Genomic DNA, 53956 nt, shown 5'->3' with positions numbered 1-53956 from the left:
GGTGCTGCGGATCCGGGAGCCAGGCGGGGCGACGATCGCGGTCCTGGCCTCCTATGCCTTGCACCCGGTGGTGCTGGGCGCCGACAACACCCTGTTCACCGCCGATTATCCGGGCGCTGTCCGCCGCCACCTGGAGGCCGCCCATCCCGGCGCCGTCGCGATCTTCCTCACCGGCTGCACCGGCGACATCAACACCGGCCATCCGGCGCATGCTTCGATTTCGACCGCGCCGCGGCCGGACCGGACCTTCGCCGAGGCCGAGCGCATCGGCGGCGTGATCGCGCAATCGGCCCTGCAGGCGCCGGAGCTGCCGCTCGGCAACGACATCCGTGCCGTCTCGACCGAGTTGATGCTGCCTTTGGCGCGGACCGAGACTGAAGCGCCGGTTGTCCTGGCGGATGCCTGGCGCCGGGAGGCCGCAACGGCAGGCCCGGCCCGGGCCGCCCTGCTGCGCTGCTGGATCGATTGGGCTGAACGGGTGGCGCCCCGGCCGCTGGCTCCCTGGCCGGCGCGGGTCACCCTGTTCGACTGGGGCGGCGCACGGCTGATCGGCCTGCCGGGCGAGATCTTCGCCCGGACCGGGCTCGACCTGCGCCGCGCGCTGGACGGCGACCCGCTGGCCGGCCGCACCATGACCTTCGGCTTCGCCGATGGCTGCCCCGGCTACATCCCGCCAGCCGGCGAATACCGGCACGGCGGCTATGAGGTGGAGGAGGCGCACCGCTACTACGGCCTGCCCGCCGCCTTCGCGCCCGGCGCGGCCGAGAGGCTGGTCGAGGCCGCGATCGGCCTGACGCGCCGCTGAGCGACGCGTCCGTCGCAAGGCCTCAGGCGAGGTATTTCTTAAACCAGGCGATCGTCCGGTCCCAGGCCAGCTTGGCGGCCGCCTCGTCGTAGCGCGGCGTCGAGTCGTTGTGGAAGCCGTGGTTGACGCCGGGATAGATGAAGGCCTCGTAGGTCTTGCCGTCCGCCTTCAGCGCCGCCTCATAGGCCGGCCAGCCCTGGTTGATGTTGGTGTCCAGCTCGGCATAGTGCAGCAGCAGCGGCGCCTTGATGCGCGGCACGTCCTCCGCCTTCGCCTGCCGCCCGTAGAACGGCACGGCGGCCCGCAGCTCGGGATAGGCGACGGCCGCGGCGTTGGCGACGCCGCCGCCATAGCAGAAGCCGGTGATGCCGACCTTGCCGGTGGTCAGATCGCTCTGCATCAGGAACTCGACCGCGGCGAAGAAGTCGTTCATCAGCTTCGCCGGGTCGACCTTCTGCTGCAGCTCGCGGCCCTTGTCGTCATTGCCGGGATAGCCGCCGACCGAGGTCAGCCCGTCGGGGGCGAGCGCGACGAAGCCGGCCTTGGCCACGCGCCGCGCCACATCCTCGATATAGGGGTTGAGGCCCCGGTTCTCATGCACCACGACCACGCCGGCGACCTTGCCGGCCGCCTTGGCCGGGCGGACCAGATAGCCACGGACCTCGCCATTGCCCTTGGGCGACTGGTAGGTGATGTACTCCGCGACGATGTCCGGGTCGGTGAACTCGACCTGCTGCGCCATCGCGTAGTTCGGGCTCAGCGAGGCGAGGATCCCCGCCGCGGTCAGTCCGGCGACGGCGAAGGTGCCGGCGCGGTCGAGGAACTCGCGCTTCGTGATCTTGCCATGGACGTAGAAATCGTACAGCTCGAGCAGCTCGGGCTGGAAGTCCTGTGCGGTAAGACGGGTCATGAAGCTCTCCCCCTTTCGATCGAGGCTCCCCGCGAACGCGAGGCGCCACCACGCACCTCACGTTCGTCGCGACCAGACCCGTCGGTTACAGGTTTATTTCGCCAGCTCGGCCCGGATCTTGTCGACCTCGGCGGCGCTCATCTCGCCGGTGGTGGTGACCTTGCCGTCCTGGATCCGCCACAGCCGGAACGGGCCGGTGATGTCGCCATACTTGTCGAAGCTCACCGGGCCGATCACGCCTTCGTATTTGATCGGCTTGCCGTCCTTGATCAGCTGCAGCGCCTTGGCGAACTCGGCCTTGCCGGCATGGATCGGCGTGCCGCCCTCGGCCACCACCTGCGGGATGGCGGCCTTGATCGCCGCGGCGTCGGCCTTGCCGGCCTTGGCGATGGCCAGCCCGACGATGGCGCCGGCGTCGTAGGAGCGGTCGGCCGCCGGCGCGTCCGGCTTGATGCCGCCGGAGAAGGCCTCATAGGCGCCGTAGAAATAGTCGGTCGAGGCCGTCTTGCTGGTGCCCGAGGAGGTGCCGTAGGCGTCGTTCAGGTACTGCGCGCCGACGGCTTCGATGAAGTCGCTGGAGTTCATGCCGTCATTGAGCAGCAGCTTCTGCGGGCCGCCGCCCGAGATCCAGGCGCGGGCAATGGTGGCGCCGTCGACCGGGGTGCTGACCAGGTACAGCGCCTCCGGCTCCCCGGCCATGGCCGCGCTGGCCTCGGCGGAGTAGCTCGCCTGCTGCTCGTTATAGGGCGTGGTCGAGGTGATGGTGCCGCCCAGCTTGGTGTAGGCGGCCGAGAATTCGCGGACGATGTTGACGCCGAAATCGTTGTTGACGTGGATGACGGCGATCTTCTTCAGGCCCTGGTCCAGCGCGTATTTCGCCGCCGCCGTGCCCTGCAGCGCGTCCGAGGTGATGGTGCGGAAGAACACGCCGTTGGTCTTGCCGTCGCGGCCGAGCGCGGTCAGCGTCGGCGAGGAGGAGGCGGGCGACACCTGGACCACCCCGGCCGGCGCCGTCACCGAGGTCAGGATCGGGATCGACACCGAGGAGATGATGCCGCCGATCACCACCGGCACCTTCTTGATGTTGACCAGCTGGGTCGCCTGGTCGACCGCGACGGTGCCCTGGCTCTGGCTGTCGCGGGTGTCGGTCACCAGGTTGCAGCCGGCGGCGCCGCCGGCGTCGTTGATGTCGCGGAACGCCATCTCGACCGATTTGGCGCCGGCCTGGCCATAGGCGCCGGCCGGGCCGGTCAGCTCCATCACCAGGCCGACGGTGATGTCGCAGGCGGCGGACGGCAGCGCCGGCGCGGCGAGGACCGACACCAGGGCGGTGGTCAGTAGGATCCGTTTCATCGCTGTACTCCCTGTTTGGTTGGGCCGGCGACCTGCCGCCGGCCATTGTTTGACGAAGCTCAGGCGGCGCCCTTGTTCAGATTGTATTTCATGATCGCGCCGTGGCGGCCGTGGCGGTCGCGCTCCAGCGTGAAGACGTCGCCTTCGATCTCCCGCGCCCCCGCCAGCGCCTCGGCGATCAGGGCATGGTCCTCCTCGGTCAAAGCGAGGCTGGAGACGGCGAGGTTGGCCGCGAGGTGGTCGCGGTTGCGGGCGCCGACGATCACCGCCGCCACGCCCGGCCGCCCGAGCATCGCGGCGCTGGCCACCGTGGCGATATCGCTGCCGTGCCGGTCGGCGACCCGGCGCAGCGCCTGCAGCAGGGCCTGGAACAGGTCCCAGCCGCCGAAATCGTCGATGATCAACTTGTATTTGACCAGCGACCGATTCTCCAGCGCCTCCGCCGGCTCCGCCACGCCGAGCCAGCGGTCGCCGAGGAAGCCGCCGGCGACGGTGCCGTAGCACAGGAAGGCGACGCCGTTCTCGGCCGCGGCCCGGGCCATCCGCCCCTCCGGCCGGCGGTCGAGCAGCGAATACTGCACCTGCATGGTGGCCAGCTTCACGCCGGCCTGCACGATCTCCAGCATGTGGTCGGTGTCGAAATTGGTGCCGCCGATCTTGTGGATCTTGCCGGCGCGGCGCAGTTCCTCCAGCCACAGCGCCGCCTCCCGCCAGCGCGGCGCTGCATAGTCCCACCAGTGGAACTGCACCAGATCCAGCCGCTCCACCCCCAGGCGTCGCAGCGACTGGTCGATCACGCTTTCGACATCGGCCTTGCCGATCCGCGGCAGCACCTCCAGGTCGGGCACGTATTTGGTGTGCACCTTGATCCGGCCCAGCGCCTCCGCCCCGCGCAGCTCGCGATACTGCCGCCGGAAGCGGCCGATCATCTCCTCGACGCCGGTGTAGATGTCGGCGCAGTCGAAGGTAGTGATGCCGGCATCGGCGAAGGCCATCATGTCGGCCACCGGGTCGTCGCTGCGCACCGCGCCATGGCCGCTCGACAGCTGCCAGCCGCCGCGGATCACGCGCGAGATCTCGTAATCCGGGGCCAGCGGGAGTCTCTGCATGGTCGCCTCACTCGTCCTGGAGCGGCAGGGGCACCGCCGTGGTCGCGGCATGGCTGAACCGGCGCCGGCCGGTCCGGGTGATGCGGAAGCGCGACGCACAGTTCGGGTCGGGGCAGGCGACCTCGGCGTCCGTCGTCATCCAGTCATGGGGATGGGTCGGGCGCTGCTTGGCCGGCAGCAGCGGCAGCAGCGCCGCCAGCGAATAGATCGAGAAGCCCTGGCCCGGCGGCAGGTGCAGCATCTCGCCGCGCAGCTCGAAATGGTCGCCGACCTTGGCGCCGCAATAGATCGGCCCGCCTTCGGGCGCCACCACATCGACCCGCAGGTCGTACAGCTCGAAGCTGTCGTCCGGCTCGCAGCTGTCGTTGGGTGTGTCAGCCATAGGCTCTCTCCTCGGCATCCTCGGCGTCGAGCCGACCGCGGATCAGGCGGAAGGACCGGGTGATGTCGTCGGTCAGCGCCCGGGTCGACCCGCCGGCATCGCCGCGCTCCAGCGCGTCGATCAGCTCCCAGTGGAAATGGGTGGCCGGGATGTCGCGCTGCTCGTCATGGATCTGCGCCGCGGCGCGGACATAGGGGCCGGATTGCAGCCACAGGCTTTCGACGATCGGGATCAGCACGGCCGACCCGGCGGCGCGGTAGATGGCGAAATGGAAGTCGTGGTTCAGCTCCGACGTCCGGTGCGCCTTGTCCGCCTCGTCGCTGCGGAAGGCCGCCTCGCAAGCGACGGTCAGCTGCCGCAGCCGGTCGAAATCCGCCGCCGATAGGTGGGGCAGCGCCAGCGCCGTGACCTGGCCCTCGATCAGGCAGCGGGCGCGGGCCAGGTCGTCCAGCCGCTCGCGGGTGATCAGCGGCACCCGCACCGAACGGTTGGGCAGCGCCTCCAGCGCCTGCTCAGACACAAGCCGGCCCAGCGCCTCGCGCACCGGCATGGTGCTGGTCTGCAGCGTCTCGGCCAGCTCGACGATGCGCAGCACCTCGCCGGCGTCGAACATGCCGTGGATCAGCGACCGGCGCAGCTCGGCATAGACCCGGTCGTGCAGCGTCTCGCGCCCGACCGGCGATAGCGTGCGGCGCCGGCTCATGCGGCCGCATCCATCCGAGGCACCGTGTGTCGCTTGTCCCGATCGGGCATGGGCCCTCCAGGCTGTGGAGCAGTTGCTGACTGCCCCCAATTTTCTACTTGCCAACCCGCGGCGTGTAAACTTTGATCAAACATCACCGATCAAAATTGGTCCGAGGCGGATGCAGCCAGCCGCACATGCCCCGAACGCTTCTAACGGCGCGCCCGTGATCGAGGGGTGCGACCTGGTCAAGCAGTTCGGCGGCCTGCGCGCGGTGGATGGCATGTCGATCGCGCTCGGCCGCGGCGAGATGCTGGGGCTGATCGGCCCCAACGGCGCCGGCAAGACCACGCTGTTCAACCTGCTGGCCGGCAGCCTGGCGCCGAGCGCCGGGACGATCCGGATCACCGGCCGCGCGCTGTCGCACCGGGGGCCGGAGCAGCGCATCGCCCATGGCGTCGCCCGCACTTTCCAGATCCCGCGGCCCTTCGCCGAGATGACGGTGCTGGAGAATGTGCTGACCGGCGGCCAGAAGCAGGCGGGTGAGCGGATCTGGCTGAACCTGGTCCGGCCCGGCCGCGTCGCCGCCGAGGAACGTGCGGCGGTGGCGAAGGCGCGGGCGCTGCTCGACTTCGTCACCCTGTCGCATCTGGAGCACGAGCCGGCGCGCGTTCTATCGGGCGGCCAGCGCAAGCTCTTGGAGCTGGCGCGGGTGCTGATGGCCGACCCGCAGGCGATCCTGCTCGACGAGCCGGCAGCCGGGGTCAACCCGACGCTGCTCGAGCTGATCATCGACCGGATCATCGAGCTCAACCGGCAGGGCCGGTCGATCCTGCTGATCGAGCACAATATGGAGATGGTGGCGCGGCTGTGCGGCCGGGTGGTGGTCATGGCCTCAGGCCGCTACCTGACCGAAGGCGCACCGGCCGAGATCGCGCGCAACCCGGCCGTGGTCGACGCCTATCTCGGCGGGGTGGCGTGATGGAGCCCGCCCTCTCGACCCGGGACCTCGTCGCCGGCTACGAGCCCGACCTGCCGATCGTGCGCGGCGTCGACCTGCAGGTGAGGGGCGGGGAGCTGGTGGTGCTGCTGGGGCCGAACGGCGCCGGCAAGTCGACCCTGGTCAAGGCGATCGCCGGGCTGGTGCCGGTCCATTCCGGCACGGCGGCGCTGGGGACCACCGACATCACTCTCGTCCCGGCGCATGAGAAGATCCGCCACGGCCTGGCCTTCGTGCCGCAGACCGAGAACATCTTCGCCACGCTGTCGATCCACGACAATCTGCGCGCCGCGGCCGACATCCTGCCGAAGGACCGGCGCGCCCGGCGCATCGCCGACCTCTACGCCATGTTCCCGGACCTCGCCGCACGGCCGTCGCTGCGGGCCGGCCAGCTGTCGGGCGGCCAGCGCCAGATGCTGGCGGTGGCCCGCGCCCTGGTGGTCGAGCCGTCGGTGCTGATCCTGGACGAGCCCTCGGCCGGCCTGTCGCCGAAGATCGTGGCCGAGGTCTTCGCCCGGCTGCAGGCGATCAACCGGGCCGGCGTCACCATCGTGCTGGTCGAGCAGAATGTGAAGGCGGCCCTGGCCATCGCCGACCGCGCCGTGATCCTGGTCGAGGGGCAGGTGCGGCACGAGGGGCCGGCCGCCGGGCTTGCCGAGGACCCGATCGTGGCCGAGCTCTATCTCGGCGCCCGCCGACACGGGGCCGCGCCATGACCCCGCAGGTGATCATGGACGGGCTGATCACCGGCGCGATGATCGGGCTCGGCGCCATCGGCGTGACGCTGACCTATTCGATCCTGCGCTTCGCCAATTTCGCCCATGGCGAGCTGCTGTCCTGGGGCGCCTATGCGGCCCTGGCCGCCGCCGGCGCTCTCGGCAGCGTCTCCGGTGGGCTCTTGACCCCGATCGGCCCGTTCTCCTTCGGCTGGGCGCTGCCGATCGCGGCGCTGATCTCGGTGGCGCTGACCGGCGGGCTGGCGCTGCTGGTCGACTGGCTGCTGTTCGGCCGCCTGCGCGACCGGCGCAGCAGCATCATCATCCTGGTGATGGCCAGCTTCGGCGCGGCGCTGACGCTGCGCAGCCTGCTGGAATTCATCTTCACCTCGAAGCCCGCCTACTACACCAAGGCGCTGCAGATCGCCGTGAAGCTGGGCGGCGGCCTCCGGGCCACGCCGGACCAGCTGCTGTCGCTCGGCGTCGCCTCGATTCTCGTCCTCGCCGTGCACCTGATGCTGACCCGGACCGCGACCGGCCGGGCGATGCGCGCGGTCAGCGAGAATCCGCAGCTGGCCGGTGTCGTCGGCATCGATGTCCGCCGTGTGGTCCGCACCGTCTGGCTGATGGGGGCGGGGCTGGCCGCCATCGCCGGTATCTTCGCCGGGCTCCTGGTCCAGATCCGGCCGCAGATGGGGCTCGACCTGCTGCTGCCGCTCTTCGCCGCGGCGATCCTGGGCGGCATCGGCAGTGTGCCTGGCGCCATGCTGGCCGGGCTGGTCGTCGGCCTGGCCGAGGCCGTCGCCGTGCCGCTGGTCGGCGGCGAATGGCGCGCCGCCATCGCTTTCGTCGTGCTGGTGCTGGTGCTGCTGGTCCGCCCGCAGGGCCTGTTCGGGAGGGCGGAATGAGCGTCGAGCTGGTCGCCTATGGCTGTTTCTTCCTGACCATGGCGCTGACCTATGCCGTGATGTGCCTCGGCCTCAACCTGCAATGGGGTCAGACCGGGCTGTTCAATGTCGGCGTCGCAGGCTTCGTTGCGATCGGCGCCTATGTCTCGGCGCTGCTGACCACGCCGGACGCGCCCGACCGCCTGGGCGGGTTCGGACTGCCGATCGTCGTCGGCTGGCTGGGCGGGGCACTGGCCGCGGCCCTGATCTCCTTCCTGATCGGGGCGCTGACCATCCGGTTGCGCGCCGACTACCTGGCGATCGCCACCTTCGGCGTCGCCGTCACCGTGCAGCTCTGCGCCCTCAACCTGGTCTCGGTGACCGGCGGTCCGTTCGGCATCGGCTTCATCCCGCGGCCCTTCGCTGACATGGCCGGCGACCCGCTGCTGTTCGGCCTGGCCAATCTCGGCGTGCTGGCCGTGGTGGTCCTCGGGCTCTATCTCGCGCTGGAGCGGCTGGTGCGCAGCCCTTGGGGCCGGGTGCTGCGAGCGATCCGCGAGGACGAGACTGCGGCCCGCGCCCTCGGCAAGAACGCGCGGGCGTTCCGGCTGCAGGCCTTCGCCATCGGCGGCGGCATCATGGGGCTGGCGGGAGCGGCCCAGGCCCATTTCATCGGCTTCATCGCGCCGGACAATTACCTGCCACGGCTGACCTTCCAGGTCTGGGCGATGCTGATCGTCGGCGGCTCCGGCAACAACCGCGGCGCCATCCTGGGCGCGGTCTTCGTCTGGGGCCTGTGGGCGGCCTCGGGTGGCGCCATCTCGGCCCTGTTCCCGCCCGACCAGCAGGCGCGCGCCGCCGCGCTGCAGATCGTCATGATCGGCGTCGCGCTCTGCGCCGTCCTGCTGCTGCGCCCGCGCGGCATGCTGGGCGAGGACCGGGTGGTGTCGCGCCATCTCGGCCGGCTGTCGCGCCGGACCATCAAGGAGACGTCCCGTGCCGGAAACCCCTGAGCGTATCGATCTCGGCCCCGGCCTCTCGATCAGCCGGCTGGTCTGCGGTCTGTGGCAGGTGGCCGACCTGGAGAAGGACGGCACGCCGCTCGACCCCGAGCGCGGCGCCGATGCGCTCAACGCCTATGCCCGGGCCGGCTTCGACACATTCGACATGGCCGACCATTACGGCAGCGCCGAGCTGATCACCGGCCGGCTGCTGGCGCGCCACGGCAAGGGCCACGGGCGGCCGGTCGCCTTCACCAAATGGTGCCCGGAGCCGGGGGCGATGACCGCCGAGGTGGTCCGCCGCGGCGTGCAGGACCGGCTCGACCGGCTGGGCGTCGACCGGGTCGACCTGCTGCAGTTCCACTGGTGGACCTTCGAGCATCCGGCCTGGCTCGACGCGCTGCACGAGATGGCGCGGCTGCGGGAGGAGGGGCTGATCGGCGCGATCGGCGTCACCAATTTCGACGCCGCGCATCTGGCCGTGGCCCTGGGCGACGGCGTGCCGGTGCTGACCAACCAGGTCTCGTTCTCGCTGGTCGACCGCCGGGCCGCGGGGCCCCTGTCCGATCTGTGCCGGGCGAAGGGCGTGAAGCTGCTGGCCTATGGCACGCTGTGCGGCGGCTTCCTCTCGGACAAGTGGCTTGGCCGGCCGGAACCCGCGGCGATGCCGGACTGGAGCCGCTCGAAATACAAGCGCTTCATCGACGCGGCCGGCGGCTGGGACGTGTTCCAGGGCATCCTGCAGGCGGCCGCCGACGTCGCGAGGAAGCACGGCGTCTCCCTGTCCAATGTCGCGACCCGCTGGGTTCTGGAGCATGAGGCCGTCGCCGCGGCCATCATCGGCGCAAGGCTGGGCGAGAGCGAGCACCGTGCCGACAACCTGAAGGCCTTCGGCTTCGCCCTCGACGCCGAGGACCGGGGGCGGCTCGAGGGCGCCTTCGCCGTGGCGACGCCGATCCCCGGCGATTGCGGCGACGAATATCGCCGCCCGCCCTACCTGACCGCCTCGGGCGACCTCAGCCACCATCTCGACGCCATCCCGTCGATCTTCACGGCCGAGCCGGTGCCCGGCCGGCCGGACCGGCTGCGGGTCTCCTCCGGCAGCGTGTGGGAGCCGATCGCCGGCTACAGCCGCGCCGTGCGGGTGAAGGACACGATCCGCGTCTCCGGCACCACCGCCACCCATGGCGGGGACCGCTGCGTCGCGCCGGGCGACCCCGGGGCGCAGACCACCTACATCCTCGACAAGATCGCCGCCTCGATCACGGCGCTCGGCGGCTCGATGGAGGATGTCGTGCGCAGCCGCATCTATCTGCGCGATGCATCGAAATGGGAGCCGGTGTCGCGCGCCCATGGCCGGGTGTTCGGCGCGATCAAGCCGGCCAACACCCTGGTCCAGGCCGGCGCCCTGGTCGGCGACTACGAGGTCGAGATCGAGGTGGAGGCCGTCGTCTCGTAACAGCGGACGAGGGCAGGGTGGTCAGATCGCGTCGCGAACCCGGTTCCAGCTCTCCGCCATGTGGCGGCTGAGGATCGCGGCCAGACGCTCCGGGTCCCTGGCCTCGAGGGACGCGATCATCTCCTCGTGGTCGGCCACTGCCGCCGCCCATTTCTCCTCGCTGCCATTGCCGATGAAGCGGATCCGCTTCAGCCGCGACTGCAGGATGCCGTGCACCGTCACCAGCGCCGCGTTGCCGGACAGGCGCAGGATGGCGGAGTGGATGGCCTGGTTCAGCTTGAAATACTCCAGCCGCTCGCGCCGCTTGTAGTGCTGCAGCATCCGGTCGTGCAGGCCACGGACCTCGCGGATGCCGGAATCCGAGGCATCGGCGCAGGCCAGCCGGCCGGCCTCGGCCTCCAGCAGGCCCAGCACCGCCAGCATGTCCTGCACCTCCTTGGCGGAGAAGCGCTTGACCACGGCGCCACGGCCCGGGACCAGGTCCAGCAGCCCTTCGCTGGCGAGGTATTTCAACGCCTCGCGCAGCGGCGTGCGCGACACGCCGAGCTGTGCCCCCAGCTGCCCTTCGTGGATGCGCGCGCCGGATGGCAGCACGCCCTCGATCACCATGTCGCGGATGCGGCCGACGATCTGGTCGTGCAGCGACGGGCGGGCGATCGGGCCGCTATCGGCCAACGCGTCCTGCAACAGTTCCATCCCGTCCTCGCACCCCGTCGGCGGCATCGCCGGCGGAGCCAAGCATGGCGAATAAGTCCTGCCGAGGTCAATCTCAGCATTCTGCATGCAGAGTGCAGCATGCTTGATGTGTGCATGCATGGCTGCTACCGTGCCCTCAGAAGCAAGAAGATTTGGGGAGCACCGTGGCAGCCCAGCCCGACATCCGCCGTCCCGTCATCGCCCTCGCCATGGGCGATCCCGCCGGGATCAGCCCGGAGCTGACCGCCCGGCTGCTGGCGCTGGACGAGATCCGCGCCGCCGTCCGCTTCGTGGTGTTCGGCGACCGCAGGATCCTCGACGCCGGCGCCCGGACGGCCGGCGTGGAACTCGACCTCGAGGTGGCCACCGAGGCGAAGGCCCCTGGTGACCGGCCGGTGCTGATCGACCTCCGCCATCTCGACCCGGCGGATGTGACGCCGCGCGAGGCGACGCTGGCCGGCGGGAAGTTCGCGTCCGAGAACTTCCGCCGTGCGCTCAAGCTGGCCGCCGCCGGCGGGGCCGACGCCGTCTGCTTCACCCCGTTCAACAAGCAGGCGATGCGCTACGCCACGCCCGGCTACGACGACGAGATCCGCTTCGTCGCGGATGCCATCGGCTGGTCCGGTGCGGCCCGAGAATTCAACATCCTGGACACGATCTGGAACGCGCGGGTCACCTCGCACATCCCGCTCTCGGCCGTGGCCGCGGCGATCACGGCGGAGGGCATCCGGGCCGAGCTGGCGCTGACCGCCGGCTGCCTGCGCGCCGCCGGCATCGACCGGCCGCGCATCGCGGTGGCCGGGCTGAACCCGCATGCCGGCGACGGCGGCAATTTCGGGCGTGAGGAGATCGAGGTGATCGGCCCGGCGGTCCGCGCCGCGGCGTCGGAAGGCCTCGACGTCGTCGGCCCCTATCCGGCCGACACCGTCTTCCTGCGGGCGCCGAAGGAAGGCTGCCACGCGGTGCTGACGATGTATCACGACCAGGGGCAGATCGCGATGAAGCTGATGGGCTTCGACCGTGGCGTCACCATGCTCGGCGGCTTCCCCTTCCCGATCTGCACCCCCGCCCACGGTACCGCCTACGACATCGCCGGGGAAGGCATCGCCGATATCGGCGCCAGCCGCGCCGCGGTGCTGCTGGCCGCCCGGATGGCGGCGCGCAGGCACGCCGCGCCGGGCTGATCCGGCCCGTCAATCACAAGCAAAGGGAGGAGAACGAAGATGCTCAAGACATTGACCCTGGCACTGGCCGCGCTGCTGCCGGCCGCCGCCGCCCAGGCCTGGGAACCCCAGAAGCCGATCGAATTCGTCGTCACCTCCGGCCCCGGCGGCGGCACCGACAGCTTCGCCCGTGCGGTGCAGGCGATCATCGTCAAGCACAAGCTGGTGGACAGGCCGATCATCGTCAGCAACAAGGGCGGCGGCAGCGGCGCCGAGGGCTTCGTCTACGGCAAGGGCGCTGCCGGCGACCCGCACAAGCTGGTGTTCGGCACCAACAACGAATACCTGCTGCCCTTTGTCGCCAACCTGCCCTATGCGCCGGAGGACCTGACGCCGGTGGCGGCGATGGCGATGGACGAGTTCGTGCTGTGGGTCAACGGCGAGGCGCCCTACAAATCGGCGGCGGAGCTGCTGGCCGCGGCCAAGGAGACGCCCCTCAAATTCGGCGGCAGCCAGTCCAAGGATGTCGACCAGACCCTGGTCAGCATGGTCGGCGAGGCCACCGGCGCCCGCTTCACCTACATCCCGTTCAAGAGCGGCAACGAGGCCGCGGTGCAGCTGGCCGGCGGCCATATCGACGGCAACACCAACAACCCGAACGAGAATCGCGGCCAGTGGCAGGCTGGCATGGTGCGGCCGCTCTGCGTCTTCGCCATGCAGCGCCTGCCGGCCGGCCCGAAGGTGTCCGGCGATCTCGGCTGGGCCGACATCCCGCTGTGCCGCGACGAGGGCATCCCGATCGACAGCTACCAGATGCCGCGCGCCGTGTGGCTGCCCGGCGGCGTGCCGGCCGAGGCGACCGCCTTCTACACCGACCTGTTGCGCAAGGTCAGCGAGACGCCGGAATGGCAGGACTACCTGGCCAAGAGCTCGCAAAGCGGCCGGTTCCTGACCGGCGACGAGTGGCAGGCCTATATCCGCGCCGAACAGGACCGGGTGCGCGCGGTCTACCAGAAGCAGGGCTGGCTCGCCGGCTGACCACCTGGGAGTGCGGTCATGGACAAGCCTGAGACCGGCGGGATCTCCCGCTTCGGCATGGAATGCGCGGCCGCCGCGGCCACCGGTGCGGTCGGTGCCGCGGTCGCGGTTGGCGGGCTGCAGAGCGGCATCGGCTGGAACGAGGCGGGGCCCGAGCCCGGGACCTTCCCCTTCGCCGTCGGCCTGATCATCGTCGCCGGCAGCCTGGGCACCCTGGTCCAGGCGCTGCGGGCGCGCGACGGCGCGGTGTTCCTCGACGCCGTCCGTCTGCGCCGGGTCGCCGCCTTCTTCGGGCCGATGGCGGCCTTCGTGGCGCTGTCGCTGCCGCTCGGCCTCTACGTCGCCTCTGCCCTTTACCTCATCGGGGTGATGGCGCTGCAGGGCGGCTACCGGCTGCGCAGCGCCGTGCCGGTCGGGCTCGGCGTCGCCGTGCTGCTGTGGCTGGTGTTCGAGACCTGGTTCCAGGTGCCGCTGCTGAAGGGTCCGATCGAGGCCTGGCTCGGCCTCGCCTGACATCCGGAGATCCCCCGTGGACAACCTCGCCCATCTCGTCGACGGCTTCGGCACGGTGCTCAGCGGCTACCATCTGATGCTGATGGTGCTGGGCGTGATGCTCGGCATCCTGGTCGGGGTGCTGCCCGGCCTCGGCGCGCCGAACGGCGTGTCGCTGCTGCTGCCGCTGACCTTCGCCATGGACCCGGTCTCGGCCATCATCCTGCTCAGCTGCATGTATTGGGGCGCGCTGTTCGGCGGGTCGACCACCTCCATCCTGTTCAACATCCCGGGCGAACCGTCCTCGGTCGCCACCACCTTCGACGGCTATCCGATGGCTCGGGCGGGCCAGGCGGCGCGGGCGCTGACCCTGGCCTTCCTGTCGGCCGGCTTCGGCGCCCTGGCCGGGGTGGTGGTCATCACGCTGCTGTCCGGCTGGGTGGCGCAGTTCGCGCTGCGCTTCAGCTCGCCGGAATTCTTCGCCGTCTACTTCCTGGCCTTCGCCTCCTTCGTCGGCATGGGCAGCGGGTCGCCGGTGAAGACCGTGGTGTCGATGATGCTGGGCTTCGCCTTCGCCACGGTCGGGATGGACACCGTCTCCGGCAATTTGCGCCTGACCTTCGGCCTCGCCGACCTGATCAAGGGCATCAGCTTCCTGGTCGCGGTGATCGGCCTGTTCGGCATTGGCGAGCTGATCCTGACCATGGAGGAGGGGCTGCGCTTCGACGGCATCCGCGCCCGGGTCGGGCTGCGCGATGTCGGCCGCGCCATGCGCGAGCTGCCGCGGCAGTGGCTGGCGCTGCTGCGCAGCGTCCTGGTCGGCTGCTGGATGGGCATCACCCCGGGCGGGCCGACCGCCGCCAGCTTCATGAGCTACGGCCTGGCCCGGCGCTTCGCCCGGCGCAAGGAGGGCTTCGGCAAGGGCGACCCGGCCGGCATCGTCTCGCCCGAGGCCGCCGACCATTCCGCCGGCACCTGCGCCATCCTGCCGATGCTGGCGCTGGGCGTGCCCGGATCGGCCACCGCCGCGGTGATGATGGGCGGGCTGATGATCTGGGGCCTGACGCCCGGCCCGATGCTGTTCATCGACCAGCCGGACTTCGTCTGGGGCCTGATTGCCAGCATGTATCTCGGCAATGTCGTCGCCGTCGCCCTGGTGCTGGCGACCGTGCCGGTGTTCAGCGCCATCCTCCGCATCCCCTTCGCCGTGATCGGGCCGGTGATCGTGGTGGTATGCTTCGCCGGCGCCTACACCGTCGCCAACTCGCCCTTCGACATGGGGCTGGTCCTGGCCTTCGGCATCGTCGGCTACGTCTTCAAGAAGCTGGACTACCCGATCGCGCCCCTCGTGCTCGCCATGGTGCTGGGCGACAAGGCCGAGGATGCGTTCCGCCAGTCGATGATCATGTCCGGCGGCGACCTGTCGGTGTTCTGGTCGAACGCCCTGGTCGGCAGCATCACCACGCTCGGCCTCGCCATGCTGGCCTGGCCGCTGATCGGCCGCCTGACTTCGATCAAAGCACGGACGCGTCGAACCGCCGGAGCGGCGCGTCCGGATTGAGCTCCAGCCCGAAACCGGGGGCGTCGGAGACGTCCAGCCGCCCGTCCTGCGGCACCGGCTCGTTGCGGAACAGGCTGCCGAACACCGGCCGCACGCTGCGCCCGTCCGGGCTGTTCGCCACATACTCGCAGAACGGCGCGTTCGGCTGCGACATCACATAGTGGTAGCTGTAGGGACCGCTGCCATGCGGCACCACCGGGATGTCATAGGCCGCCGCATGGGCGGCGATGCGCAGCAGCTCGGTCAGGCCGCCGGCCCACATCACGTCCGGCTGCAGGATGTCGATCGTCCGGCCCTCGATCAGCCGGCGGAAGCCGTAGCGGGAATATTCATGCTCGCCGGTGGCGAAGCGCGTGGCGGGCAAAGCGCGCTTCAGCAGGCCATAGCCCTCGACATCATCGGGGTGCAGCACCTCCTCCCACCAATGGATGCCGAGATCGGCGCAGGCGGTGGCCAGCTCGACCGTGTACGGCACGTCGAGTGCCATGTAGCAATCGACCATCAGCGGGAAGTCCGGGCCTACGGCGGCGCGGTGCCCGGCGAGGAATTCGCGGTTCGCCCGCACGCCCTCGCGGCCATCGGCGGGGCCGTGCGGCAGCGGCACCTTGCCGCCCCAGAAACCCATGCGCTTGGCCTCGGCCGGCAGCGGGCCGGTGCAGTAGAAGCTCAGCTCCGGCTTGGTCCGGCCGCCGATCAGCTTGTACACCGGCTCCTGCCGGATCTTGCCGACCAGGTCCCACAGCGCCAGGTCGACCACGCTGATGGTGGCCAGCGGCAGCCCCTTGCGGCCGTAGAACAGGCTGGCGCGGAACATCTGGTCCCACAGCAGGTTCAGGTCGCGCGGGTCGGCGCCGACCAGGAAGCGCCGGAAGTGCTTCTCGATCAGCCAGCAGGCCGGCGGTCCGCCGAAGCCGGTGGCGAAGCCGATGCGGCCCTGGTCGTCCTCGATCTCGACCAGGATCGAGCCGAGGACGTCGATGCCCCAGCTCAGCCGCGACGCCTTGTAGGGCGCATAGCCCGACATCGGGTTGGCGATCAGCGTGTCGATGATCCAGTGGCCGCCCTTCTGGCGGTGATAGTCGCCGCCATCCCCGGTGCCTTCGATCAGGTAGGTGCGGATATCGGCGATGCGCAATGCGGTCATGATGGTGTCCGGAGGGTGGCGGGAACGGCTAGCGCATCAGCTGGCCGCCATTGACGTCGAGCGTGTGGCCGGTGACGTAGCCGGCCCAGTCGCTCGCCAGGAAGGCGACGCAGCGCGCCACCTCCTCCGGCGTCGCGGCGCGGCCGAGCGGGATGGTGGCGAGGAAGCGGGCGAGGGCGTCGGGAGCCACGCCGTCACGCAGCATCGGCGTGTCGGCGGCGCCCGGGGAGACGACGTTGACCGTGATCCCCTCCGGCGCCCAGGCCCGGGCGAAGGACTTGGCCAGCGCGATCACCCCGGCCTTGGTCGCCGCATAGATGGCGGAGCCGACATAGCCGCCGGTGTGGGCGCCCTGGCTGGCGAACAGCACGATCCGGCCGCGTCCCCGCGGCGCCATCGCGGCATGGGCGGCGCGGCAGAGATGGAACGGGCCGGCCACATTGACCCGCATCTGCCGGTCGATGGCGTCGTCGCCGACCTCGTCGATCGGCTGCCGGATCATCAGCGCCGCCGCGTTCACCAGGATGTCCAGCCGGCCATAGGCCTGCACGGCGCTGTCGACCAGCTCGCGGCAGGCGGCGGGATCGGCCAGGTCGAACACTGCCGGCGCGATCCGGCCGTCCGCGCCCTGCTGTGCGGTCTCGGCCGCCCCGGCGGCGTCGCGGTCGGCGGCGGTGACGACGCAACCCAGCCGGGCCAGCAGCAGCGCCGTCGCCCGGCCGATGCCGCTGGCCGCGCCGGTGACGATGGCGATGCGGCCCGCCAGGCCCAGATCGTCGGTCATGTCCGGTCGCTCCGTCACAGCGGCAGCCGATACTTGTCGATGCAGGCCGCGCGCGGCTCGACGCCCAGGCCGGGTCCCTCTGGCGGCCGCACCAGCCCGTCCCGGTGCCAGATCGGCGTGTCGACCAGCTCGTGCTGCATCGGGTTTTCCAACGGCTTCAGCTCGAACAGCCGCGCCGCCGGGCTGGCGACCGACAGGTGCAGGCTGGCGGCGCTGGTCACCGCCGTGCTCCAGGCATGGGCGTTGACGGCGATGCGCGCCGCCTCGGCCAGCGCCGCCACCTTGCGGAAGCCGGTGATGCCTTCGGCCCGGGCAGGGTCGACGCCCAGCACGTCGACCAGCCCGGTGCGGATCAGCCGGGCATAACCGGCCACGGTCCATTCCCGCTCGCCCGTGGCGATCCGGGTGGTGACGGCGGCGCGCAACCGGGCCAGGCCGTCCAGGTCGTCGGGATGCAGCGGCTCCTCCACCCAGTCGATATCGTGCGCCTCGAAGCGGCGGACGGTGGCGATCGCGGTGGCGGCGTCCCAGCGCACGCCGTTGCCGATATCGACCATCAGCCGGGCGGCCGGACCGGCGGCCTGGCGCACCGCGCGGACATAGTCGACATCGTGTCCGGGGTCCTGGCCGACCCGCGACAGGCCGCGCTTGCCGAAGCCCAGCTTGGCGCCCTTGAAGCCGCGGCCGATATGACCCGCCACCTCGGCCGCGCCCTCCTCGATCGTGGCGCGGTTGACATGCATGCTGGCGATCGCCGGCAGCGCCTCGTGCACCCGCCCGCCGAACAGGCGCCACAGCGGCAGCCCGGCCGCCTTGCCGCAGGCGTCCCACACCGCCATGTCGATGCCGGCCAGCGCCATGGTGGCGAGGCCGCCTTCGCCATACCACCAGGTGTGCCGCTTGAGCGCCTGCCATACCGAATCGGGCTCGCGCACATCCATGCCGGCGACGACATCGGCCAAGCCGCCTTGGACCAGCGCGGCCACGGCGCGGCAGGCCTCGGGCCACATGGCGATGCATTCGCCCCAGCCGGTCAGCCCGCCCTCGGCCTCCAGCCGCAGCAGCACGGTGTGCCGGATGTTGCCGTGGTCGTTCGGCTCCGGATAGCGCAGCACGATCGGGGTGATGCCCTGGATGCGCATTGGTCTCCTCCCACCGGCCGCTTCGGCGGCTCCTTCGTCCCGGTTCCGAACACCCTTGCCAGGGCGGCAGAACCGACACTACGATGCCTGAAAAGAATTGGCCTGTCCAATTTACCAGTGGACCGGAATTGAGGGGAGGAAAGGGATGATCCGCGCGCACCGCTTCCGGGGTTTCGCCATCGCCGCCATTGCCCTGCTTGCCGCCGGCGCCACAGCCCGGGCCCAGGATTTCCACGGCTTCGACCCGGGGGCCTTCTCCGGCGCCATGCTGTCGGCCGACCAGCTCAAGGCCATGGTGGCCGACGCGAAGGCGGCGACGCCGCCGCGCAACGGCTCCGGCTACGTCATCGGCTTCGCCAATCTGCAGCGCGACATCTCCTTCGGGGTGAAGGTCGAAGGCGGCATCAAGGCCAATGCCGACGCCGCGGGGGTCGAGCTCGCCGTCGCCGACAACCGGCTGGACGGGCCGACCGCCCTGGCCAATGCCGAAAGCTTCGTCCGCCGCAACGCGGACTTCGTCATCGAATTCCAGACCGACGTGAATTTCGGCCCGGCGGTGATGAACCAGTTCGACACGGCCGGCATCAAGGTGGCGGCGATCGACATCCCGATGCCGAACGCCACCTTCTTCGGCGCCAACAACCCGCGCTCCGGCTTCATGGGCGGGTCCTACCTGGCCCAGGCGGCGGTCGCCGAATACGGCGCCGACAAGGTGGCGCAGGGCTATCTCGTGGTCGGCGAGCTGCCGCAGTCCGGCGCCATCCCGGCGATGCGCACCGGCGGCCAGGTGGCCGGCTTCCAGGCCGAGCTGCCGAACTTCCCGGCCGACCACATCCTCAAAATTGACACCAAGAACACGCTGCAGGAGAGCTTCCAGCAGATGAGCAACCTGATCGGCCGGATTCCCGCCGGGGTGCCGATCATGGTGACCGCGATCAACGACCAGGCGGCGACCGGCATGCTGCGCGCCGCCCAGCAGGCCGGGCGCGAGGCCGACACCATCGTCGTCGGCATGGGCGCGGACGAGACCGAGACCCTGGCGAAGGAGCCGCGCTTCGTCGCCTCGGTCGGCTATTTCCCGGAGCGCTACGGCAACTACCTGATCCCGATCGCCCTCGCTACTCTGGCCGGCAAGGCCCTGCCGCCGGCGGTGCTGGTCAACCACGTCATGGTGACCAAGGCCAACATCTGCGAGTTCTACCCGGACACCGCCTGCGCCAAGGACGCCAAGGTCCTGGACTACAAATTCCCGCAGGAGGCCTTCGGCAAGCACCTCGCCAGCCTGCGCGGGCTCGAGGAGCTGAAGGGCTACGAGACCCTGATCCCGAAGGAGTGACGGCCGCATGACCGACACCGCTCCCCGTCTCGAGATGCGCGGCATCCGCAAGGCCTTCGGCGGCGTCGACGTGCTGCGCGAGGTCGAGCTGACGGTCGCGGCGGGGGAGGTGCTGGCCCTGCTCGGCTCGAACGGCGCGGGCAAGTCGACGCTGGTGAAGATCCTGGCCGGCAGCTACGGCCGCGATGGCGGGACGGTGCGGCTGGACGGCGCCGAGGTCAGCTTCGACCAGCCGCGCCAGGCCGTCGCCGCCGGGGTGCGCCTGCTGCCGCAGGAGATCTCGGTGATCCCGGACATGACCGTGGCCGAGAACATCTGCATCGGCGACCTGCCGATGCGGGCCGGCCCCGGCTTCCGGGTGGTGGACACGGCGGCGATGCGCCGGCAGGCGGAGGAGCTGCTGCAGCAGCTGGGCTATCCCGGCATCGACCCCGCCGCCCGGGTCAAGGGCCTGAGCGTGCCGGAGCAGCGGATCGTCGAGATCGCCCGCGCCCTGGCGGGCCGCGCGCGCGTGCTGATCATGGACGAGCCGACGGCGTCGCTGACCGAGCAGGAAGCGGCGACCCTGTTCGCCATCATCCGCCGGCTGAAGGCGCAGGGCGTCGCGGTGATCTACATCTCGCACTACCTGTCCGAGGTGTTCGAGGTGTCCGACCGCATCGCCGTGCTGCGCGACGGCCGCAACGCCGGCAGCTTCCGCACCAGTGAGGCGACCCCGGCCGAGGTGCTGCGCGCCATGCTCGGCGGCGTGGTCGACGACCTCTACGGCTCGGGCCCCGCGGCCCCGCCGGGCGAGGCCGTGCTGGTGGTCGAAGGGTTGCAAATCCCGGGCGAGATCGAGGATGTCGACCTGACCGTCCGCGCCGGCGAGATCGTCGGCCTGTTCGGCTTGGTCGGGTCCGGGGTCGAGAGTCTGGGCCGGGCGCTGTACGGCGCGCTCGGGCCGGTCGCGGCGCGGCGGGTGGCGATCGGCGGCGCCCCCTATGCGCCACGCAGCCCGCAGGCCGGCAAGGCGGCCGGCATCGGCTTCATCGCGGCCGAGCGCAAGCGCGAGGGCATCGTCGCCGACCTGACGGTGCGCGAGAACATCGCCCTGCCGTTCCTGGAGCGCTTCCGCACCGGCCCGTTCATGGATGTGGCGGCGGAGCGGCGGCACGCCGAGGGCTGGATCGGCCAGCTCGGCATCCGCACCCGCGGCAGCGAGCAGCGCCTGCGCACCTTGTCCGGCGGCAACCAGCAGAAGGTCTGCATCGCCCGCTGGCTGGTCGACGGCATGCGCCTGCTGATCCTGGAGGAGCCGACCCGCGGCGTCGATGTCGGCGCCCGGCGCGAGATCTATGCCGAGCTGCGGCGGCTGGCCGATGCCGGCCGGGCGATCCTGGTGTTGTCCTCCGATGTCGAGGAGGTGGCGGGCTTAAGCGACCGCGCCATCGTGCTCGACCGCGGCCGGGCAGTGGCGGAACTCCCGCGCGGCCGCGAGCCGGCGGAGCTGATGGCGGCGGCCAGCGCGCCGGCGGTGGAGAACGGGGATCTGAGGGCATGACCACGATCGACACTCCCCGCCGCGCCCGGGGCCTTGCCCGCGGCGCGCTCGGCCGGTCCTGGTCCGGCGTGGCGGTGCTGCTCTTGTTCTACGTGGCGCTGCTGGTCGCCTTCTCGCTGCTGTCGCCCTGGTTCCTGTCCTTCAACAACATGATGAGCATCGGCTCCAACGTCGCCTTCATCGGGTTGATGGCCGCCACCGGAACGCCGCTGATCATCGCCGGCGGGCTGGACCTCTCGGTCGCCGCCGTGGCCGGGCTGACCGGGGTGGTGCTGGCCCTGCTGCACGGGCTCGGGCTCGACATCTGGGTGGCGGCCGTGGCGGCGATCCTGTTCGGCGCCGCGATCGGCCTCATCAACGGCATCTTCACCACCGGGCTGCGGCTGAACCCGCTGATCGTCACCCTGGCGACCATGAGCATCATCACCGGCAGCGCCCTGGTGATGACCGGCGGGCTCACCAAGCCTCTGATGGTGCCCGGCTTCAACTGGATCGGCAGCGGAAGGCTGTTCGGCATCCCCGTGCCGCTGATCCTGATGCTGCTGTGCTATGGCGCGCTGTGGGTGGTGCTGGCGAAGACCCGCTTCGGCCGCTTCGTCTACGCCTCCGGCGGCAATCCGGAGGCCAGCCGCCTGGTCGGCGTGCCGGTGGCGCGCACCCAGATCACGCTCTACGTCCTGTCCGGCATCAGCGGCGCCGTCGCCGGGCTGGTGCTGGCGGCGATGCTGGGCGCGGCGGCGCCGGACGCGGCAGGCAAGCACCTGCTGACCGTGATCGCCGCCATCATCCTCGGCGGCACCAGCCTGTTCGGCGGCCGGGGCAGCGTCTGGGGCACCCTCCTGGCCGTGCTGATCCTGGGCACGCTGAACAACGGGCTGACGCTGCTCGACGTCTCCAGCTTCTGGCAGGACGTGACCCGCGGCATCGTGCTGCTGTTGGCGGTCAGCCTCGACCAGATCCGCAGCCGCGCGGCGGGGGATTGATCGTGGTCGCCGGCCTCGACACCGTCGCCCCGATCGAGCGGCAGTCGGTCGCCGAGCAGGTGGCGAAGAAGCTGATGGAGCTGGTGCGCACCGGCAGCCTGAAGCCGGGCGACCAGCTGCCGCCGGAGCGCGAGCTGGCGCAGATCCTGCAGGTCAGCCGGCCCAGCGTGCGCGAGGCGCTGCGCGGCCTGCAGATCCTGGGCGTGGTCAAGATGCGGCAGGGCGGCGGCGTCTATGTCACGGCCCTGGAGGCGTCGGATCTGCTGGCGCCGCTGCAGTTCCTGCTGGAGCTGAACGCGCCGACGGTCGACGCGCTGCACGAGGCGCGGATCCTGGTCGAGGGCACCATCGCCGGGCTGGCGGCGGAGCGGATCGACGCCGCCGCGCTGGCCCGGCTGCATGGCCTGCTGGCGGTGCAGCGCAGCGTGCTGCGCGACCCGGTCGGCTTCCGCGTGTCGGACATGGAGTTCCACCGCGTCATCTACGCCGCCTCCGGCAACCCGTTCCTGGAGCGGGTCGGCGGCTCGTTCTTCGTGCTGGGCATGGAGTATCGCCGCATCGCCTCGGAAACGCCGGGCGTGCTGGAGCGCAGCTTCGCCGACCATGAGGCGATCCTGGCGGCGCTCGACGCCCGCGACGCCGCGCAGGCGGGGGAGGCGATGCGGCGCCACATGACCAGCGTCTACGAGACCACATTGGCGGCGATGGAGAAGGCGCGATGAGCAGGAAAGCCCGGATCGCCGTGGTCGGCGCCGGCTGGTGGGCGGCGCAGAACCACATCCCGGTGCTGCAGCGCAATCCCGATTGCGAGCTGGTCGGTGTCAACCGGCTGGGCGCCGCCGAGCTGGCCGCGCTGCAGCAGCGCTTCGGCATCCCGGAGGGGTCGGAGGACTATCGCGAGCTGCTCGACCGGGTGAAGCCGGACGGGGTGGTGGTGGCGTCGCCGCATGTGCTGCATCACGAGCACGCCACCGCGGCGCTCGACCGCGGCTGCCATGTGCTGGTCGAGAAGCCGCTGGCGACCCGCGCCGAAGACGCCCGCGACCTGGTCGCCCGCGCCCGCCGCGCCGGCCGCGCCATCCTGGTCCCGTATGGCTGGAACTTCCTGCCCTGGGTGCGCGAGGCGCGCCGGCTGGTGGCGGATGGCGAGATCGGCTCGGTCCAGCATGTCGTACTGCAGATGGGCTCGGCGCTGGAAGACCTGTTCGCCGGCCAGCCGATGGTCGAGACCCGGGACCACATGTTCCGGCCGCCGCCCTCGACCTGGGCCGACCCGAAGCGCGCCGGCGGCTATGGCTGGGGCCAGCTGGTGCATGCGCTCGGCCTCCTGTTCCGCATCGCCGACCTGGCGCCGCGCGAGGTCTTCGCCATGACCGGCGCCTCGCCGACCGGCGTCGATTATTACGACGCCGCCACGGTGCGGTTCGAGGGCGGCGCCACCGCCGCTCTGTCCGGCGCCTCCACCGTGCCGAAGCATCGCGGGCCGCATATCGACCTGCGGATCTACGGCTCGGAAGGCCTCCTGCTGCTCGACATCGAGCGCGAGCGCCTGGAGGTGCGGCGCCGCGACGGCCGCGACACCATCATGCCGATGGCCCCGGGCGACGGCGCCTATGGCTGCGAGCGGCCGGTCGATGTCTTCGTCGACCTCTGCCTCGGCCGCGATGTCGAGAACGACGCGCCGGGCGAGGTCGGGATGCGCGCGGTCGAGGTGCTGGACGCCATGTACCGCTCCGCCGCCAGCGGCCATGTCGAGAGGGTGTGACCCATGCAGCTTTCGCTTACCTCCTGGTCCTTGCGCGCCTGTTCGCTGCACGAGGCAGCCGGCATCGCCCGGGCGCTCGGCATCGGCGCGCTCGACCTCGGCTATTTCTACGCCCCGGCGCTCGACAAGGCGGCGCTGCTGGCCGATCCGGACGGGATGGCGGAGATGGTGCGGGCGCTCGGCATCCATGTGCCCAGCTTCTATCACCTGTTCGGCGACAGCCTGTCCGACCGCAACCTGGCCGACCCGCGCCACCGCGACGGCAACCTCTCGGATTTCCGGAGAGCGGTGCAGTTCTGCGCCCGGGCGGAGATCGACACCATCTTCGTCCTGCCCGGCGTGTGCAACCCGGGGCAGGGGCGGGCGCAGGCGCTGGAGGAATCGGCCCGCTCGCTCAACGCCCTGGTGCCGATCGCCCTCGAGGCCGGCGTGACGCCGACGATCGAGGCGCATGTCCACTCCTTCCTCGAAACCCCGGCCTTGGTCGAGGAACTGCTGGGCCGGGTCGAGGGGCTCAAGCTCACGCTCGACTACGCCCATTTCGTCTGCCTCGGCTACCGGCAGGCGGAGATCGACCCGCTGGCCCGCCACGCCGCCCATGTGCATCTGCGCCAGGCCCGGCCGGGGGAGCTGCAGGCCAAGGGCCATGAGGGCACGATCAACGTCGAGGCTCAGCTCGCCACCCTGCGCGACGCCGGCTTCCAGGGCCACCTCGCGCTCGAATATGTGCATCAGGACTACATGGCGACGCTCTATGACGACGTGCTGACCGAGACGATCCGTCTGCGCGACCAGGTGCGGGGGTGGCTGGCATGACCGGGCGCCGGTTGACGGTCGAGCAGATCCTGCAAGGCGGCTTCTCGACCCCCTGGGACGCGCCGATGGTGCCGCCCTTTCCCTTCAGCTTCCGCGATGTCGAGGTGCTGACCCTGGCCTGGCGCACCGACCCGGAGGCGGTCGAGCGCCTGCTGCCGCCGCCGCTGGAGCCGACCAGCGACGTGGTGCTCGCCCATATCTACAAGATGAACGACACCGACTGGCTCGGCCCCTACGGCGAATCCAACATCATGGTCGGGTGCCGGCTGCCCGGGACCGGCGAGGCCGGGTCCTACTCGCCCTACCTGTTCCTGTCCTCCGACATCGGCGTTGCCCATGGCCGCGAGGTGCACGGCCAGCCGAAGAAGTCCGGCATCCCGACGCTGGAGGCGCGCGGCGATGCCTGGGTCGGCACCGTCGCCCGCAACGGCATCGACGTGATCACCGGTACGCTGGCCTACAAGCAGCGGCGCGACCGGATCGAGAGCCTGGCCACGCATTTCGACTTCGCCACCAACATCAACCTGAAGGCGATCGACCATATCGACGGCCGGCCGGCGATCCGCCAGCTCACCGCCCGCCGCCTGGCCGAGGTGGCGGTGCATGAATGCTGGAGCGGCCCCTGCACGGTCGAGTTGCGCCCCAACATCCAGGCGCCGGTCTACCGGCTGCCGGTCCGGGAGATGCTCGACGGCTTCTACTGGCGCGCCGACTTCACTTTGGCGCCCGGCCGCATCCTGCACGACTACCTCGCCGCCTGACGACGGAGACCGCGATGACGCAGCACGCCTGGATCCTGGAGATCCGCCCCGGCTATGAGGAGGAGTACAAGCGCCGCCACGACGAGATCTGGCCGGAGATGGTGGCGGCGCTGCAGGCGGCCGGGATCCGCAACTACTCGATCTTCAAGCACGGCCTGGCCCTGTTCGGCCATTTCGAGACCGACGACCTCGACCGCACTATCGCCGCCCTGCGCGACGACCCGGTCAACAAGCGCTGGGGCGAATATATGGCGCCGATCATGAAGGTCGAGATCGACAGCCGCACCGGCTTCCCCTTCCTGCTGCCGCTGCAGTGGCACATGGATTGAGGGGCGCCGGGGCGCCGCGCGCCTCAGTCGATCGCGTCGGCGGTCGCATCCAGCGGCGCGGCGGCGACATGGCCCGCCACCGGCACCACCTTGACCACGGCGCTGGTGGTGCGGACCGGCAGGGCCACCAGGCCGCAGCCGGACAGCCCGGCGGCCGCGGCGAGGATCAGCAGCACGGCCATCGGACGGCCGGATCGGGAACGGCAATTCACAGGGCTCTCTCCTTGCCGGCGGCGGACCGGGGCGCGTGCGGCAGGCGCCGGCGCCGCGGCAGGAGGTTCGCGGCATAGCCCCACAGATACAGCCCGGCGCACAGCAGGATGCTGCCGAGCCAGAGCATCTCGAAGATCATGGTGAACCTCCTCTGCGGTGATGGCGGCGGTCACTTGAGCTGCGCGACCAGGGCGTCCGCGCCCTTCTCGAGGCCGGTCTTCGCCGCCGCCAGCGAGCCGAAGGTGGCCCCGATGTTGAACGACCCCGGGTACTGCTTCGAGACGAAGGCGTTGAGCAGGCGGTTGGTCGGCGCGTCGTAGATCTCGACCGCATAGATCACGGCGCCGGTGAACAGGCCTTCGCCGCCGCGCACCGCCTGGACTCCGTTGTAGAGGCCGCCGCCGATATCGACGCGGGTGAAGGTGCTCAGCACCGGCGTGCTGGTCGACGCGCCGGTCAGCGTCAGCCGCAGGCGCAACGTGCCCGGGGCCGGCTCGCCGGCCAGCGTGAAGCGGGTCTTCAGCTTCTCCACGAACGCGGTCTGCATGCTGTGGGCCAGCTCGGCCTTGTCCTCTTCGGACATGTCGCCGAACTGGTTGTCCGGGCCGCGGTAGATCGCGATCGGGTCGATGATCATCCGGTTGTAGCTGCGCCAATCCACCGGGGTGGCGTAGCGGAACGGGATGTGCCCGGTGTCGTCCTTGGGGTTGGGCGCCAGCTGGGCCGAGGAGGCGATGCCGGAATAGGCGACCGGATCGGCGCTGCCGCAGCCGGCCAGGACGGCCGCCGCGAGCGACAGCCACGCCAGGGCAAGGATCGGCCGTCGCGGCCTCTCGGGGAACGCGTGCATTCAAGTCTCCAAATCGAAGTCTGGGGTCGGCCGTATGCGCCGGGCCGTGGGGCGCCGTTCTCCGCCGGGAGGTCCCGGAGAGTGCGTTGCCGATGCGGGAAAAAGGCGGTGACGGCGGCGCCGTCGGGGTCAGGCGGTGGTCAGGGCCGCGGCTGCCTCGGCCCGATGTTCTCTAGCGGGAAGCGGTCACGCCGAAGCCGGTCCGGGCCGGCTGCCCTCCGGTTCCGCCGATGCCGCGTTCCCCTGCCGGGTGCGGGGCAAGCTGTGCCATGCCGTCGTCCTCTCGATCTCGTGTGAGGACACCATAACAGCGGATTTTTGAATTTGCAAACCGTCTAGTCGGTTTTTTTGACGGCTCCCGACCGGCCTCGGGACGGGCGGGTGGAGGTCGGCTTTGCGGTCTTCGCGAGGGCGGGCGATCGGGCATCATCGATCAGGCGGTCGAACAGCCGGTCGCGCTCCTCGGCGGACAGGGGGCAGGTTCCCAGCAGCGTCGTGATGTGCAGGCCTCTGGCCGCCATCCAGCGCAGCACCGCCAGCTCCGGATCGGCGGCCTCGGCCTTGACGGCCTCGAGTGCCTCGGCCTCCGCCTCGCGGTTGATCGAGAGCAGGTCGGGGTTCTCGGCCACGGCGCCGAGGATGGCGAAGAAGGCCGAGTGCGGCGTGGCGATGGATTCGCGCAGCGTCGCGATCTGCGCTTCCAGAAAGGCGCCGGGCCTGTCGGGGCCGATCTCGGCAAGATAGTCCTGGGTGAACTTGCCGAAGCGCTCGGTCAGGTGCTCGAGCAGGGCTTTCACCACCGCTTCCTTGGTCCGGAAATGGTGCATCACCCCGCCCTTGCTGATGCCGCTCTCGCGCGCGATGGCGTCGAGCGTCAGCCGCCCGGGACCGTCGCGGGCGATGATGGCGAGCGCCGCCTGGATGGCGGCCGCGCGGGAACGTTCCGAACGGGTGGCGTTGTCCATGCTCTCTCACAGGGCCGGGGCGGCTGCAGGCCGCCGGGCGGATCTCGTCCGACAGACATAGCGCGCCAGGCGGGGAAAAAACAGGCTGTGAGGTCGGTTTGTGGCGGCCGGCTAGGACACCGCCTCGGCGTCAAGCCGACGGCGCTCCTGCAGCCGCTCCCGGACTCGGGCGGTGCGCCGGGCCTGGCGCAGCTCCTCGCGGGTCGGCTGCCACCAGCCGCGGCTGCGCTCCGCCGGACCGGCCTCGACGCGGGCGGGCCAGACGCCGATCAACTCCTCCAGCCCCGGCCGGCGCCAGCGGACCCAGACATAGTCGCCGGTCGCCGGGTCGGCATGGGCGTAGATGCAGGCCGGGTCGGGGACATCGGCGATCTCGCCGTCGGTCCCGGTGAACACCAGCATGCCGAACCGCTCGGTCATCACCGGCAACTCCAACGGCGGCGGGTCGCCGGCCAGCACGGGGTAGCGATGCCGGCGGCGTTCGGCGGCCAGGATGGCGGCGCGGCGCTGCCGTTCCGGCGTCCACTCGGCTTCCCGGCGCCGGCGTCGCTCCTCCGGCTCGTTGCGGCGGGCCGCGGCCTCGATCTCCGGCCAGCGCCGCCACAGCTCCTCATAGGACCGGAACGGCACCCGCCAGCTGCGCGTCTCGGCATCCCACCAGGACCAGGGGATGGCGTGCATCTGCTCGACCACGGTGCGGGAGTAGGGGGTGCGAACCTGCAGGTCGTCGCCGACCTCGAGATAGCGGCTCTCGATCGGATCGAATTCATAGGCGTCGCGGCCCTTGGCGTCGGCATGGTCGGCGCCGTCCGGCAGCTGGTCGGCCAGGAAGCGGGTCAGCCGGCGCTCGGCGGTGGTGCCGGGGATGAACCACACCCTCTCCGCCTCGCGCCAGCGGGCCTGCGGGAACGCCGCCATCAGCCGCCCGACCATGGCGCGGTCATAAGGCAGCTGCGCCTCGATCCCCGGCTTGTCGCCGTCGACGGCCCGGATCGTCACCCGGCTCAGGATCCCGCTGTGTGCTCCCATATCGAGTCAGATGGGGGCGCCGCACCGTTCCGTCGATGCAGCCATGGCTAGCAGGACAACGCTCAGGCTCGAATTTCACAGGATTGAAAATTCCCCTCCGCCCAGGAAACCGGCGGTGAAGCTCGCGCAATGGGCAGGAAGGCCGAGTTTACCGGTCGTCTGTGCCCCTTGACAGGCTCCACCATCGCCGCCACGCTCCTTTCACAAGAGTGAAAAAGATCGCAGGAGGCAGGATCGATGCTGATGCGGGCCGACCGATCGCAAGCCCCCCGGGCCACTGCCAGGGCGCATGGCTTGGCGCTGACCCGGCTGTCGCGCCGCTACGGCCCGATCCGCGCCGTCGACGACGTCTCGCTCGACATCCCGGGCGGCGAGTTCCTGACCCTGCTCGGCCCCTCCGGCTCCGGCAAGACCACGCTCTTGATGATGATCGCCGGCTTCGTCGCGCCCAGCGCCGGCCGGATCGCGGTCGATGGCCGCGACGTCACCGCCGTGCCGCCGGAGAAGCGGAACTTCGGCATGGTCTTCCAGGGCTACGCCCTGTTCCCGCACATGACCGTGGCCGAGAACATCGCCTATCCGCTGCGGGTCCGCGGCGTGTCGCGGGCGATGATCGCGGAGAAGGTCGCCGGCGCCATCGCCCGGGTGCGGCTGGACGGCTTCGACGATCGGTATCCCAGGCAGCTTTCCGGCGGCCAGCAGCAGCGCGTCGCCGTGGCCCGCGCCCTGGTGTTCGACCCCGACATCGTGCTGTTCGACGAGCCGCTGGGCGCGCTCGACCGCCAGTTGCGCGCCGAGATGCAGCTCGAGCTGAAGGCCCTGCACCGCGACCTCGGCGCCACCTTCATCCTGGTCACCCACGACCAGGACGAGGCGCTGTCGATGGCCGACCGGGTGGCGGTGATGAACCGTGGCCGGCTGGTCCAGGCCGGCGCGCCGGATGAGCTGTACGAGCGGCCGCGCACCCGCTTCGTCGCCGAGTTCCTGGGCAAGAGCAACTGCATCGCCGGCCGCATCGCCGGCCGCGACGGCGAGCTGATCCGGCTCGAGACCGGCGGCGGCGCGGTGCTGCATCGCGGCGCCTCGGCGCCCGCCCAGGGCCGCGGCGTGCTGCTGGCGCTGCGGCCGGAGAAGCTGCGGGTGGCGGCGCAGGAGCCGCGCGACATGGCCAACCGCGTGCCCGGGCGGGTGCTCGACATCGCCTATCTCGGCGCCACGCGGCAGGTGGTGGTCGGCACCGACGCCTTCGGCCCGCTGACCGCGACCGGCTTCGCCTGGGAGGCGGCGCCGGATCTCGGCCTCGGCGCTACGGCCTGGGTCGGCTGGGCGCCCGAGGCCACTGTGCTCATCGAAGACGAAGCCGACGACCGATCGGCCTGAACCAGACAGGGGGCTAGGATGACGGCATCACGGTATCGCGCGGATCTCGCTGCCATCGCGGCGGAGCGGTTCGCGGACGGACACATCGACCGGCGCGGCTTCCTGGCCGTGCTCGGCGCGCTCGGCGTCACACCGCTGCTCGTCTCCGGCCCGGCCAAGGCGGCGGCGCAGGAGGTGGTGGTGGTGAATTTCGGTGGCGACGCCGTGCCGGCCTGGGGCAAGGCCTGGGGCGACCCCTTCACCAAGGACAGCGGCCTCAAGGTCACGGTGCTGGGCGCCGAGCCGACGCCCGGCGCCATCAAGGCGATGATCGACAGCGGCAACGTGGTGTGGGACTGCACCGACGCCGACGGCTTCTACCTGCCGATCCTCAGCAAGCAGGGGCTGATCCAGCCCTATGACTACGGCAAGGTGGACAAGGCGAAGGTGCGGCCGGAATTCACCTTCGAATACGGCTGCGCCGCCTACATGTATTCGACCGTGAACGCCTTCAGCCTGGAGAAGACCGGCGGCAAGACTCCGAACGGCTTCAAGGACTACCTCAACTTCAAGGACTTTCCGGGCAAGCGCGCGATCTACAAATGGCTGGTCGGGTCGCTGGAGGCGGTGCTGCTGGGGTCGGGGGTCGAGCCGGACAAGCTGTACCCGCTCGACGTGCAGAAGGCCTTCGCCATCATCAAGGACAACCGCGACCAGTTCCTGCTGTGGGGCGGCGGGGCGGAAAGCCAGCAGCTGTTCCGCGAGGGCGAGGTGACGATGGGGCCGATCTGGTGCACCCGCGCCTCGGTGCTGGACCGGGATTCCGGCGGCAAGATCACCTGGACCTGGGACCACGGCATCGTCGCCCCCGGCGTGCTGCCGGTGCTGGTGAAGAACCCGGCCGGCCCGGCGGTGTTCGACTTCATCGCCTCGACCCAGGTGCCGGAGCGGCAGGTCGAACTCTTGAAGCTGCTCGGCAACGGCCCGGCCAACCCGGCCGCCAGCGCCACCCTGACGCCCGAGCTGCGGAAGATCGATTGCGGCTACGAGCCGAACTACAAGCGCCAGATCCCGATCGACAGCGCTTGGTACGCCGAGAACTACGACACGGTGCAGAACGACTTCCTCGACCTGATCGCGAGCTGAGGGATGGTGGCAGCGCCCGCCTTCGACAGCGCACCTCCTGCCGTCGCCCGGCGCCGGAGCACGGCGTCGGCCTGGGGGCTGGTGCTGCCGCTGATGGCGGCGCTGCTGCTGCTCTATCTGCTGCCGCTGGCCAACATCCTGTGGATCAGCGTCACCGACCCGGCGCCCGGCCTCGGCAACTACCAGCGGCTGGTGGACTCCGACGCCATGCAGCGGGTGCTGGGAACCACCTTCCGCGTCGCCGCCTGGACCACGGTCTGCGCCGTGGTCCTCGGCTACCTCGTCGCCTATGTCATGCTGCACGCCTCGCCGCGGCACCGGGTCTGGATCACGGCCTTCGTGCTGGTGCCGTTCTGGGTGTCGGTGCTGGTCCGCGCCTTCGCCTGGCTGACCCTGCTGCGCAGCGAGGGGCTGGTGAACGGGGCGCTGGCCGGAATGGGCCTGATCACCGAGCCGCTGCCGCTGGTGCGCAACGAGTTCGGCGTGCTGGTGGGCATGGTGCACTACATGGTGCCCTATGCCGTGCTACCACTCTATGCCGGGATGAAGGGCATCGACCCGGCGCTGGCCGCCGCCTCGCGCTCGCTCGGCGCCGGGCCGCTGCGCACCTTCGCCCGCGTGTTCCTGCCGCTGTCGCTGCCCGGGATCTTCGCCGCAAGCCTGCTGGTCTTCGTGCTGTCGCTCGGCTTCCTGGTGACGCCCGCGATCCTCGGCGGCGGCAAGGTGGTGATGATCGCCGAATATGTCCGGCTGCAGATCTTCCAGACCGTGCGCTGGGGCGTCGGCACCATGATGGCCTCGGTGCTGCTGCTGTCCGTCCTGGCCCTGATCGCGCTGCTGTCCCGCGTCGTCGATGTCCGCCGGCTGTTCGGCGGCGGAGGGGCCTGATGCGCTGGTCCGTCCTGGTCGCCTTGTGCTGGGCCGTGCTCTTGTTCCTGATGCTGCCGACGCTGGTGGCGATGCCGCTGTCGGTGACGCCGAACCGATACCTGTCGCTGCCGACCGACGGCATCTCCTTCGAGCACTACGCCACGCTGTTCGGCGACGACCAGTGGCGCTCGGCGATGCTGCAGAGCCTCGGCATCGGCCTCGCCGTCACCGCGCTGTCGGTGGCGCTGGGCACGCTGGCGGCGATCGGGCTGTGGCGGCTGTCCTCGGCGCTGGGCGAACTCGCCCGGATGCTGGCCCTGGCGCCGCTGATCGTGCCGCCGGTGGTGTCGGCGCTGGCCTTCTACCGCTTCTTCGCCGGCATCGGGCTGCTCGACAGCTTCGCCGGGGTGATCCTGGCGCACACGCTGCTGGCCGCGCCCTATGTCCTGGTCACCGTGTCGGCCGCGCTGGCCTCGGTCGACCCGCGCCAGGACCAGGCGTCGCGCTCGCTCGGCGCCTCCCAGTCCCAGACCATCCGCTGGGTGATCCTGCCGCAGATCCTGCCCGGCATCCTGGCCGGCGGGGTCTTCGCCTTCCTCACCTCCTGGGACGAAATCGTGGTCACGCTCTTCATCGCCGCCCGCGCCGTCTACACCCTGCCGCGCAAGATGTGGGACGGCATCAACGAGCGGGTGGACCCGACCATCGCGGCGGCGGCGACGGTGCTGTTCGCCGTCACCATGCTGCTGGTGATCCTGCAGATCCTGCGCGCCGGCCGCGAGCCGGCGGCGACCGACGGAGAGGTTGCGCCATGACGATGACGAGCCCGGCCGCGCCGGACGGCTTCACCTGGACCCTGCCCGCCGCCTGGTATCGCGACCCGGAGCGCTACGAGCAGGAGCGCACGCGCATCTTCGCCCGGAACTGGATGCTGTTCACCTGGTCCGGCCGGCTGCGCAACCCCGGCGACTACGTCACTGGCACGGTCGCGGGCTATCCGGTCTTCGCCATCCGCGGCGAGGACGGGCAGGTGCGCGCCTTTCACAATGTCTGCCGCCACCGCGGCGCCCAGCTGCTGACCAAGGCGGAGGGGCAGTGCCCGCGCCTGATGGTCTGCCCCTATCACAGCTGGAGCTACACGCTGGACGGGAAGCTGAAGCGGTCGCCGGATTTCGGCTCCGCCCCCGCCTTCGACCCCGAGGAATGGGGCCTGTTCCGCATTGCCGCCGAGGAGTGGCGCGGCCTGGTCTTCCTGCGCATCGCGCCGGAGGGGGAGGGGCTGCGCGAGTGGCTGGGACCCATCGACGCCCTGGCCGCCGACTATCCGCTGGAGCGGCAGCATTGGTTCGCCGAGAAGAACCGCGACTGCGAGGTCGACTGGAAGACCTATGGCGAGAACTATCTCGAATGCTACCACTGCCGGACCATGCATCCCGGCCTCTGCGCGTCCTTGGACATGGAGCGCTACAGCATCGACGTGCATGACGATTCCGGCATGTTCCATTTGCACGCGCCGAAGCGGGATGGCGGGCTGACCCGCGGCGTCTATTTCTACCGCTTCCCGTTCCTGATGCTGAACCTGTACGACTGGGGCAGCTCGATCGCGACGCTGGAGCCGCTGGGCGCCGGCCGGCTGCGCCACATCAACTGGTACTTCTTCACCGACGTGTCGCCGGAGAAGGCGGCGGAGAACCGCCAGTCGATCGAATGGTCGGCCCAGATCGTCAGCGAGGACCTCGACATCATCACCGGGGTGCAGCGCAACCTGAACGCCGGGATCTACCAGCGTGGGCCGCTGTCGCCGAAGCACGAGCACGCCGTGCACGCCTTCCAGGATATGGTCCGCCGCGGCATGGCCGACCCTGCCCCGGCCCACCGCGCTGCCGCCGAGTAGAGAGAGCGATGACCACGACTTCCATTCCCCAGGGCAGCAGCACGACGGCCAGGCGCTACGATGCCATCATCATCGGCGCCGGCCATAACGGCCTGGTCTGCGCCAACTACCTCGCCCGCTCCGGCCTCAAGGTGCTGGTGCTGGAGCGCCGCAAGGTCCTCGGCGGCGCCGCGGTGACGGAGGAGATCGCGCCCGGCTTCCGCGCCTCGATCTTCTCCTACCTGATGAGCCTCTTGCACCCGCGCATCATCCGCGACTTCGAGCTGAAGAAGCACGGGCTGCAGGTGCTGCCCTGCTCGGACATGGTCTCGCCGGTTGGGGGCGACGACTACATCGTCTTCTCCGACGACATGGCCAAGACCCAGGCCAGCTTCGCCAAGTTCTCGCAGAAGGACGCCGCGATCTATCCGGAGTTCGACCGCTACCTGCAGGAGGCGGCGCAGATCGTGCGCAAGCTCTTGTGGGAGACGCCGGTCGACCCGGCGCGGCGCGACTGGCGCGGCTTCCGCGACGGCGCGTCGCTGCTGTGGCGGCACCGTAAGATCGGCCGCAAGCTGTACCGCGTGGCCGACATGCTGAGCATGAGTGCCTACGACTTCCTGCGCGAATGGTTCGAGGACGACCGGGTGATGGCGGTCCTGGCCTATTACGCGTCGATCGGTACCTTCGCCGGGCCGAAGACCCCGGGGTCGGCCTACGTCATCATGCATCACATCATGGGCGAGCATGAGGGCGCGGGCGGCTGGGGCTTCATCAAGGGCGGCATGGGCGCGATCACCCAGGCCCTGGCCTCCTATGGCCGGACCATCGGCGTCGACCATGTCACCGAGGCCGAGATCGCCGAGGTGCAGCTGACCGGCGACCGGGCGACGGCGGTCACCACCAAGGCGGGCGACACCTATTCCGCCCGGATCATCGTCTCCAACGCCAGCGCCAAGACGCTGTATCTCAACATGATCGGCGAGGCGCATCTGCCGGCCGAGGTGCTGCGCGAGATCCGCGGCTATCGCAGCTTCTCCACCGCCTTCAAGATGAACATCGCCTGTGAGCGGCCGCCGCAGTACCGCATCCTGGACAAGGTCAAGGCCGACGGCGCGCTGGGCAATTTCAGCTACCCGACCTACATGCACATCGCGCCCGACATCGACTATCTCGAGCGCGCCTATGACGACGCCAAATACGGCTGGTACTCCAGCCGGCCGTTCCTGACGCCGGTGGTGCCGACCATCGTCGACGACAGCCTGGCCCCGCCCGACAAGCATGTCGTCAACCTGTTCGGCGGCCACGCCCCCTACACGCTGAAGGGCGGCGACTGGGCGGTGGAGAAGGAGAATTTCCGCAAGACCGTGTTCGACACGATCGAGGACTACGCCCCCGGCTTCTCCAACGACGTGATCGAGGCCCAGCTGCTGGTGGCGCCGGATATCGAGCGGATCGTGGCGCTGCCGCAGGGCCACATCTTCCATGGCGAGCTGTCGACCGACCAGCTGTTCTTCCAGCGCCCGGTCTCCGGCTATGCCGATTACCGCACGCCGTTCCGGGGGCTTTACATCTGCGGCTCGTCGATGCATCCGGGCGGCGGCGTTTCCGGCATCCCGGGTCACAACGCCGCGCGCGAGATCCTGCGCGACGTCAAGGCGAAGAGGGCGTGAGGCGGACTCAGGTGTTGGCGGACCGAAACAGCAGGCGGTGTCTTTGTATTGCCTCTCCCGCTTGCGGGAGAGGTCGGAGACGCGAAGCGGCTCCGGGTGAGGGCTCTTCGTCGAGGCCTGGGCCAGCCCTCACCCGGTCGTCCTGCGGACGCCCGACCTCTCCCGCCAGGCGGGAGAGGCAATCCGAAAGGGTCGGCGGCAGAGGGGCGGTCGGCTGGAGAGACGGACAATGACCGAAGGCGAGAACAGCGATCCGGAACTGCGAGTGGCGGACTCCGATCCGGCCTCCGGCGACCCGGTCGACACGATCGGGCCGCAGATCCGCGAGCTGCGGCAGCAGCGCGGCCTGACGCTGACGAAGCTGGCGGCCACGACCGGCCTGTCGGTCGGCCACCTGTCGCAGGTCGAGCGCGGGCTGTCGACGCCGACGATCCGTCAGCTGCAGCTGATCAGCAGCGCCATGGGCGTGACCATCGGCTGGTTCTTCCGCGACCCCACCCCGCGCGACGACGAGGACCGGGTCGTGGTCCGCGCCGGCCGGCGCAAGGTGCTGGACATGGGCGGGCTCGGCCTGACCGACGAGCTGCTGGTGCCGAACCTCGACGGCCAGCTGGAGCTGCTCTTGTGCACCATCCAGCCGGGCGCCGGCAGCCCCGACAGCTACACCCATGAGGGCGAGGAGGCCGCCTTCATCCTGTCCGGCGCGCTGGAGCTGTGGGTCGACGAGAAGCTCTACGTCCTCGGCGCCGGCGACAGCTTCGCCCTCGCCAGCACCCGGCCGCACCGCTACCGCAACCCCGGCCCCGGCATCACCCAGGTGATCTGGGCGATCACGCCGCCCAGCTTCTGATCAGCGGCGCCCGTCACCCCGCCCGGCGCCGCGTCTCGCTGTGGTTCACGACCTCGCCGACATCGCCGAAGGCGATGGCGTTGCCCTGTTCCGGGATGATCTGCTGCTTCTCCAGATCGACCTGAGCGACGACGATGTCGTCCTTGTCGCCGTTCGAGTTGATCACCTCCAGCCGGTCGCCGGGGCGGCTGCGCTTCAAGATCACGAGCGGATCCATGGTGAGCTCCCTTGCGGTGTCCTCCACCGGTCAACACGCCATTCGCGTCGGCGGTTCGGTTCGCCCGTCAATCGAGCCGGAGATGGACCCGGCCGCCCTCCACCTTCACCGGATAGGTCTGCAGGTCCTCGCAGACCGGGGGGCTCTTGGCCTCGCCGGTGGTGAAGTCGAAGCTGCCCTGGTGCAGCGGGCATTCGATGATCGTGCCCATCACCAGCCCGTCGGACAGCAGCGCGTATTCATGCGTGCACAGCGCATCGGTGGCGAAATACCGGTCGTCTCCGGTGCGGTAGATCGCGAAGGTGCGGCCGCCGTGGTCGAAGCGGATCACGTCCTCCGGCTCGATGTCGTCCGTCGCGCAGGCGTCGATCCAGACCTCCCCGGTCATGTCTCTCCTCCCTCGTCGATGGTGTCTCGATGCGGCCGTTCAGTCCTTCCGATGCTGGGATGATGACACCTCTCGGCTGTTCACAAAACCGGCCACCGCCGGTCAGTCGATCACCACCACCGTCTGATCGGCATCCAGCCCCTCGGCGCCCTCCTCGACATGGACGGAGGACACGGTGCCGGCGACCGGCGCCTCATGCGGCACCTCCATCTTCATCACCTCCATGATGAACAGAGTGTCGCCGGCCGCCACCGCATCGCCGGGCTTGACCAGCACCTTCCACATGTTGCCCGCGGTCTGGGTCTTCACTTCGGTCGCCATGGTCTTCCCTGTCGTCAGATGGTTTCGATCGAGGCTTCGCTGCACAGCTCGCGCAGCCGGCGGGCCATGGCCTGGGCCTCGTCGACCGAGACCGCCTTGAAATTGTAGATCTCGCCCGGCCGCGACTGGCCCAGCTTCCAGAACGCGGCCTGCGGCACGGTGTAGGGGTTGATGAAGCCGCCCATCGACGGGCCGTCATTGACCAGGATGATCGGCGTCTGCCCGGCCAGGTTGATGGCGCCCAGCGGATATCCCTGGTCGATGATGTTGGACGGCAGCGACCCGTGCTCCGGCGCCTTGTCCGTCGCCTTGTCGGTGAAGCTCCATTGCGGCCCGTCCAGGCGGAAGCCGGTGCGGTCGGACTTGGCCGACAGCTTCCAGTCGGCCGACAGGAAGCGCTCATGCCCGGCGGCGTCGATCCAGTCGTCATTCGGCCCGGCCACCACCTCGACGGTCCAGCGCTTCTCCTTCGCGAACTCCGGCCGCGCCTCGGCTTTCACGCGGCGTCCAGCCTTGCCCCCCGCGTCGGCCACCGGCACCGACTGGCCTTCCTTGATCGCCCGGCCGTTCATGCCGCCGACGCCGGCCTTGTGGAAGGTGGCGCGGGCGCCCAGCCAGGGCTCCGTCTCGATGCCGCCGGCCACGGCGATGTAGGTGCGGGCGCCGGTGCGGGCGAAGGCCATGGTGAGCGTCTGGCCGGCCTTGACCGCCACCGACTGCCACAGCGGCAGCGGCTCGCCGTCCAGCGCCGCCTGCATGTCGGCGCCGGTCACGGCGACCACGCCGTCCCTCTGGAACTTCAGGGTCGGCCCCAGGAACTGGCATTCCAGCCCGGCCGCGCCGGGCGCATTGCCGACCAGCACATTGGCCAGGCGGAAGGACCAGGAATCCATCGGTCCGGAGGGCGGGAAGCCCTGGTTCCAGAAGCCGATCCGGCCCGGCCAGTCCTGCACCGAGGTCTCGAGCCCCGGCTTGATCACCTCGAGCATGCGGGCCTCCTCAGAACCGGCGGGCCAGGTCGAGCGACCCGACCCAGCGCTTGTATTGGCGCACGGAGAATTTCTGGTACTCGACCAGGTTGTAGACGTAGCTGCCGTCGGCGACGCGCCGCTCGGCCTCCTCGAACTCCTCGACCGTGCAGGGCACGAACTTCACCCGGTCGCCCGGGCGGAACAGGCAGATCGAGTCCGAGAACACGTCGAAGCGCTTCTCGGGGTCCCAGATCGGCACCGGGATGCGGCCGAAGATCTGATAGCCGCCGGGCAAATGCTCGGGATAGATCGCGGTCGAGGCGCCGCCCATCCCGACCGTGCCCTTCGGCGTCCAGGTGCGCGGCGGGTTGTATTTCGGCGCGGTCAGCTTGCAGCGCGGGTCCAGCGCCATCATGAAGGGCAGGCCGGGCCAGAAGCCCAGCGACGCCACCCAGTATTCGGTGCCGGAATGGACCCGGACGAACTGCTGGACGTCCGTCAGCCCGTTCAGCTCGGCCACGAATTCCGGGTCGGTCTGCTTCGGCGCGATCTTGGCGATGTAGTCCTGCACGCATTCCCGCGTCCAGGGGTCGAGATAGACCGTCGGGAAATAGAAGATCCGGCTTTCCAGCTCGATATCGTCAGACGGGCCCAGGGCGGCGATCAGCCGCTCCAGCTCGCGCGACAGGTCGGCATAGGAGATCTCGTCCGGCTCGTAATGGATCAGCATCGAGGCGAAGCAGGGCGCGGTCTCGATCACGCCCCTGGTCTTCTGCTCGGCGATGGCGGTGGCCAGGCCCTGGGCCATGAAGTTCAGCTCGAGATTCATCTCGTTGCCGAACTCGATCAGCATGTACCGGTCGCCGCCCGGCCGGAATGCCGGCGTCTCGTAGATCATCCCTGTCTCCCTGCCTGCCCTGTCATCCCGGTCCTGGTCAGCCGATCAATCCGGCCTTGTGGGTGTCGACGAAGCTCGTGGTGGTCCGGCCCGCGCGGAAGGCCGGGTGGCCGACCACGCGCGCCAGGAACGGCGCATTGGCGACCAGCCCCTCGACCTCGACCCGCCCCAGCGCCGCCAGCATCCGGTCGATGGCGGCGGCGCGGTCCGGGCCATGGGCGATGATCTTGGCGATCATCGGGTCGTAGAACGGCGTCACCGCATCGCCCTGGCGCACGCCGGTGTCGACGCGGATGCCCCGCATCCCCTCCGGCAGCGCCAGCCGCGCCAGCGTACCGGGCTGCGGCAGGAACATCTTGGCCGGGTTCTCGGCATAGAGCCGGCATTCGATGGCGTGGCCCTGCTGCCGGATGTCCTCCTGCCGCAGGGCCGGATCCTCGCCGGCGGCCAGGCGCAGCTGCAGCGCCACCAGGTCCAGCCCGGTCACCGCCTCGGTCACCGGATGCTCGACCTGGATGCGGGTGTTCATCTCCAGGAAGAAGAAGGCCTCGCTGTCGGCGTCGACCACGAACTCCATGGTGCCGGCGCCGCGATAACGCACCGCCTCGGCCAGCGCCACCGCGGCCGCGGTCATCCGGGCGCGGGTGGCGGTGGAGATGCCGGGGGAGGGGCTCTCCTCCACGATCTTCTGGAACCGCCGCTGCACCGAGCATTCGCGCTCGAACAGATGGATGGCCCGGCCATCGCCGAAGCCGAACACCTGGACCTCGACATGCCGGGCGTTGCGGACATAGCGCTCCAGGAACACGGCGCCGTCGCCGAAGCTGCGCGCCGCCATGCCCTGGGTCGAGTCCGCCACCTTGCGCAGCTCGGCCGGGGCGTCGACCACGCGCATGCCGATGCCGCCGCCCCCGGCCGAGGCCTTGACCAGCAGCGGATAGCCGACCGTCTCGCCCGCCGCCTCGATGCCCTCCAGCTCGCCCTCGGCGAAGCGGCGGCTGCCGGGCAGCACCGGGACGCCAGCGGATTCGGCGAGGGCCCGGGCGCGAGCCTTGTCGCCCATCGCCTCGATCGATTCCGGGGTCGGCCCGACCCAGGTCAGCCCCGCCTCCGCCACCGCCCGGGCGAAGCCCTCATTCTCGGCCAGGAAGCCATAGCCGGGATGGACGGCGTCGGCGCCGCTGCCGCGGGCCGCCTTGAGGATCGCATCAATCTTCAGGTAGCTCTCGGCCGGCTTGGACGGGCCGATATGCACCGCCCGGTCGGCCAGGGCGACATGCAGCGCCTTGGCATCGGCGTCGGAATGCACCGCCACGGCGGCCAGGCCCAAAGCCTTGGCACTGCGGATGATGCGGCAGGCGATCTCGCCGCGATTGGCGATCAGCAGCGTCTTCACCGGACGTCCCTCACGCCGCGCGCAGATACGGGCCGATGGCGTCGCGCACGGCGCGCACCACATCGACCGCATTCGGCGTGTCGGAATGGATGCAGATCGAATCCGGCGTCACCGCGATGTCCTTGCCGCCCTGGGACGCGACCTTGCCCTCGGTCAGCGCCCGCAGCGACCGCTCCGCCGCCCGCTTCGGGTCGATGGCGCCGCGCGACCGCACGATCACCAGATAGCCGTCGTCGCCATAGTCGAGATCGGCATAGAACTCCGACACCATGCGATGGCCGCGGCTCTGATACACGCTCTCGTGCAACGTCCCGGCCATGCCCAGGATCGGCACCCGGAACACGTCCGCCGCGTCGCAGATCGCATGCGCGATCGGCTCCTGTTGCGCCGCCATGCCGTACAGGGCGCCATGCGGCTTGATGTGGTTCAGCCGCATGCCCTCGGCGTCCAGAAAACCTTTCAGCGCGCCGATCTGGTAGATGATGCAGTTGGCCAGCTCGTCGCGGCCGATCTTCATCTCGCGCCGGCCGAAGCCCTGCAGGTCGGGCAGCGACGGATGGGCGCCGACCCGCACGCCATGCCTGCTGGCCAGCTGCACCGTGCGGCGCATGTGGTTGAAGTCGGAGGCATGGAAGCCGCAGGCGACGTTGGCCACCGAGATCAGCGGCATCAGCGCGTCGTCGTCGCCCATCCGGTACAGGCCGAAGCCCTCGCCCATGTCGCAGTTGATCTCGGTCATGCGGGATCTCGCCTGGTCAGAGGGAAGGGCATGGCGATGCCGGGGCGCGGACCGCGCATGGAGGCCTCTCTGTCTGGATCGGTCCTCTGGCCGAAGGGCGGTGCCGTTCGGGTGCGGGCCGGTTGTTGGCCCATCATTGCGCCGCGCCGCACCCCTGTGAAATAGTATCTTCTTCAGGTCGATATCTGATTTTCCGATATCGCTCGACCTCAGGTTGCAGGTGCCGGTTGGCCTTCTCCTTCCGCCAGGTCCGCTACTTCATCGCCGCGGCGGAGCTCGGCCAGATCAGCCAGGCGGCGGTGGAGCTGAACGTCTCGCAATCGGCGGTGACGGCAGCGATCCGCCAGCTCGAGGATCTGCTCGGCACCCGGCTGTTGTTCCGCCATGCCAGCGGCGTGTCGCTGACCCATGAGGGCGGGCGCTTCCTGCCGCAGGCCCGGGCCATCGCGGCGGCGGTGGCCGAGGCGATGCGCGTCTCCGGCGACATTGCGCCGGTCGAGGGCCGGGTGCGGGTCGGCGTCACCTACACCGTGGCCGGCTATTTCCTGCCGCCCTATCTGGCGCGCTTCCGCCGCGCCTATCCGCAGGTGACGGTCGAGCTGCGCGAGGCCCATCGCACCGCGATCGAGGACGGGCTGGTGCGCGATGAGCTCGACCTCGCGGTGATGCTGACATCGAATCTGGAAAACACCGACCAGATCGCGGCCGAGACGCTGTTCCGCTCCGCCCGCCATCTGTGGCTGCCGGTCGACCACCCGCTGCAGAAGCAGGAGCGGGTGTCGCTATCCGACGTGGCGGGCCAGCCCTACATCATGCTGACGGTGGACGAAGCCGCCTTCACCGCCAAGCGCTACTGGGACCGCACGCCGCACCAGCCGACCATCCTGTTCCAGACCTCCTCGGTCGAGGCGGTCCGCTCGATGGTCGCGGCCGGGATGGGGGTGACGATCCTGTCCGACATGGTCTACCGGCCCTGGTCGCTGGACGGCCAGCGCATCGAGAAGCGCGCTTTGGCCGAGCCGGTGCCGACCATGGATGCCGGCCTGGCCTGGAAGCGCGACCTGGCGATGACCCCGGCGGTGCGCGCTTTCCGCGACCATCTCGGGCTCGCGTTCCACCTGCCGGCGGCGGGGGACGGGGGGTGAGCGGCGGCGAGGACGGGCGATGCCTGTCGGCCTACGGACCCGCCAGTCGCCGCATCACGACGTCGAGCGCCGGCCACGGCGGACCCATGCGTATGGTCCTGAGGAGTTCGAGGCCGACCCGTCGCCCGTCCGGGTATTGGTCGCCTGCATCCCATCGCCACGCCGCGACCATCGCCAGAACCAGGGCCCGGCATTCTCCGAGCAGGTCTTGATCGGCGACCGGATAATGCTCGGCGACCTCTTCGGGCACATGGGCGAGGTCGAATTCGACCGGCCCGCAGCAACACGTCTCCAGGTCGATGAACAGCGGCCCGTTCGTCGTGCCGAGCACATTGCCCGGGTGCGGCTCACCATGCAGCAACTGCTCCGCGGCGCCGCGGCCGGCGATCCTTCGTCTCAGGCTCCTAAGCGTGCTGTCGAGAAGCTCACGGTCCGCGTCGGCGAGCGCCGGGGTCTGGTCGCGGCTCGCCACGAGGTGCTGGGCGTCCGCGACCCGATCCGTGAAGTGCGGCGTGGCGACATCGATCTTGCGCATGCCGGCATGCAGCCGTCCGAGCGCCTTCGCATAGTCGGCCGGCGCGACCCCGCCAGCCGTCTCCGGCGCGTAGCAGGTCCACAGCGTCACCATGAAGCCGTCCCGCTCATAGGCGCGCGGCGCCACGCGCGGCTCGAGCGCGGCCACCGGGCTCCCGGTCTCGGCGAGCCGTTGGGCAAGCTCGATTTCGAACTGCGACACCTGCTCGGCCGAAGGCGCCACCCGGGCAAAGACGTCACAAGGCAGCAGGCGCAAGGCGAGCTTGTTCGAATTCTGCAGAACGACCGCGTCGTCGACCGTCAGGCCCAGCGCCGAGGCGATCGACATGGCCGCGGCCACCGCTCGCGAAACCTCAGCTGCCTGCACGGGAACGCTCCGTCTGCACTGCTCCAGTGTTGGTTACTACGGGACCGAGCGCGTCCTGTCACTCACTGCGCTGGGATGCGTCTCGTAGACGAGGTCGACGCCAATCAGAATAGCTCCTTCGGGTCGAAGACCAGGGTGAAGCCGTCATTCGGCCAGCCTCCCTGGGGCACTGGCCAGGGCTGGCAGACCGGGTTGACGACCGCCCGCAGGGCCGCCTGCGCCCAGGCCTGGCTGCCGCCGTCATCGACGATGGAAGCGGCGCCGGGCGGGATCGTGCCGTCCGAGTTGATCCGGGCAATGCGGATGGTGACGGGTCTGCTCTGAACTCCGGAGGAGATATTCCAGCATTGCCTGACCTTGTCGCGGATCGCGCCTTGCGTGCCCTTCGACACGACGGCCTGCCTCGCCTGCGGAAGCGGGTATCGCCCCTTTCCGACATTGGTCGCGATCGCGGTGGGAGTGCCCGACGCGGATGGCATCGGACCCGGGTGCAGCGGCGCTGGTTGGGACCGGACGCAGGCCGCCAGGATCAGGGCCGGCACCGCCATGCGCAGGATCGGGGAGAGAGACATGGCGGCCTCGAAACGTTGCCGGTGCCGCCACGGAGTCGGGCAGCCGGCCATCATCGCTCATGTCGCCGCACCGATGAACGGGTGTTCCTTCGGCCGGCGTCTTTGCATCGATCACCCTCCGCCGCGCCGTTTCGCCCGTGCCGCCCGGGTCAGGCTCTCGGCCAGGATCAGCAGGCAGCCGGCGAGGATCAGCAGCCCGCCCTCCAGCCCTGGCAGCTCGGCCCAGCGGACCGCCGCGGCGACGGCGGCGATCAGCGCGATCGCGGCCAGCGCCAGGGCGCCGTCGTCGATGAACAGGCCCAGCAGCTCGGCCAGAACGGTCTTGATGGCGCTCATGGCGTCCCCTCCCGGACCGGTGCGCCGGAGGGCGGACGCAGCAGCTTGACGGCGGCGAAGGACATGGCCGCGACCACCGCCAGGATGCCGAGCAGCGACAGGTCTGCCCCCGGCCAGTCGGCACCCAGCCCCTCGCCGGTCCAGAACACGCCGAAGGAGGTGAGCAGCAGGCCGACCGTGAATTTCAGCGTGTTCTCTGGCACCCGCGACAGCGGCCGGTGCACGGCCAGGCCGATGATCAGCACCAGCAGGCACGCGGCTGCGGCGCCGAGGCTGGCATAGCCGATCATGCCGCGCCCGGCGCCGACGGCGATGACAATGAAGACGACCTCGACGCCCTCCAGCAGCACCGCCTTGAATGCGGCGACCCCCGCCAGCCAGTCGGCCCGGCGCTCGGCGCTGCGGCGGCGCAGCTGGTCGGTCTCCGCGGCGAAGGCGCGTGCCTCGTCGCGCAGCGGAATCAGGCCCGACGCCCGCAGGATCGCCTTCCGCAGCCAGCGCAGGCCGAACAGTATCAGCAGCGTGCCGATCGCGAATTGCAGCGCCTCGATCGGAACCAGCTCGAGCAACGGCCCGAGCAGCAGGACCAGCACGGCCAGCACCGCCAGGGCGGCCGCCGTGCCGATGAAGGCCGGTCGCCAGCTCTGCGACAGGCCGACGGCGAGGATGATGGTGAACGCCTCCACCACCTCGACGAAGGAGCCGAGGAAGGAGGCGGTGACGGTGGAGAGAATCGCGGTGGTGCTGGTCATGGCGTCCGTTTCGGCCCCCGTCTCAGCCAGAGCCTGTCGATCTCACCGCGCAGCGTGCCCAGCGTCTCCAGGCCGGCCAAGGCGCGCTCGCGGTCACGCGCCGCCAGGGCGACGACCAGCGCCTCGATCAGCAGCATTGTGCCGGCATGCATCGCCAGATGGTCGGCCCGGCCGCGCGGCACCGGCAGGATCTCGGCGACGCGGTCGCGCAGGAAGGGGCCCAGGCTGTCGCTGACCAGCAGCACCGGCACCCGGTGCCGCTCGGCGACGTCGAGCGTGACGGCCGCCTCGCGATAGATCGGCGCATAGGCGATCAGGACCAGCGCGTCGCCCTCGGCGAGCCGCAGCAGCCGGTCGGCCAGGCCGATGCCGGTCGCGGCCAGCGCCTCGCTGGGCAGCCCGATGCGGCTGAGCTGCAGCGCGGCGTATTCGGCCAGGCTGCCGGAGGGGCCGATGCCGAAGATATGCCGGCGTCGAGCGGCCGCGAGGATCTCCACGGCATGGGCGAAGGGCTGCTGGAACCCGGGGACGGCCAAGGCCTCCGTGGCCTCGCGATGGATCGACAGCACGTGCTGCAGCGCGCCGGCCGCGTCTTCACCGACGACATCGAGGGTGCGGCGCATGCGGCTGCCCGGCGTCGTCGACCCGGTCAGATCGGCCAGCAGCGCCTCGCGCAGCTGCTGCAGCCCGTCGAAGCCGAGCGACCGTGCCGTGCGCACCACCGTGGCGTCGCTGGTGCCGGCCCGGGCCGCGATCTCGGCGGCGGAGGACAGCAGCACCGCCTCCTTCTGCTCGACGACGAAGCGGGCGACCCGCTGCTCCGCCGGCGACAGCCGGCCGAGCGCCGCCTCGACACGCTGCTCGATCGGGAGGGGGGCGAGGTCCGTCACATCTGGACAAGTCGATGTTGCAAATGCTACAAATGAGCATATACGAAGCAATTACTACAGGAAAGGCGGAGATGCCGTCTCGCCGTCGTGGAGATCAGGCGTCGCTCCGGCGCGCGGCGGACAGGACCGATTTAAGGTGGTCGACGATGCGGTCGGCATTGCTCTGCCGGGCGGCGGCCTCCGCCTCCCGCGGTTGGCCCAGACGGTCGGGCTCATACCAGCCGTCCGGAGCATCGCCCGCCCCGGACCCGTCGAGCGGATCATGGGGTTGGACGATGGACAGTTTCGGCTCGGACATCGGCTTGCAGTCGCTAGACATTTCTAACCTCTGAACCGAATGATCAGGAGAAGATCGCGAGGAGGCTCATATATAATTCGATCGATCGGCTTGATGAATGTGGTTTAGAAAGATAACGGATTTTTAATATTGGCCATAATTCGATGGTCAATCATTTGGTATGAATTTTGTACTTTCAATTGTGACAATTGTATATGAGATATTCCGACGAGAATCGATTTCGTTGATGTCGTCCCATCCGGGATAGAGCGTCGGGAGTTGCGGGTTGCGATGAGGATCCTGCTGATCGAGGACGATGCAGACACCGCCGCCTATGTCGCCGACGGGCTGACGGCCAACGGCCATGCGGTGGAGGCGGTGGACGAGGGGCCGCGCGGCTTCCTCGCCGCCGCCAGCGGCGCCTTCGACATCCTGGTGGTCGACCGGATGGTGCCGAAGCTCGACGGGCTCGCCCTGGTCCGGCGCCTGCGCGCCGCCGAGGTCGAGACGCCGGTCCTGTTCCTGACCGCGCTGGGCGAGATGGAGGACCGGGTCGCCGGGCTGGAGGCGGGCGGCGACGACTACCTGCCGAAGCCCTTCGCCCTGCCGGAGCTGCTGGCCCGTGTCGAGGCGCTGGGGCGCCGTGCCCGCCAGAGCACGGCGGAGACGGCGCTGCGCTGCGGCGACCTGGAGATGGACCTGCTGCGCCGGTCGGTCAGCCGGGCCGGCCAGCCGGTCGAGCTGATGCCGCGCGAGTTCCAGCTGCTGGAGTACCTGCTGCGCAACGCCGGCCACGTCGTGACCAAGACCATGCTGCTGGAGACCGTCTGGCGCCTGCGCTTCGACCCCAACACCAATGTCGTCGAGGCGCATATGAGCCGGCTGCGCAGCAAGCTGCATCGGCCCGCTTCGGCCGAGCTGATCACCACCATCCGCGGCGCGGGCTACCGCCTCGGCCCGCCGGCCTAGCCCGCCGATGCGGACCCGGATCCTCCGCACCACCAGCTTCCGGCTGACCGCCCTGTACACGGTGGTGTTCGGGGCCTCGGTCGCGGTGATCCTCGGCATCCTCTACTGGGCCACCGAGGGCTACACCGAGCGCCAGTTCGACGCCACGCTCACGACCGTCGTCACGGAGCTGACGGAAGATTATCCCAACGACCCGCCCGAGGAGATCGCCAGCGACATCGAGCAGAGCCTGGCGCAGGATCCGCTCGGGCCCGGCTTCTACCTGTTCGAGGACCGCGACGGCCGCCGCCTGGCCGGCAACCTGCCGGCGATGGCGCCGGGGCCAGGGCCGGTGGACCTGACCCTGCCCGGCGGCGGCAAGGACGGCGGCGAGGTGCGGCTGCGCGGGATGGGCAAGATCCTGGTCGACGGCGCCTTCGTCCTCGTCGCGGCCGACCGGGCGCCGATCGACGATCTGCAGGAGCTCTGGCTACGCGGCCTGGGCTGGGGGCTGCTGGCCACGGCGGTGCTGGGCGTCGGCGGCGGGCTGGTCGTCAGCGCCGGCGTGCTGCGGCGGGTCGACGCCATCAACCGGATTTGCCTGAAGATCATGGAGGGCGACCTCAGCCAGCGGCTGCCCGGGCGCGGCACGGATGACGAGTTCGACCGGCTGACCGGCGTCGTCAACGCCATGCTGGACCGGATCGAGGCGCTGCTGGAGGGGCTGCGGCAGGTGTCGACCGACATCGCCCACGACCTGCGGACCCCGCTCGGCCGCCTGCGGCAGCAGCTGGAGGGCGCCCTGCTGCGGTCGGGCACGGCCGCCGAATACGAGCGGTCGGTGGAGCGGGCGATGGCCGAGGCGGACCGGTTGCTCGGCATCTTCAACGCGCTGCTGCGCATCGCCCAGGTCGAGGCCGGCAGCCGGCGTCGGGGCTTCGCCCGGGTCGATCTGAGCGCCCTTGTGGGCACTGTCGCCGAAATCTTCCAGGCCTCGGCCGAGGAGCAGGGCCGGGCCATCCGCAGCCGGATCGAACCCGAGGTGGCGGTGACCGGCGACGCGGACCTGCTGTCCCAGGCGGTCGCGAACCTGATCGAGAATGCCTTGCGCCACACCCCGGCCGGCACCGGCATCGACATCGCCCTGTCTCGCCTGCGGGACGGGCGTGCCGAGCTGGTGGTCGCCGACCGGGGCCCGGGCGTTCCGGCGGAGGAGCGCGAGCGGGTGTTCCGGCGCTTCTACCGGCTGGAGCAGAGCCGGCACACGCCGGGCAACGGGCTGGGCCTCAGCCTGGTCGCGGCAACGGCGCAACTGCATCGGGCCGAGGTCTCGCTCGGCGACAACCATCCCGGGCTGCGGGTCACGGTGCTGCTGCCGTAGCGCGGACTCAAGCTTGCAGCCAGCCTCCGCCCTGGCCACCCGCACCGGCCCGCAGACTGGTCGTAAACGAAATGTTCATTGCGCACCCGGTTCGTTATCGTTCATGATACGTTCTATGAAAAGAGATACAGACTCCGACCTCGACGTCCAGGCTCATTGCCGCAGCCTCGCGCTGCAGCAGATCGAGATGCTCACGCGCATCGCCGAGATCGGCATGAGGCTGGTCGAGGCGGAGGGTGCCAAGGCCATCGCCCAGGCCGAGCGGCCTGAGGCCGGGCAGGCTGAAGCCGCAGCGCCCCGGGCCGATGCCCCGGCGGCCGTGGATCACGGCCTCGCCTTCGCCCGCCATGCCCAGACGGTGCAGCGGGCCTTGGCGCTGCGCAGCCGCACCGCCGACAGACTGTGCGCCCGCGACAAGGCCGACCGGAAGGCCCGCCGCGGCCGCCAGCGCAACCACGTCACCGAGGCCCTCTTCGCTCTGATCTGGGGTGCCGCCGAGTCGACCCGGGATATCGAGGAGGCCGAATACCGCATCACCGAGATGCGCGACCAGCTCGACGAGCTCTACGGCGATGAGGAGGACCGGGTCGAGGACCGACCTGTCGGTTCGGTCATCGCCGGCCTGGCCTGCGGTCTCGGCGTGTCCGAGCAATGGCACCGCCGGGCCAGCGACTGGTCGGACCAGCCCTATCCGCCGCCGCCGACCGCCAGCACCCCGGCCGCGATCCGCAAGCGGCGCCGGGCCGGCTGCATGAGCTGATGCAGCACACGCTCAACGGCCTCGCCCCCGACCGGATCCCCGCCTTCCAGGCCGCGCTGGAGGCCCGGCTCCGGGAGCCCGACGTCGAGGCGCTGATCGACGCCGAACCCCCGATGCGGGCCGCCCGCCGCCTCTGCGCCTCCCTCGGTATCGACTTCGATGCCGCCTACCGCGAGCCGAAGCAGCCCGACACCGGGTGACCGCCCGATCGGTTGGGCCGGAGCCACCCCCTCACCCGAAATTGCTGCGCGATTTCGACCTCTCCCCGGGGAGAGGTGTCGGAGCGCCGCACCCTTTTTCCCTCCCCTCGGGGAGAGGGAGGGGCCCGGCCCGCTTGGGCCGGGAGGGTGAGGGGGCGGGCCGCGCCGGTGCACAGGCCTAACCCCCCGTCAGCTCCGACCAGCGGCGGGCGAGGTAGTTGTGCTCGTCCATCACCGTGTTCCACACGGCGATGCGGCTGGCGCGGCGCCAGTAGGAGCCGCCGGAGCGCACCGCGCCGGCCTTCACCGCGACGCGGCCGTCGGTGCCCTCCAGGTCCTTGGCCGCCGGCTTGCCCTCGTACCAGTAGTCCCATTCGGCCGGGTCCAGGAATGGGCGCACCCGCTTCGGGATCGACATGTAGTAGCCCTGCCGGGCCATCACCGCGCCGGGCCAGCCGGACAGCCACCAGTTCAGATAGGCATAGGCGACGTCGAGCGCCCGGCCGGACAGGGGGGCTGCGATGCACAGGCCGCCATGCCAGGCGCGATAGCCTTCGCGCGGCGCCGCCTCGCGCACCGGCACGCCCAGGCCCGACAGGGCGACCGCGGCCGGGGCCCAGCTGCTCTGGATCGCGGCGCGGTGGTCGACCATCAGCCGCTTGGCGTCGGCCATGGTCTGCCAGAAGCCGCAGAAATGCCCCTGGCGCTTGCGCGCGACCAGGAGGTCGATCAGCCGGTCGATCTCCGCCAGCGTCATGTTGCCGATATCGGCGAAGCTGGCCTCGCCGCGGGCCTGCAGCGCCAGCGCCGCGTCGAACACGCCGATCGCCGGCTCGTCGACCAGCGCGACCCGGCCGCGCCAGCGCTCGTCCAGCAGCCAGCCCCAGCTCTCGGTCTCATAGGGCTGGCCCGGCGGCACCACGGTCGGGTCATAGGCGAAGGCGTCGACATTGTGCACCGCCGGCAGCATGCTGATGTGGCGCGATGGCTGGGCCCCGAGCGATCGGTCGGGCTGGACGTACAGCTTCTTCACCGGCGCGTCGCCGCGGCCGATCATGGCGTCGGCGCTCAGCCGCCCGGTCTTGGTCAGGTCGTTGACCTCGCCCCAATGTGGGATGCGGCCGGTATCGATCGGCTGGATCGCCTTCCAGAACCAGACGATGTCGAGATTGTGGAAGCACTGGTCGTAGATGTCGAAGGCGCCGGGCTGGGTCGCCGCCTTCTGCTGCGCGCCCAGGAAATCCAGCGTCTCATAGCTGACCGTGATGCCGAGATCGGCCTCGGCCCGTTCGCGGATGCTGTCCAGCAGCGTGATCTCGGTGCCGAGCACGCGCAGATGCGGCCGGCCCTCGGTGTGCACCGCCGGCTTGCTCAACCCAGGCTTGCTCAACATGGTGTCGGCTGCGTCCGCGGCCATGGTCCATCCCCCGGGCGAAGCCGTATTAGAAGCGGATTCGCCGGCGGCTGGCCAGTGCGGCGCAGGGTCCGTTCCCGGCAGTCACGCCGCGACCGTCGCGGTCTCGGCGAAGGCGGCCTGGAAGGCGGCGAAGGAGTGCTCGATCTCGGCCCGGCCGATGCCGCGGGTGATGAACACCAGCCGCGACCGCCGGTCGCCATCCGGCCAGGCATCGAGATGGCTCGGCGCATGCACGATGTGCTGCGCGCCCTGAACCACCACGGGCGTGTCGACCCCGGCGACGTGCAGCAGCCCCTTCACCCGCAGCACATCGTCGCCGCGGCTGTGCAGCAGCAGGGTCAGCCACAGGCCGAACACGGTCCAGTCGACCCGGTCCTCGACCTCCAGCACGAAGGCGCCGATGTCCGGGCCGTGGCGGTTGACGTCGTGCCCATTGGCGTCATGGCCATGATGGTGGCCGGCGCTGGTCACGCGCGTCAGGTCGAACCAGCGGCGGATCTCGGCCGGCTTGGTGGCGGGGTCGAAGGCGTCGCCGCCGACCAGTTCCTCCGCCGGCGGCGGGGCATTGGCGGAGCGCCACAGCGGCACCGCCGGGTTGATCGCCTTGAGCCGCGCCTCCAGCGCCGCCACCGCCTCCGGCGCCGCCAAGTCGGTCTTGGTCACCAGGATGCGGTCGGCCACAGCCGCCTGCTTCGCCGCTTCGGGCTGGCGGTCCAACTGCGCCAGGCCGTTCACGGCATCGACCGTGGCGATCACGTTGCCCAGGCGGAAATGGTGGCGGATCACCGGCTCGCTCATCATGGTCGCCAGCACCGGGATCGGGTCGGCCAGGCCGGTGGTCTCGACGATCAGCCGGCCGAAGGCGGGGATGGTGCCGGCCTCGCGCCGGTCGTACAGGCCGCGGATGGCGCGGCCCAGGTCGCCGCGGATGGTGCAGCAGATGCAGCCGCTCTGCATCAGCACCACGTCCTCGTCCACCGCCTGCAGCAGGTGGTGGTCCAGCCCGACCTCACCGAACTCGTTGATCAGCACGGCGCAGCCGGCGAAGGCCGGGTCGGCCAGGATATGGCGCAGCAGCGTGGTCTTGCCGCTGCCGAGGAAGCCGGTCAGGACGTTGACGGGGATCGCCTCGCTCATCGGCCACCCCCGGCGATGCGGTCCAGCAGGGCAGGGTCCAGCGGGTCGATGGTCCGGCCCCGCATCCGTGCCGCCGCCGCCCACACCGCCGGCAGCGCGTCGACGATCTCGCGCTGGCCGGTCGGGCCGCTCAGCACGAAGGCGCTGCCGTGCCAGTCGTCCAGCCGCAGCCCGAACAGGGTCAGGATCCGGTTGGCGGCGGCGGCGCGGTGCAGCCGCTCGGCCCGGCGGGTGCGGCCGGCGCCGAACACCTCCGGCCGCCCGGATTCCGCCGTCCAGTGCTCCTCGCCGCCGAGCACGCCGCACACGCCGCACATGGTGACCTGCTCCTCCTGGCCGACAGCACGCCCAACCCCAAGACTGTCATGCCCGGGCTTGACCCGGGCATCCAGAGAATGTCGACGCTCTCTGGATTGCCGGGTCAAGCCCGGCAATGACAAGACAAGGGAAATGCCTTCCGGATTACTTCTTCCGCGGCGACCGGCGGGCGAAGTCGTCGGCCATCTCGTCCATGGTGACGAAGCGCACGCCGGGGTGGCGGATCATGTGGTTGTACAGCCGCTCCAGCATCAGCAGCACCTGGGGCCGCCCGGCGACGTCCGGGTGGATGGTGATCGGGAACACGGCGTAGTCGTACTCACGGTAGACCCAGTCGAACTGGTCGCGCCACATCTCCTCGATATGCCGCGGATTGACGAAGCCGTGACTGTTCGGCGACTTCTTGATGAACATCATCGGCGGCAGGTCGTCGAGGTACCAGCTGGCCGGGATCTCGATCAGGTCGGTCTCGACCCCGCGCTTCAGCGGCACCATCCATTCGCTCGGCTTCTTGGCGAAGTCGATCTTGGTCCAGCTGTCGCCGACCCGCACATAGTAGGGCTCGAAGTCCTTGTGCATCAGCGAGTGGTCGTACTTGATGCCCTTCTTCAGCAGCAGCTCGTTGCTGACCTGGCTGAACTCCCACCACGGCGCGACATAGCCGGTCGGCCGGCGGCCGGACAGCTGGGTCACCAGCTCGATGCACTTGTCGAGGACCTCCTCCTCCTGCGCCGGGGTCATGGCGATCGGGTTCTCGTGGCTGTAGCCATGGATGCCGATCTCGTGCCCGGCATCCGCGACGGCCTTCATCTGCTCCGGGAAGGTCTCGATCGAATGGCCGGGGATGAACCAGGTGGTCTTGATCCCCAGCCGGTCGAACAGCTTCAAGAGGCGCGGGCTGCCGACCTCGCCGGAGAACAGGCCGCGCGAGATGTCGTCCGGCGAATCCTCGCCGCCATAGGAGCCGAGCCACCCGGCCACCGCATCGACATCGACGCCGAAGCCGCACAGGATCTCTTTCGCCATCAGGGGTTCCTCCTCTCGTTGGGCCGCCGCCGTCTCACGCGGCCGCCCGGATCACGGTCGCCTCGCCCGGCTGCCAGCCGAGCACGATCTCCTCGCCCGACCAGCCGGCGGCATATTTGTCGACATGGCTCTCGACCCCGATCTCGCGGCCATCCGCAAGCCCGATGGTCAGGTGCAGCGCATGGCCGGTGACGGCCTGGCCGATCAGCCGGCCGGGCAGGGTGTCGCCGCGCCCGGCCAGCGAAGCGGCCCCGGCGGCGCCGACCACGTCGATCGCCTCG

At 70.2% G+C, this 53956-nt stretch carries 62 protein-coding genes (2 of these 62 only partly in view); 30 read left to right on the top strand and 32 right to left on the bottom strand.

Annotated elements, in window-relative coordinates; genetic code table 11:
• Positions 1–805, top strand: the 3' portion of a protein-coding gene (locus FFK22_RS04590; protein WP_221938384.1) for a hypothetical protein. It extends 461 nt beyond the left edge of the window; 805 of the gene's 1266 nt are visible here — the last part of the coding sequence; its start codon lies beyond the left edge, outside the window; the stop codon is at positions 803–805.
• Positions 806–827: 22 nt separating this feature from the next.
• On the opposite strand, the gene yghX is transcribed toward FFK22_RS04590, so the two are convergent.
• From yghX to FFK22_RS04565, 5 genes are all read right to left on the bottom strand, one after another.
• Positions 828–1715, bottom strand: a complete 888-nt coding sequence (yghX, locus tag FFK22_RS04585) for a YghX family hydrolase (RefSeq protein ID WP_138890415.1) — start codon at positions 1713–1715, stop codon at positions 828–830.
• 93 nt (positions 1716–1808) lie between these two features.
• Positions 1809–3068, bottom strand: coding sequence for an ABC transporter substrate-binding protein (locus tag FFK22_RS04580; protein ID WP_138890416.1), 1260 nt, complete (start codon positions 3066–3068; stop codon positions 1809–1811).
• Positions 3069–3127: 59 nt separating this feature from the next.
• Complete coding sequence (locus FFK22_RS04575) at positions 3128–4177, bottom strand: aldo/keto reductase (RefSeq protein ID WP_138890417.1); 1050 nt, start codon at positions 4175–4177, stop codon at positions 3128–3130.
• Between the two features lie 7 nt (positions 4178–4184).
• The gene (locus tag FFK22_RS04570; protein WP_138890418.1) at positions 4185–4559 is read right to left on the bottom strand and encodes a TIGR04076 family protein; all 375 of its coding nucleotides are present in this window, start codon (positions 4557–4559) and stop codon (positions 4185–4187) included.
• Positions 4552–5262 carry a GntR family transcriptional regulator gene (locus FFK22_RS04565; RefSeq protein WP_138890419.1) on the bottom strand — a complete coding sequence of 237 codons (711 nt, stop codon included), beginning with the start codon at positions 5260–5262 and terminating at the stop codon, positions 4552–4554. Before FFK22_RS04565 ends, FFK22_RS04570 begins: the two co-directional genes overlap by 8 nt.
• Before the next feature lie 160 nt (positions 5263–5422).
• Here FFK22_RS04565 and FFK22_RS04560 point away from each other — a divergent pair, with 160 nt between their 5' ends.
• Genes FFK22_RS04560 through FFK22_RS04540 form a run of 5 tightly spaced genes read left to right on the top strand, consistent with a single transcriptional unit; the run spans position 5423 to position 10304 of the window.
• Positions 5423–6223, top strand: a complete 801-nt coding sequence (locus tag FFK22_RS04560; protein ID WP_138890420.1) for an ABC transporter ATP-binding protein — start codon at positions 5423–5425, stop codon at positions 6221–6223.
• Complete coding sequence (locus tag FFK22_RS04555) at positions 6223–6957, top strand: ABC transporter ATP-binding protein (protein WP_138890421.1); 735 nt, start codon at positions 6223–6225, stop codon at positions 6955–6957. The genes FFK22_RS04560 and FFK22_RS04555 overlap by 1 nt, the downstream gene beginning before the upstream one ends.
• Entirely contained in the window at positions 6954–7865 is a 912-nt protein-coding gene (locus FFK22_RS04550) for a branched-chain amino acid ABC transporter permease (RefSeq protein WP_138890422.1), read from the top strand. The genes FFK22_RS04555 and FFK22_RS04550 overlap by 4 nt, the downstream gene beginning before the upstream one ends.
• A complete protein-coding gene (locus tag FFK22_RS04545; RefSeq protein ID WP_138890423.1) occupies positions 7862–8857 on the top strand; it encodes a branched-chain amino acid ABC transporter permease in 996 nt (331 codons plus the stop codon). The genes FFK22_RS04550 and FFK22_RS04545 overlap by 4 nt, the downstream gene beginning before the upstream one ends.
• Positions 8841–10304 (top strand): aldo/keto reductase, encoded by a 1464-nt coding sequence (locus tag FFK22_RS04540; RefSeq protein WP_138890424.1) that lies wholly within the window; start codon positions 8841–8843, stop codon positions 10302–10304. The genes FFK22_RS04545 and FFK22_RS04540 overlap by 17 nt, the downstream gene beginning before the upstream one ends.
• Positions 10305–10325: 21 nt before the next feature.
• Here the strand turns inward: FFK22_RS04540 and FFK22_RS04535 are convergent, their stop codons facing one another.
• A complete protein-coding gene (locus tag FFK22_RS04535) occupies positions 10326–11000 on the bottom strand; it encodes a GntR family transcriptional regulator (protein WP_138890425.1) in 675 nt (224 codons plus the stop codon).
• 164 nt (positions 11001–11164) lie between these two features.
• On the opposite strand from FFK22_RS04535, the gene FFK22_RS04530 reads away from it, so the two are divergent.
• Genes FFK22_RS04530 through FFK22_RS04515 form a run of 4 tightly spaced genes read left to right on the top strand, consistent with a single transcriptional unit; the run spans position 11165 to position 15254 of the window.
• Complete coding sequence (locus FFK22_RS04530; protein ID WP_221938383.1) at positions 11165–12184, top strand: 4-hydroxythreonine-4-phosphate dehydrogenase PdxA; 1020 nt, start codon at positions 11165–11167, stop codon at positions 12182–12184.
• Positions 12185–12223: 39 nt separating this feature from the next.
• The gene (locus tag FFK22_RS04525; protein ID WP_138890426.1) at positions 12224–13201 is read left to right on the top strand and encodes a tripartite tricarboxylate transporter substrate binding protein; all 978 of its coding nucleotides are present in this window, start codon (positions 12224–12226) and stop codon (positions 13199–13201) included.
• A gap of 18 nt (positions 13202–13219) precedes the next feature.
• Positions 13220–13714, top strand: coding sequence for a tripartite tricarboxylate transporter TctB family protein (locus FFK22_RS04520; RefSeq protein WP_138890427.1), 495 nt, complete (start codon positions 13220–13222; stop codon positions 13712–13714).
• Between the two features lie 16 nt (positions 13715–13730).
• Positions 13731–15254: a tripartite tricarboxylate transporter permease gene (locus FFK22_RS04515; RefSeq protein ID WP_138890428.1), complete on the top strand. Its 1524-nt coding sequence runs from the start codon at positions 13731–13733 to the stop codon at positions 15252–15254.
• Here the strand turns inward: FFK22_RS04515 and rhmD are convergent.
• From rhmD to FFK22_RS04500, 3 genes are read right to left on the bottom strand one after another with little or no spacing between them, the layout of a single operon-like run.
• Positions 15208–16398: an L-rhamnonate dehydratase gene (gene rhmD / locus FFK22_RS04510; RefSeq protein WP_138890429.1), complete on the bottom strand. Its 1191-nt coding sequence runs from the start codon at positions 16396–16398 to the stop codon at positions 15208–15210. The genes FFK22_RS04515 and rhmD overlap by 47 nt on opposite strands.
• Positions 16399–16426: 28 nt before the next feature.
• Positions 16427–17182: an SDR family NAD(P)-dependent oxidoreductase gene (locus tag FFK22_RS04505; RefSeq protein WP_138890430.1), complete on the bottom strand. Its 756-nt coding sequence runs from the start codon at positions 17180–17182 to the stop codon at positions 16427–16429.
• Positions 17183–17196: 14 nt separating this feature from the next.
• The gene (locus tag FFK22_RS04500) at positions 17197–18324 is read right to left on the bottom strand and encodes a mandelate racemase/muconate lactonizing enzyme family protein (RefSeq protein ID WP_221938382.1); all 1128 of its coding nucleotides are present in this window, start codon (positions 18322–18324) and stop codon (positions 17197–17199) included.
• A 145-nt stretch (positions 18325–18469) separates the two neighbouring features.
• Here FFK22_RS04500 and FFK22_RS04495 point away from each other — a divergent pair, with 145 nt between their 5' ends.
• Genes FFK22_RS04495 through FFK22_RS04460 form a run of 8 tightly spaced genes read left to right on the top strand, consistent with a single transcriptional unit; the run spans position 18470 to position 25857 of the window.
• Positions 18470–19660 carry a substrate-binding domain-containing protein gene (locus tag FFK22_RS04495; protein ID WP_138890431.1) on the top strand — a complete coding sequence of 397 codons (1191 nt, stop codon included), beginning with the start codon at positions 18470–18472 and terminating at the stop codon, positions 19658–19660.
• Between the two features lie 7 nt (positions 19661–19667).
• Entirely contained in the window at positions 19668–21203 is a 1536-nt protein-coding gene (locus tag FFK22_RS04490) for a sugar ABC transporter ATP-binding protein (protein WP_138890432.1), read from the top strand.
• Positions 21200–22186, top strand: coding sequence for an ABC transporter permease (locus tag FFK22_RS04485; RefSeq protein WP_138890433.1), 987 nt, complete (start codon positions 21200–21202; stop codon positions 22184–22186). The genes FFK22_RS04490 and FFK22_RS04485 overlap by 4 nt, the downstream gene beginning before the upstream one ends.
• Before the next feature lie 2 nt (positions 22187–22188).
• Positions 22189–22908, top strand: a complete 720-nt coding sequence (locus tag FFK22_RS04480; protein WP_138890434.1) for a FadR/GntR family transcriptional regulator — start codon at positions 22189–22191, stop codon at positions 22906–22908.
• Positions 22905–23951, top strand: coding sequence for a Gfo/Idh/MocA family protein (locus FFK22_RS04475; RefSeq protein WP_138890435.1), 1047 nt, complete (start codon positions 22905–22907; stop codon positions 23949–23951). The genes FFK22_RS04480 and FFK22_RS04475 overlap by 4 nt, the downstream gene beginning before the upstream one ends.
• Before the next feature lie 3 nt (positions 23952–23954).
• A complete protein-coding gene (locus FFK22_RS04470) occupies positions 23955–24767 on the top strand; it encodes a sugar phosphate isomerase/epimerase (RefSeq protein ID WP_138890436.1) in 813 nt (270 codons plus the stop codon).
• Positions 24764–25528 (top strand): acetoacetate decarboxylase, encoded by a 765-nt coding sequence (locus FFK22_RS04465; RefSeq protein ID WP_138890437.1) that lies wholly within the window; start codon positions 24764–24766, stop codon positions 25526–25528. The genes FFK22_RS04470 and FFK22_RS04465 overlap by 4 nt, the downstream gene beginning before the upstream one ends.
• 14 nt (positions 25529–25542) lie before the next feature.
• On the top strand, positions 25543–25857 hold the full coding sequence (locus FFK22_RS04460; protein ID WP_138890438.1) for an L-rhamnose mutarotase: 315 nt from the start codon (positions 25543–25545) through the stop codon (positions 25855–25857).
• 23 nt (positions 25858–25880) lie between these two features.
• Here the strand turns inward: FFK22_RS04460 and FFK22_RS42715 are convergent, their stop codons facing one another.
• The 5 genes from FFK22_RS42715 to FFK22_RS04445 form a co-directional block, all read right to left on the bottom strand.
• Positions 25881–26039, bottom strand: coding sequence for a DUF6726 family protein (locus FFK22_RS42715; RefSeq protein ID WP_186002299.1), 159 nt, complete (start codon positions 26037–26039; stop codon positions 25881–25883).
• A 26-nt stretch (positions 26040–26065) separates the two neighbouring features.
• On the bottom strand, positions 26066–26209 hold the full coding sequence (locus tag FFK22_RS42710) for a hypothetical protein (protein ID WP_186002298.1): 144 nt from the start codon (positions 26207–26209) through the stop codon (positions 26066–26068).
• Between the two features lie 30 nt (positions 26210–26239).
• Complete coding sequence (locus FFK22_RS04455; RefSeq protein WP_138890439.1) at positions 26240–26920, bottom strand: DUF3313 domain-containing protein; 681 nt, start codon at positions 26918–26920, stop codon at positions 26240–26242.
• 335 nt (positions 26921–27255) lie between these two features.
• The gene (locus FFK22_RS04450; RefSeq protein WP_138890440.1) at positions 27256–27885 is read right to left on the bottom strand and encodes a TetR/AcrR family transcriptional regulator; all 630 of its coding nucleotides are present in this window, start codon (positions 27883–27885) and stop codon (positions 27256–27258) included.
• A 111-nt stretch (positions 27886–27996) separates the two neighbouring features.
• Positions 27997–28884: a hypothetical protein gene (locus FFK22_RS04445; protein WP_221938381.1), complete on the bottom strand. Its 888-nt coding sequence runs from the start codon at positions 28882–28884 to the stop codon at positions 27997–27999.
• 267 nt (positions 28885–29151) lie between these two features.
• Between FFK22_RS04445 and FFK22_RS04440 the strand changes: the two genes are divergently transcribed.
• The 7 genes from FFK22_RS04440 (at position 29152) to FFK22_RS04410 (ending at position 36685) form a co-directional block, all read left to right on the top strand.
• Positions 29152–30294, top strand: coding sequence for an ABC transporter ATP-binding protein (locus tag FFK22_RS04440; RefSeq protein WP_138890442.1), 1143 nt, complete (start codon positions 29152–29154; stop codon positions 30292–30294).
• 18 nt (positions 30295–30312) lie between these two features.
• Positions 30313–31419, top strand: coding sequence for an extracellular solute-binding protein (locus FFK22_RS04435; RefSeq protein WP_138890443.1), 1107 nt, complete (start codon positions 30313–30315; stop codon positions 31417–31419).
• 3 nt (positions 31420–31422) lie between these two features.
• A complete protein-coding gene (locus FFK22_RS04430; RefSeq protein ID WP_138890444.1) occupies positions 31423–32307 on the top strand; it encodes an ABC transporter permease in 885 nt (294 codons plus the stop codon).
• Complete coding sequence (locus FFK22_RS04425; RefSeq protein WP_138890445.1) at positions 32307–33104, top strand: ABC transporter permease; 798 nt, start codon at positions 32307–32309, stop codon at positions 33102–33104. Before FFK22_RS04430 ends, FFK22_RS04425 begins: the two co-directional genes overlap by 1 nt.
• Positions 33101–34183 carry an aromatic ring-hydroxylating dioxygenase subunit alpha gene (locus FFK22_RS04420; RefSeq protein ID WP_138890446.1) on the top strand — a complete coding sequence of 361 codons (1083 nt, stop codon included), beginning with the start codon at positions 33101–33103 and terminating at the stop codon, positions 34181–34183. Before FFK22_RS04425 ends, FFK22_RS04420 begins: the two co-directional genes overlap by 4 nt.
• Before the next feature lie 8 nt (positions 34184–34191).
• Positions 34192–35835 carry an NAD(P)/FAD-dependent oxidoreductase gene (locus FFK22_RS04415; RefSeq protein WP_138890447.1) on the top strand — a complete coding sequence of 548 codons (1644 nt, stop codon included), beginning with the start codon at positions 34192–34194 and terminating at the stop codon, positions 35833–35835.
• A gap of 229 nt (positions 35836–36064) precedes the next feature.
• Positions 36065–36685, top strand: coding sequence for a cupin domain-containing protein (locus FFK22_RS04410; protein ID WP_138890448.1), 621 nt, complete (start codon positions 36065–36067; stop codon positions 36683–36685).
• A 13-nt stretch (positions 36686–36698) separates the two neighbouring features.
• Here the strand turns inward: FFK22_RS04410 and FFK22_RS04405 are convergent, their stop codons facing one another.
• The 7 genes from FFK22_RS04405 to FFK22_RS04375 form a co-directional block, all read right to left on the bottom strand.
• Entirely contained in the window at positions 36699–36902 is a 204-nt protein-coding gene (locus tag FFK22_RS04405) for a hypothetical protein (RefSeq protein WP_138890449.1), read from the bottom strand.
• A 67-nt stretch (positions 36903–36969) separates the two neighbouring features.
• Positions 36970–37290 carry a MocE family 2Fe-2S type ferredoxin gene (locus FFK22_RS04400; protein WP_138890450.1) on the bottom strand — a complete coding sequence of 107 codons (321 nt, stop codon included), beginning with the start codon at positions 37288–37290 and terminating at the stop codon, positions 36970–36972.
• A 102-nt stretch (positions 37291–37392) separates the two neighbouring features.
• Positions 37393–37611 (bottom strand): acetyl-CoA carboxylase biotin carboxyl carrier protein subunit, encoded by a 219-nt coding sequence (locus FFK22_RS04395; protein WP_138890451.1) that lies wholly within the window; start codon positions 37609–37611, stop codon positions 37393–37395.
• Positions 37612–37625: 14 nt separating this feature from the next.
• A complete protein-coding gene (locus FFK22_RS04390) occupies positions 37626–38600 on the bottom strand; it encodes a biotin-dependent carboxyltransferase family protein (protein WP_138890452.1) in 975 nt (324 codons plus the stop codon).
• Positions 38601–38610: 10 nt separating this feature from the next.
• Entirely contained in the window at positions 38611–39480 is an 870-nt protein-coding gene (locus FFK22_RS04385; protein ID WP_138890453.1) for an allophanate hydrolase subunit 1, read from the bottom strand.
• Between the two features lie 37 nt (positions 39481–39517).
• A complete protein-coding gene (locus FFK22_RS04380; RefSeq protein ID WP_138890454.1) occupies positions 39518–40876 on the bottom strand; it encodes an acetyl/propionyl/methylcrotonyl-CoA carboxylase subunit alpha in 1359 nt (452 codons plus the stop codon).
• Positions 40877–40886: 10 nt separating this feature from the next.
• Entirely contained in the window at positions 40887–41615 is a 729-nt protein-coding gene (locus tag FFK22_RS04375) for a LamB/YcsF family protein (RefSeq protein ID WP_138890455.1), read from the bottom strand.
• Between the two features lie 227 nt (positions 41616–41842).
• Between FFK22_RS04375 and FFK22_RS04370 the strand changes: the two genes are divergently transcribed.
• Positions 41843–42760, top strand: a complete 918-nt coding sequence (locus FFK22_RS04370) for a LysR family transcriptional regulator (protein ID WP_138890456.1) — start codon at positions 41843–41845, stop codon at positions 42758–42760.
• Between the two features lie 31 nt (positions 42761–42791).
• Here the strand turns inward: FFK22_RS04370 and FFK22_RS04365 are convergent, their stop codons facing one another.
• The 6 genes from FFK22_RS04365 to FFK22_RS04340 form a co-directional block, all read right to left on the bottom strand.
• Positions 42792–43622, bottom strand: coding sequence for a phosphotransferase enzyme family protein (locus FFK22_RS04365; RefSeq protein WP_221938379.1), 831 nt, complete (start codon positions 43620–43622; stop codon positions 42792–42794).
• A 143-nt stretch (positions 43623–43765) separates the two neighbouring features.
• Positions 43766–44233: a cell envelope integrity protein TolA gene (locus FFK22_RS04360; RefSeq protein ID WP_138890458.1), complete on the bottom strand. Its 468-nt coding sequence runs from the start codon at positions 44231–44233 to the stop codon at positions 43766–43768.
• Positions 44234–44344: 111 nt separating this feature from the next.
• Entirely contained in the window at positions 44345–44569 is a 225-nt protein-coding gene (locus tag FFK22_RS04355) for a hypothetical protein (RefSeq protein WP_138890459.1), read from the bottom strand.
• Positions 44566–45321 (bottom strand): COG4280 domain-containing protein, encoded by a 756-nt coding sequence (locus FFK22_RS04350; protein ID WP_138890460.1) that lies wholly within the window; start codon positions 45319–45321, stop codon positions 44566–44568. Before FFK22_RS04350 ends, FFK22_RS04355 begins: the two co-directional genes overlap by 4 nt.
• Complete coding sequence (locus FFK22_RS04345; RefSeq protein WP_138890461.1) at positions 45318–46211, bottom strand: MurR/RpiR family transcriptional regulator; 894 nt, start codon at positions 46209–46211, stop codon at positions 45318–45320. The genes FFK22_RS04350 and FFK22_RS04345 overlap by 4 nt, the downstream gene beginning before the upstream one ends.
• A gap of 94 nt (positions 46212–46305) precedes the next feature.
• Positions 46306–46509 carry a hypothetical protein gene (locus tag FFK22_RS04340; RefSeq protein WP_138890462.1) on the bottom strand — a complete coding sequence of 68 codons (204 nt, stop codon included), beginning with the start codon at positions 46507–46509 and terminating at the stop codon, positions 46306–46308.
• A 270-nt stretch (positions 46510–46779) separates the two neighbouring features.
• Here FFK22_RS04340 and FFK22_RS04335 point away from each other — a divergent pair, with 270 nt between their 5' ends.
• The 4 genes from FFK22_RS04335 (at position 46780) to FFK22_RS42705 (ending at position 49777) form a co-directional block, all read left to right on the top strand.
• Positions 46780–47457: a response regulator transcription factor gene (locus FFK22_RS04335; protein WP_138890463.1), complete on the top strand. Its 678-nt coding sequence runs from the start codon at positions 46780–46782 to the stop codon at positions 47455–47457.
• Positions 47458–47464: 7 nt separating this feature from the next.
• Positions 47465–48817: a HAMP domain-containing sensor histidine kinase gene (locus FFK22_RS04330; protein WP_138890464.1), complete on the top strand. Its 1353-nt coding sequence runs from the start codon at positions 47465–47467 to the stop codon at positions 48815–48817.
• Positions 48818–48932: 115 nt separating this feature from the next.
• Positions 48933–49577, top strand: a complete 645-nt coding sequence (locus FFK22_RS04325) for a hypothetical protein (RefSeq protein ID WP_138890465.1) — start codon at positions 48933–48935, stop codon at positions 49575–49577.
• Positions 49577–49777, top strand: a complete 201-nt coding sequence (locus FFK22_RS42705; protein WP_186002297.1) for a hypothetical protein — start codon at positions 49577–49579, stop codon at positions 49775–49777. The genes FFK22_RS04325 and FFK22_RS42705 overlap by 1 nt, the downstream gene beginning before the upstream one ends.
• Before the next feature lie 178 nt (positions 49778–49955).
• Here the strand turns inward: FFK22_RS42705 and FFK22_RS04315 are convergent, their stop codons facing one another.
• The 5 genes from FFK22_RS04315 to FFK22_RS04295 all read right to left on the bottom strand — a co-directional run.
• Positions 49956–51194 carry a PotD/PotF family extracellular solute-binding protein gene (locus tag FFK22_RS04315; RefSeq protein ID WP_221938378.1) on the bottom strand — a complete coding sequence of 413 codons (1239 nt, stop codon included), beginning with the start codon at positions 51192–51194 and terminating at the stop codon, positions 49956–49958.
• Between the two features lie 81 nt (positions 51195–51275).
• Positions 51276–52331: a GTP-binding protein gene (locus tag FFK22_RS04310; RefSeq protein ID WP_138890967.1), complete on the bottom strand. Its 1056-nt coding sequence runs from the start codon at positions 52329–52331 to the stop codon at positions 51276–51278.
• Complete coding sequence (locus tag FFK22_RS04305; RefSeq protein ID WP_138890966.1) at positions 52328–52648, bottom strand: hypothetical protein; 321 nt, start codon at positions 52646–52648, stop codon at positions 52328–52330. The genes FFK22_RS04310 and FFK22_RS04305 overlap by 4 nt, the downstream gene beginning before the upstream one ends.
• A 145-nt stretch (positions 52649–52793) precedes the next feature.
• The gene (locus FFK22_RS04300) at positions 52794–53675 is read right to left on the bottom strand and encodes a polysaccharide deacetylase (RefSeq protein WP_138890965.1); all 882 of its coding nucleotides are present in this window, start codon (positions 53673–53675) and stop codon (positions 52794–52796) included.
• A 34-nt stretch (positions 53676–53709) separates the two neighbouring features.
• On the bottom strand, positions 53710–53956 hold the end of the coding sequence (locus FFK22_RS04295; RefSeq protein ID WP_138890964.1) for an ABC transporter ATP-binding protein. The gene runs 851 nt beyond the window's last position; only the last 247 of its 1098 coding nucleotides appear in the window; its start codon lies off the right edge, out of view; its stop codon occupies positions 53710–53712.

It is taken from the genome of Mycobacterium sp. KBS0706 (assembly GCF_005938675.2).
Taxonomy (GTDB): Bacteria; Pseudomonadota; Alphaproteobacteria; order DSM-16000; family Inquilinaceae; genus Inquilinus.
The sequence above is the reverse complement of the archived record's forward strand: the minus strand, read 5'-3'. Positions and strand labels throughout refer to the sequence as shown.

Coding starts and splice junctions, on each gene's coding strand:
- FFK22_RS04355 (WP_138890459.1), bottom strand. CDS start 44,569: ATGAGCGCCATCAAGACCGTTCTGGCCGAGCTGCTGGGCCTGTTCATC.
- FFK22_RS04555 (WP_138890421.1), top strand. CDS start 6,223: ATGGAGCCCGCCCTCTCGACCCGGGACCTCGTCGCCGGCTACGAGCCC.
- FFK22_RS04535 (WP_138890425.1), bottom strand. CDS start 11,000: ATGGAACTGTTGCAGGACGCGTTGGCCGATAGCGGCCCGATCGCCCGC.
- FFK22_RS04485 (WP_138890433.1), top strand. CDS start 21,200: ATGACCACGATCGACACTCCCCGCCGCGCCCGGGGCCTTGCCCGCGGC.
- FFK22_RS04425 (WP_138890445.1), top strand. CDS start 32,307: ATGCGCTGGTCCGTCCTGGTCGCCTTGTGCTGGGCCGTGCTCTTGTTC.
- FFK22_RS04350 (WP_138890460.1), bottom strand. CDS start 45,321: ATGACCAGCACCACCGCGATTCTCTCCACCGTCACCGCCTCCTTCCTC.
- FFK22_RS04440 (WP_138890442.1), top strand. CDS start 29,152: ATGCTGATGCGGGCCGACCGATCGCAAGCCCCCCGGGCCACTGCCAGG.
- FFK22_RS04415 (WP_138890447.1), top strand. CDS start 34,192: ATGACCACGACTTCCATTCCCCAGGGCAGCAGCACGACGGCCAGGCGC.
- FFK22_RS04565 (WP_138890419.1), bottom strand. CDS start 5,262: ATGAGCCGGCGCCGCACGCTATCGCCGGTCGGGCGCGAGACGCTGCAC.
- FFK22_RS04430 (WP_138890444.1), top strand. CDS start 31,423: ATGGTGGCAGCGCCCGCCTTCGACAGCGCACCTCCTGCCGTCGCCCGG.
- FFK22_RS04310 (WP_138890967.1), bottom strand. CDS start 52,331: ATGAGCGAGGCGATCCCCGTCAACGTCCTGACCGGCTTCCTCGGCAGC.
- yghX (WP_138890415.1), bottom strand. CDS start 1,715: ATGACCCGTCTTACCGCACAGGACTTCCAGCCCGAGCTGCTCGAGCTG.
- FFK22_RS04465 (WP_138890437.1), top strand. CDS start 24,764: ATGACCGGGCGCCGGTTGACGGTCGAGCAGATCCTGCAAGGCGGCTTC.
- FFK22_RS04560 (WP_138890420.1), top strand. CDS start 5,423: ATGCAGCCAGCCGCACATGCCCCGAACGCTTCTAACGGCGCGCCCGTG.
- FFK22_RS04450 (WP_138890440.1), bottom strand. CDS start 27,885: ATGGACAACGCCACCCGTTCGGAACGTTCCCGCGCGGCCGCCATCCAG.
- FFK22_RS04390 (WP_138890452.1), bottom strand. CDS start 38,600: ATGCTCGAGGTGATCAAGCCGGGGCTCGAGACCTCGGTGCAGGACTGG.
- FFK22_RS04385 (WP_138890453.1), bottom strand. CDS start 39,480: ATGATCTACGAGACGCCGGCATTCCGGCCGGGCGGCGACCGGTACATG.
- FFK22_RS04365 (WP_221938379.1), bottom strand. CDS start 43,622: ATGTCGATCGCCTCGGCGCTGGGCCTGACGGTCGACGACGCGGTCGTT.
- FFK22_RS04475 (WP_138890435.1), top strand. CDS start 22,905: ATGAGCAGGAAAGCCCGGATCGCCGTGGTCGGCGCCGGCTGGTGGGCG.
- FFK22_RS04395 (WP_138890451.1), bottom strand. CDS start 37,611: ATGGCGACCGAAGTGAAGACCCAGACCGCGGGCAACATGTGGAAGGTG.
- FFK22_RS04340 (WP_138890462.1), bottom strand. CDS start 46,509: ATGTCCGAGCCGAAACTGTCCATCGTCCAACCCCATGATCCGCTCGAC.
- FFK22_RS04335 (WP_138890463.1), top strand. CDS start 46,780: ATGAGGATCCTGCTGATCGAGGACGATGCAGACACCGCCGCCTATGTC.
- FFK22_RS04300 (WP_138890965.1), bottom strand. CDS start 53,675: ATGGCGAAAGAGATCCTGTGCGGCTTCGGCGTCGATGTCGATGCGGTG.
- FFK22_RS42705 (WP_186002297.1), top strand. CDS start 49,577: ATGCAGCACACGCTCAACGGCCTCGCCCCCGACCGGATCCCCGCCTTC.
- FFK22_RS04490 (WP_138890432.1), top strand. CDS start 19,668: ATGACCGACACCGCTCCCCGTCTCGAGATGCGCGGCATCCGCAAGGCC.
- FFK22_RS04305 (WP_138890966.1), bottom strand. CDS start 52,648: ATGTGCGGCGTGTGCGGCGTGCTCGGCGGCGAGGAGCACTGGACGGCG.
- FFK22_RS04325 (WP_138890465.1), top strand. CDS start 48,933: ATGAAAAGAGATACAGACTCCGACCTCGACGTCCAGGCTCATTGCCGC.
- FFK22_RS42710 (WP_186002298.1), bottom strand. CDS start 26,209: ATGATCTTCGAGATGCTCTGGCTCGGCAGCATCCTGCTGTGCGCCGGG.
- FFK22_RS04375 (WP_138890455.1), bottom strand. CDS start 41,615: ATGACCGAGATCAACTGCGACATGGGCGAGGGCTTCGGCCTGTACCGG.
- FFK22_RS04525 (WP_138890426.1), top strand. CDS start 12,224: ATGCTCAAGACATTGACCCTGGCACTGGCCGCGCTGCTGCCGGCCGCC.
- FFK22_RS04545 (WP_138890423.1), top strand. CDS start 7,862: ATGAGCGTCGAGCTGGTCGCCTATGGCTGTTTCTTCCTGACCATGGCG.
- rhmD (WP_138890429.1), bottom strand. CDS start 16,398: ATGACCGCATTGCGCATCGCCGATATCCGCACCTACCTGATCGAAGGC.
- FFK22_RS04570 (WP_138890418.1), bottom strand. CDS start 4,559: ATGGCTGACACACCCAACGACAGCTGCGAGCCGGACGACAGCTTCGAG.
- FFK22_RS04580 (WP_138890416.1), bottom strand. CDS start 3,068: ATGAAACGGATCCTACTGACCACCGCCCTGGTGTCGGTCCTCGCCGCG.
- FFK22_RS04460 (WP_138890438.1), top strand. CDS start 25,543: ATGACGCAGCACGCCTGGATCCTGGAGATCCGCCCCGGCTATGAGGAG.
- FFK22_RS04330 (WP_138890464.1), top strand. CDS start 47,465: ATGCGGACCCGGATCCTCCGCACCACCAGCTTCCGGCTGACCGCCCTG.
- FFK22_RS04550 (WP_138890422.1), top strand. CDS start 6,954: ATGACCCCGCAGGTGATCATGGACGGGCTGATCACCGGCGCGATGATC.
- FFK22_RS04495 (WP_138890431.1), top strand. CDS start 18,470: ATGATCCGCGCGCACCGCTTCCGGGGTTTCGCCATCGCCGCCATTGCC.
- FFK22_RS04400 (WP_138890450.1), bottom strand. CDS start 37,290: ATGACCGGGGAGGTCTGGATCGACGCCTGCGCGACGGACGACATCGAG.
- FFK22_RS04505 (WP_138890430.1), bottom strand. CDS start 17,182: ATGACCGACGATCTGGGCCTGGCGGGCCGCATCGCCATCGTCACCGGC.
- FFK22_RS42715 (WP_186002299.1), bottom strand. CDS start 26,039: ATGGCCGTGCTGCTGATCCTCGCCGCGGCCGCCGGGCTGTCCGGCTGC.
- FFK22_RS04410 (WP_138890448.1), top strand. CDS start 36,065: ATGACCGAAGGCGAGAACAGCGATCCGGAACTGCGAGTGGCGGACTCC.
- FFK22_RS04500 (WP_221938382.1), bottom strand. CDS start 18,324: ATGCGCATCCAGGGCATCACCCCGATCGTGCTGCGCTATCCGGAGCCG.
- FFK22_RS04575 (WP_138890417.1), bottom strand. CDS start 4,177: ATGCAGAGACTCCCGCTGGCCCCGGATTACGAGATCTCGCGCGTGATC.
- FFK22_RS04360 (WP_138890458.1), bottom strand. CDS start 44,233: ATGTCTCTCTCCCCGATCCTGCGCATGGCGGTGCCGGCCCTGATCCTG.
- FFK22_RS04470 (WP_138890436.1), top strand. CDS start 23,955: ATGCAGCTTTCGCTTACCTCCTGGTCCTTGCGCGCCTGTTCGCTGCAC.
- FFK22_RS04435 (WP_138890443.1), top strand. CDS start 30,313: ATGACGGCATCACGGTATCGCGCGGATCTCGCTGCCATCGCGGCGGAG.
- FFK22_RS04455 (WP_138890439.1), bottom strand. CDS start 26,920: ATGCACGCGTTCCCCGAGAGGCCGCGACGGCCGATCCTTGCCCTGGCG.
- FFK22_RS04520 (WP_138890427.1), top strand. CDS start 13,220: ATGGACAAGCCTGAGACCGGCGGGATCTCCCGCTTCGGCATGGAATGC.
- FFK22_RS04420 (WP_138890446.1), top strand. CDS start 33,101: ATGACGATGACGAGCCCGGCCGCGCCGGACGGCTTCACCTGGACCCTG.
- FFK22_RS04405 (WP_138890449.1), bottom strand. CDS start 36,902: ATGGATCCGCTCGTGATCTTGAAGCGCAGCCGCCCCGGCGACCGGCTG.
- FFK22_RS04315 (WP_221938378.1), bottom strand. CDS start 51,194: ATGGCCGCGGACGCAGCCGACACCATGTTGAGCAAGCCTGGGTTGAGC.